Origin of the sequence: Paenibacillus sp. FSL M7-1046, assembly GCF_038007405.1 — a bacterium.
GTDB lineage: Bacteria > Bacillota > Bacilli > Paenibacillales > Paenibacillaceae > Paenibacillus_AQ.
Map to the genome: position 1 here is coordinate 2,133,012 of NZ_JBBOXB010000001.1, position 57,671 is coordinate 2,190,682.

51 protein-coding genes, 11 tRNA genes, 3 rRNA genes and 1 other RNA gene (2 of these 66 cut by a window edge) are annotated in these 57,671 nt (G+C 50.7%); 5 read left to right on the forward strand and 61 right to left on the reverse strand.

The genetic code is table 11. The features are described 5' to 3' along the window. From eno to NYE29_RS09140, 6 genes are all read right to left on the reverse strand, one after another. Positions 1-289 carry the start of a phosphopyruvate hydratase gene (gene eno, locus NYE29_RS09115; protein ID WP_038584689.1) on the reverse strand. 998 nt of this gene lie to the left of the window's left edge, so the window shows 289 of its 1,287 coding nt (coding positions 1-289); its start codon is at positions 287-289; the stop codon falls past the left edge of the window. A 58-nt stretch (positions 290-347) separates the two neighbouring features. Further along, positions 348-1,892 carry a 2,3-bisphosphoglycerate-independent phosphoglycerate mutase gene (gene gpmI, locus NYE29_RS09120; protein WP_038584686.1) on the reverse strand — a complete coding sequence of 515 codons (1,545 nt, stop codon included), beginning with the start codon at positions 1,890-1,892 and terminating at the stop codon, positions 348-350. Next, a complete protein-coding gene (tpiA, locus tag NYE29_RS09125; protein WP_340895555.1) occupies positions 1,892-2,647 on the reverse strand; it encodes a triose-phosphate isomerase in 756 nt (251 codons plus the stop codon). Before tpiA ends, gpmI begins: the two co-directional genes overlap by 1 nt. Positions 2,648-2,680: 33 nt before the next feature. Further along, positions 2,681-3,862 (reverse strand): phosphoglycerate kinase, encoded by a 1,182-nt coding sequence (locus NYE29_RS09130; protein ID WP_076113238.1) that lies wholly within the window; start codon positions 3,860-3,862, stop codon positions 2,681-2,683. A 110-nt stretch (positions 3,863-3,972) separates the two neighbouring features. Then, positions 3,973-4,983 carry a type I glyceraldehyde-3-phosphate dehydrogenase gene (gene gap, locus NYE29_RS09135; protein ID WP_076113239.1) on the reverse strand — a complete coding sequence of 337 codons (1,011 nt, stop codon included), beginning with the start codon at positions 4,981-4,983 and terminating at the stop codon, positions 3,973-3,975. Between the two features lie 116 nt (positions 4,984-5,099). Continuing rightward, on the reverse strand, positions 5,100-6,152 hold the full coding sequence (locus tag NYE29_RS09140; RefSeq protein ID WP_076113240.1) for a sugar-binding transcriptional regulator: 1,053 nt from the start codon (positions 6,150-6,152) through the stop codon (positions 5,100-5,102). A 332-nt stretch (positions 6,153-6,484) separates the two neighbouring features. On the opposite strand from NYE29_RS09140, the gene NYE29_RS09145 reads away from it, so the two are divergent. Together NYE29_RS09145 and clpP are read left to right on the forward strand one after the other, a co-directional pair. Further along, positions 6,485-6,559 (forward strand) — tRNA-Arg (locus NYE29_RS09145). A gap of 193 nt (positions 6,560-6,752) precedes the next feature. Further along, a complete protein-coding gene (gene clpP / locus NYE29_RS09150; protein ID WP_038584671.1) occupies positions 6,753-7,349 on the forward strand; it encodes an ATP-dependent Clp endopeptidase proteolytic subunit ClpP in 597 nt (198 codons plus the stop codon). 100 nt (positions 7,350-7,449) lie between these two features. Here the strand turns inward: clpP and NYE29_RS09155 are convergent, their stop codons facing one another. From NYE29_RS09155 to NYE29_RS09265, 23 genes are all read right to left on the reverse strand, one after another. Then, complete coding sequence (locus tag NYE29_RS09155; protein WP_340895558.1) at positions 7,450-8,088, reverse strand: GDSL-type esterase/lipase family protein; 639 nt, start codon at positions 8,086-8,088, stop codon at positions 7,450-7,452. 121 nt (positions 8,089-8,209) lie between these two features. Then, positions 8,210-9,310: a PdaC/SigV domain-containing protein gene (locus NYE29_RS09160; RefSeq protein WP_083675845.1), complete on the reverse strand. Its 1,101-nt coding sequence runs from the start codon at positions 9,308-9,310 to the stop codon at positions 8,210-8,212. 236 nt (positions 9,311-9,546) lie between these two features. Next, complete coding sequence (locus NYE29_RS09165) at positions 9,547-10,305, reverse strand: SIMPL domain-containing protein (protein WP_076113242.1); 759 nt, start codon at positions 10,303-10,305, stop codon at positions 9,547-9,549. Between the two features lie 126 nt (positions 10,306-10,431). Then, positions 10,432-10,956, reverse strand: coding sequence for a GNAT family N-acetyltransferase (locus NYE29_RS09170; protein WP_340895563.1), 525 nt, complete (start codon positions 10,954-10,956; stop codon positions 10,432-10,434). Between the two features lie 147 nt (positions 10,957-11,103). Next, positions 11,104-11,373, reverse strand: a complete 270-nt coding sequence (locus tag NYE29_RS09175) for an HPr family phosphocarrier protein (protein ID WP_019914358.1) — start codon at positions 11,371-11,373, stop codon at positions 11,104-11,106. A gap of 97 nt (positions 11,374-11,470) precedes the next feature. Then, positions 11,471-12,400, reverse strand: coding sequence for a DNA-binding protein WhiA (gene whiA / locus NYE29_RS09180; protein WP_076113244.1), 930 nt, complete (start codon positions 12,398-12,400; stop codon positions 11,471-11,473). A 42-nt stretch (positions 12,401-12,442) separates the two neighbouring features. Continuing rightward, positions 12,443-13,378 (reverse strand): gluconeogenesis factor YvcK family protein, encoded by a 936-nt coding sequence (locus NYE29_RS09185; RefSeq protein ID WP_179091833.1) that lies wholly within the window; start codon positions 13,376-13,378, stop codon positions 12,443-12,445. A gap of 57 nt (positions 13,379-13,435) precedes the next feature. Continuing rightward, complete coding sequence (rapZ, locus tag NYE29_RS09190) at positions 13,436-14,335, reverse strand: RNase adapter RapZ (protein WP_076113245.1); 900 nt, start codon at positions 14,333-14,335, stop codon at positions 13,436-13,438. Positions 14,336-14,381: 46 nt separating this feature from the next. Next, positions 14,382-15,332, reverse strand: a complete 951-nt coding sequence (locus NYE29_RS09195; RefSeq protein WP_038584650.1) for an ROK family glucokinase — start codon at positions 15,330-15,332, stop codon at positions 14,382-14,384. 319 nt (positions 15,333-15,651) lie between these two features. Further along, a complete protein-coding gene (locus NYE29_RS09200; protein WP_340895569.1) occupies positions 15,652-16,911 on the reverse strand; it encodes a DUF438 domain-containing protein in 1,260 nt (419 codons plus the stop codon). 42 nt (positions 16,912-16,953) lie between these two features. Continuing rightward, positions 16,954-17,181 (reverse strand): DUF1858 domain-containing protein, encoded by a 228-nt coding sequence (locus tag NYE29_RS09205; protein WP_340895572.1) that lies wholly within the window; start codon positions 17,179-17,181, stop codon positions 16,954-16,956. Between the two features lie 204 nt (positions 17,182-17,385). Beyond that, positions 17,386-18,339, reverse strand: a complete 954-nt coding sequence (gene trxB / locus NYE29_RS09210) for a thioredoxin-disulfide reductase (RefSeq protein WP_340895574.1) — start codon at positions 18,337-18,339, stop codon at positions 17,386-17,388. Positions 18,340-18,499: 160 nt separating this feature from the next. Beyond that, entirely contained in the window at positions 18,500-20,242 is a 1,743-nt protein-coding gene (locus NYE29_RS09215; RefSeq protein ID WP_340895578.1) for a tetratricopeptide repeat protein, read from the reverse strand. A 351-nt stretch (positions 20,243-20,593) separates the two neighbouring features. Beyond that, positions 20,594-21,544, reverse strand: a complete 951-nt coding sequence (locus NYE29_RS09220; RefSeq protein WP_038584636.1) for a ribose-phosphate diphosphokinase — start codon at positions 21,542-21,544, stop codon at positions 20,594-20,596. A gap of 23 nt (positions 21,545-21,567) precedes the next feature. After that, positions 21,568-22,395, reverse strand: coding sequence for a histidinol-phosphatase HisJ (hisJ, locus tag NYE29_RS09225; protein WP_076113248.1), 828 nt, complete (start codon positions 22,393-22,395; stop codon positions 21,568-21,570). Between the two features lie 13 nt (positions 22,396-22,408). Beyond that, on the reverse strand, positions 22,409-23,140 hold the full coding sequence (gene hisIE, locus NYE29_RS09230) for a bifunctional phosphoribosyl-AMP cyclohydrolase/phosphoribosyl-ATP diphosphatase HisIE (protein ID WP_340895584.1): 732 nt from the start codon (positions 23,138-23,140) through the stop codon (positions 22,409-22,411). Then, positions 23,137-23,895, reverse strand: coding sequence for an imidazole glycerol phosphate synthase subunit HisF (hisF, locus tag NYE29_RS09235; RefSeq protein WP_038584629.1), 759 nt, complete (start codon positions 23,893-23,895; stop codon positions 23,137-23,139). Before hisF ends, hisIE begins: the two co-directional genes overlap by 4 nt. 74 nt (positions 23,896-23,969) lie before the next feature. Further along, positions 23,970-24,719, reverse strand: a complete 750-nt coding sequence (gene hisA / locus NYE29_RS09240) for a 1-(5-phosphoribosyl)-5-[(5-phosphoribosylamino)methylideneamino]imidazole-4-carboxamide isomerase (protein WP_076113250.1) — start codon at positions 24,717-24,719, stop codon at positions 23,970-23,972. Between the two features lie 41 nt (positions 24,720-24,760). Then, positions 24,761-25,384 (reverse strand): imidazole glycerol phosphate synthase subunit HisH, encoded by a 624-nt coding sequence (gene hisH / locus NYE29_RS09245; RefSeq protein ID WP_340895589.1) that lies wholly within the window; start codon positions 25,382-25,384, stop codon positions 24,761-24,763. A gap of 1 nt (position 25,385) precedes the next feature. After that, complete coding sequence (gene hisB, locus NYE29_RS09250) at positions 25,386-25,997, reverse strand: imidazoleglycerol-phosphate dehydratase HisB (protein WP_340895590.1); 612 nt, start codon at positions 25,995-25,997, stop codon at positions 25,386-25,388. After that, positions 25,987-27,294 (reverse strand): histidinol dehydrogenase, encoded by a 1,308-nt coding sequence (hisD, locus tag NYE29_RS09255; RefSeq protein ID WP_340895591.1) that lies wholly within the window; start codon positions 27,292-27,294, stop codon positions 25,987-25,989. Before hisD ends, hisB begins: the two co-directional genes overlap by 11 nt. A gap of 33 nt (positions 27,295-27,327) precedes the next feature. After that, positions 27,328-27,972 carry an ATP phosphoribosyltransferase gene (gene hisG / locus NYE29_RS09260; protein ID WP_038598309.1) on the reverse strand — a complete coding sequence of 215 codons (645 nt, stop codon included), beginning with the start codon at positions 27,970-27,972 and terminating at the stop codon, positions 27,328-27,330. A 59-nt stretch (positions 27,973-28,031) separates the two neighbouring features. Further along, positions 28,032-29,249: an ATP phosphoribosyltransferase regulatory subunit gene (locus NYE29_RS09265; protein WP_340895594.1), complete on the reverse strand. Its 1,218-nt coding sequence runs from the start codon at positions 29,247-29,249 to the stop codon at positions 28,032-28,034. Positions 29,250-29,548: 299 nt separating this feature from the next. On the opposite strand from NYE29_RS09265, the gene gntK reads away from it, so the two are divergent. The 3 genes from gntK (at position 29,549) to NYE29_RS09280 (ending at position 34,218) form a co-directional block, all read left to right on the forward strand. Next, the gene (gene gntK / locus NYE29_RS09270; protein ID WP_445322202.1) at positions 29,549-31,078 is read left to right on the forward strand and encodes a gluconokinase; all 1,530 of its coding nucleotides are present in this window, start codon (positions 29,549-29,551) and stop codon (positions 31,076-31,078) included. Positions 31,079-31,353: 275 nt separating this feature from the next. Next, positions 31,354-32,742, forward strand: coding sequence for an MBOAT family O-acyltransferase (locus tag NYE29_RS09275; RefSeq protein ID WP_076113255.1), 1,389 nt, complete (start codon positions 31,354-31,356; stop codon positions 32,740-32,742). A gap of 36 nt (positions 32,743-32,778) precedes the next feature. Beyond that, positions 32,779-34,218, forward strand: coding sequence for a copper amine oxidase N-terminal domain-containing protein (locus NYE29_RS09280; protein WP_340895598.1), 1,440 nt, complete (start codon positions 32,779-32,781; stop codon positions 34,216-34,218). A gap of 100 nt (positions 34,219-34,318) precedes the next feature. Here the strand turns inward: NYE29_RS09280 and NYE29_RS09285 are convergent, their stop codons facing one another. The 32 genes from NYE29_RS09285 to fba all read right to left on the reverse strand — a co-directional run. Further along, the gene (locus tag NYE29_RS09285) at positions 34,319-35,518 is read right to left on the reverse strand and encodes an acyltransferase (protein WP_340895599.1); all 1,200 of its coding nucleotides are present in this window, start codon (positions 35,516-35,518) and stop codon (positions 34,319-34,321) included. A 168-nt stretch (positions 35,519-35,686) separates the two neighbouring features. Continuing rightward, positions 35,687-36,205: an acyltransferase gene (locus NYE29_RS09290; protein WP_340895601.1), complete on the reverse strand. Its 519-nt coding sequence runs from the start codon at positions 36,203-36,205 to the stop codon at positions 35,687-35,689. After that, positions 36,202-36,855 carry a pyrophosphatase PpaX gene (gene ppaX, locus NYE29_RS09295; protein WP_340895604.1) on the reverse strand — a complete coding sequence of 218 codons (654 nt, stop codon included), beginning with the start codon at positions 36,853-36,855 and terminating at the stop codon, positions 36,202-36,204. The genes NYE29_RS09290 and ppaX overlap by 4 nt, the downstream gene beginning before the upstream one ends. Positions 36,856-36,862: 7 nt before the next feature. Next, positions 36,863-37,894, reverse strand: coding sequence for a prolipoprotein diacylglyceryl transferase (gene lgt, locus NYE29_RS09300; RefSeq protein WP_340895606.1), 1,032 nt, complete (start codon positions 37,892-37,894; stop codon positions 36,863-36,865). A gap of 12 nt (positions 37,895-37,906) precedes the next feature. After that, positions 37,907-38,845 carry an HPr(Ser) kinase/phosphatase gene (hprK, locus tag NYE29_RS09305; RefSeq protein ID WP_038584597.1) on the reverse strand — a complete coding sequence of 313 codons (939 nt, stop codon included), beginning with the start codon at positions 38,843-38,845 and terminating at the stop codon, positions 37,907-37,909. 298 nt (positions 38,846-39,143) lie between these two features. After that, the gene (locus NYE29_RS09310; protein ID WP_038584594.1) at positions 39,144-40,265 is read right to left on the reverse strand and encodes an ABC transporter ATP-binding protein; all 1,122 of its coding nucleotides are present in this window, start codon (positions 40,263-40,265) and stop codon (positions 39,144-39,146) included. A gap of 107 nt (positions 40,266-40,372) precedes the next feature. Further along, a complete protein-coding gene (locus NYE29_RS09315) occupies positions 40,373-41,467 on the reverse strand; it encodes a PucR family transcriptional regulator (protein WP_038584592.1) in 1,095 nt (364 codons plus the stop codon). Between the two features lie 109 nt (positions 41,468-41,576). Continuing rightward, on the reverse strand, positions 41,577-42,509 hold the full coding sequence (locus tag NYE29_RS09320; protein ID WP_340899673.1) for an NAD(P)/FAD-dependent oxidoreductase: 933 nt from the start codon (positions 42,507-42,509) through the stop codon (positions 41,577-41,579). Positions 42,510-42,616: 107 nt separating this feature from the next. Continuing rightward, positions 42,617-42,689: transfer RNA gene (locus tag NYE29_RS09325), tRNA-Lys, on the reverse strand. 7 nt (positions 42,690-42,696) lie between these two features. Then, positions 42,697-42,782: transfer RNA gene (locus NYE29_RS09330), tRNA-Tyr, on the reverse strand. Between the two features lie 5 nt (positions 42,783-42,787). Further along, positions 42,788-42,863 (reverse strand) — tRNA-Phe (locus NYE29_RS09335). Positions 42,864-42,892: 29 nt separating this feature from the next. Continuing rightward, a tRNA-Asp gene (locus NYE29_RS09340) sits at positions 42,893-42,970 on the reverse strand. 16 nt (positions 42,971-42,986) lie between these two features. Beyond that, positions 42,987-43,062 (reverse strand) — tRNA-Thr (locus NYE29_RS09345). 39 nt (positions 43,063-43,101) lie between these two features. Beyond that, positions 43,102-43,177: transfer RNA gene (locus tag NYE29_RS09350), tRNA-Val, on the reverse strand. A gap of 8 nt (positions 43,178-43,185) precedes the next feature. Then, a tRNA-Met gene (locus NYE29_RS09355) sits at positions 43,186-43,262 on the reverse strand. Between the two features lie 26 nt (positions 43,263-43,288). After that, a tRNA-Ser gene (locus NYE29_RS09360) sits at positions 43,289-43,380 on the reverse strand. Between the two features lie 81 nt (positions 43,381-43,461). Then, positions 43,462-46,388, reverse strand: a 23S ribosomal RNA gene (locus tag NYE29_RS09365). A gap of 152 nt (positions 46,389-46,540) precedes the next feature. Then, positions 46,541-46,616 (reverse strand) — tRNA-Ala (locus NYE29_RS09370). A 23-nt stretch (positions 46,617-46,639) separates the two neighbouring features. Continuing rightward, positions 46,640-46,716: transfer RNA gene (locus tag NYE29_RS09375), tRNA-Ile, on the reverse strand. 39 nt (positions 46,717-46,755) lie between these two features. Beyond that, positions 46,756-46,872, reverse strand: a 5S ribosomal RNA gene (gene rrf / locus NYE29_RS09380). Between the two features lie 105 nt (positions 46,873-46,977). Then, positions 46,978-48,533: ribosomal RNA gene (locus tag NYE29_RS09385) — 16S ribosomal RNA — on the reverse strand. The 16S, 23S and 5S rRNA genes sit together here with 10 tRNA genes alongside, the layout of an rRNA operon. A gap of 345 nt (positions 48,534-48,878) precedes the next feature. After that, positions 48,879-49,145 (reverse strand): pro-sigmaK processing inhibitor BofA family protein, encoded by a 267-nt coding sequence (locus NYE29_RS09390; RefSeq protein WP_038584589.1) that lies wholly within the window; start codon positions 49,143-49,145, stop codon positions 48,879-48,881. Positions 49,146-49,176: 31 nt separating this feature from the next. Further along, positions 49,177-49,434 (reverse strand): DUF2508 family protein, encoded by a 258-nt coding sequence (locus NYE29_RS09395; RefSeq protein ID WP_076114538.1) that lies wholly within the window; start codon positions 49,432-49,434, stop codon positions 49,177-49,179. A 231-nt stretch (positions 49,435-49,665) separates the two neighbouring features. Further along, complete coding sequence (gene recR / locus NYE29_RS09400) at positions 49,666-50,262, reverse strand: recombination mediator RecR (protein WP_038584584.1); 597 nt, start codon at positions 50,260-50,262, stop codon at positions 49,666-49,668. A gap of 36 nt (positions 50,263-50,298) precedes the next feature. Further along, entirely contained in the window at positions 50,299-50,610 is a 312-nt protein-coding gene (locus NYE29_RS09405) for a YbaB/EbfC family nucleoid-associated protein (protein WP_038584581.1), read from the reverse strand. 49 nt (positions 50,611-50,659) lie between these two features. After that, positions 50,660-52,435 carry a DNA polymerase III subunit gamma/tau gene (gene dnaX, locus NYE29_RS09410; protein ID WP_340895616.1) on the reverse strand — a complete coding sequence of 592 codons (1,776 nt, stop codon included), beginning with the start codon at positions 52,433-52,435 and terminating at the stop codon, positions 50,660-50,662. A gap of 145 nt (positions 52,436-52,580) precedes the next feature. Then, positions 52,581-52,849, reverse strand: an RNA gene (gene ffs / locus NYE29_RS09415) — signal recognition particle sRNA large type. A 140-nt stretch (positions 52,850-52,989) separates the two neighbouring features. Beyond that, complete coding sequence (gene rpmE, locus NYE29_RS09420; protein ID WP_076114536.1) at positions 52,990-53,187, reverse strand: 50S ribosomal protein L31; 198 nt, start codon at positions 53,185-53,187, stop codon at positions 52,990-52,992. Positions 53,188-53,304: 117 nt separating this feature from the next. Further along, a complete protein-coding gene (locus tag NYE29_RS09425) occupies positions 53,305-54,582 on the reverse strand; it encodes a radical SAM protein (RefSeq protein ID WP_076114535.1) in 1,278 nt (425 codons plus the stop codon). A gap of 24 nt (positions 54,583-54,606) precedes the next feature. Further along, positions 54,607-55,965 (reverse strand): transcription termination factor Rho, encoded by a 1,359-nt coding sequence (gene rho / locus NYE29_RS09430; protein ID WP_038584572.1) that lies wholly within the window; start codon positions 55,963-55,965, stop codon positions 54,607-54,609. 150 nt (positions 55,966-56,115) lie between these two features. Continuing rightward, positions 56,116-57,369, reverse strand: coding sequence for a UDP-N-acetylglucosamine 1-carboxyvinyltransferase (locus NYE29_RS09435; RefSeq protein WP_038584569.1), 1,254 nt, complete (start codon positions 57,367-57,369; stop codon positions 56,116-56,118). Positions 57,370-57,605: 236 nt separating this feature from the next. Beyond that, positions 57,606-57,671, reverse strand: partial view of a class II fructose-1,6-bisphosphate aldolase gene (gene fba, locus NYE29_RS09440; protein ID WP_038584566.1) — the final stretch only. Its footprint extends 789 nt past the window's final position; only the last 66 of its 855 coding nucleotides appear in the window; its start codon lies beyond the right edge, outside the window; the stop codon is at positions 57,606-57,608.

The window sequence follows — 57,671 nt, forward strand, 5'->3', positions numbered from 1 at the left end:
AAGTGATCATCAATTTGTCGATGCCCAGTTGGTCAAGAGCGTCCATACCGATTACTTCAGGAGCGATGATTTCATTTACGTTCTCAACAGCTTTCAGAACGCCTTTGCCCAGGTAACGGTTTTTGTCTTCGTCACGAAGCTCTACAGCTTCATGAGCGCCAGTGGAAGCGCCGGAAGGAACGATAGCGCGGCCTTTAGCGCCGGATTCCAGATAAACATCAACCTCTACAGTAGGGTTACCGCGGGAGTCGAGGACTTCGCGAGCGTACACATCAGAAATAATAGTCATGTAAGTTAATCTCCTTTTATCATGGGTTTTGGTAGTGATGGTGAAGCTTAAATCCTGCTTATTTACGGCTGGCGATCATGGATTGTCCGGTCATTTCCGCTGGTTGCGGAAGTCCCATCAGATCCAGAATCGTCGGTGCCACATCAGCAAGGATACCGGATTCGCGCAGTACAACATTTTCAGTAGTTACGATGAAAGGAACCGGGTTGGTAGTATGAGCCGTGAACGGACGTCCGTTCTCGTCAAATACCATATCCGCATTGCCGTGGTCGGCAATGATGATTGCCACACCGCCTTTGGCTACAACGGCATCCACAACTTTACCCACACATTCATCCGTCACTTCAACAGCCTTGATTGTTGGCTCCAGCATGCCGGAGTGTCCAACCATATCAGGATTCGCGAAGTTAAGGATAATAGCATCTTGTCTATCCGCTTCGATTTCCGCTACGCAGGCCGCCGCCACTTCGTATGCGCTCATCTCAGGCTGAAGATCATAAGTTGCTACTTTAGGAGAGTTGATCAGGATGCGGGTTTCCCCAGGAAGCTCTTCATCGCGTCCGCCGCTGAAGAAGAAGGTTACATGCGGGTACTTTTCAGTTTCCGCAATACGCAATTGCTTCTTGTTCTGCTGTACCAGCACTTCACCCAAGGTATTATCCAGGTTCTTCGGTGAGTAGGCCACGAAGCCCTGCACCGTTTCGCTGAATGTAGTCAGACATACGAAGTGCAGGCCTTGCGGGAACAAAGGACCCCGGTCAAAACCACGGAAATCCGAGTTGGTAAAGACTTGGGACAGCTGAATCGCGCGGTCAGGGCGGAAGTTCAGGAACACAACGGAATCGCCGCTTTCCACTACCGCAACCGGCTTGTCGTTGCTGTCTACGATAACACTAGGCTCAACGAATTCATCATACACGGAATTCTGATAGGAGGCTGTGATCGCCTGCAGGGCATCGGTATATTTCGGACCTTCGCCATATACCATAGCACGATAGGCTTTCTCTACACGCTCCCAGCGTTTGTCACGGTCCATTGCGAAGTAACGCCCGGATACCGTAGCAATCTTACCTACGCCAACCTCTTCAATCTTGGCTACGAGATCCTGAACGAACTTTTGTCCGCTGTCAGGAGGTACATCGCGGCCGTCCATGAATGCGTGAATATACACTTCGTGCATATCTTCTTTCTTGGCCAGATCAAGCATGGCAAACAGGTGGCTGATATGACTGTGTACGCCTCCGTCGGAGACCAGCGCATACAGATGAAGCTTTTTGCCGGTTGATTTGGCGTTTCTTACAGCAGCAACCAGCGTTTCGTTATCAAAGAATTCTCCGTCACGGATAGACTTGTCAATCCGGGTCAAATCCTGATATACGATACGTCCGGCACCGATGTTAAGGTGTCCGACTTCCGAGTTACCCATTTGTCCTTCCGGCAGACCTACAGCTTCGCCGCAAGCGGTCAGTGTGGTATTCGGATATTGTTTCAGGTAACGGTCATAGTTAGGCTTGTTGGCTTGAGCAACAGCGTTGCCTTCAGTCGTATTGCGCAAACCGAAACCGTCCATGATGATTAACGCTACAGGTTTTGGTGCTGACATTACTTCGCCCCCTCAACGAGTGAAACAAAGGAAGCTGGCTGCAGGCTGGCACCGCCGACAAGAGCGCCGTCGATGTCGCTTTGACTCATGTACTCCGTTACATTCTCAGGCTTCACACTGCCGCCGTATTGAATACGTACAGCTTCAGCAGTTGCTTCATCATACAGACCTTTTACAAGGGTACGGATATAAGCAATAACTTCGTTGGCATCCTGGGAAGTGGAGGATTTGCCTGTGCCAATGGCCCAGATAGGCTCATAGGCGATAACCACCTGAGCAGCCTGTTCGGCACTGAGACCGGCAAATGCAGCTTCGGTTTGAACTTTGCACACATCTTTTGTTTGATTAGCTTCCCGCTCTTCAAGCTTTTCGCCTACACAAACAATTGGAGTGATGCCGTGACGGAATGCCGCATGCATCTTTTTGTTCACGATTTCGTCCGTTTCGCCAAAATAAGCGCGACGTTCGGAGTGCCCGATGATAACATACACAACGCCAAGGTCCTTCAGCATTACACCGCTGATTTCACCTGTGTAAGCTCCGTTATCTTCGAAGTGCAGGTTTTGTGCACCGATCTTGATGCTTGTGCCTTTTACTGCTGCTACCAGTGCTGGCAGGTTAGTAAATGGAGCGCAAACAACAGTCTCTACGCCTGCTACTTTTGCTTGGCCTTTGACTTCAGCGATGAAGCCTTCTGCTTCCGGAACGGTTTTGAACATCTTCCAGTTCCCGGCGATAATAGGTGTTCTACTCATAGTAATGGATTGCCTCCTTCTACCGTCTACGTCTTACTTGTCGTTCAGTGCTTCTACGCCAGGAAGTGCCTTGCCTTCCATGAACTCGAGTGATGCGCCGCCGCCAGTGGAGATATGATCCATTTGGTCAGCCAGGTGGAATTTCTCTGCTGCAGCTGCGGAATCACCGCCACCGATTACAGTGTAACCTTCGGTTGTCGCACAAGCCTGCGCTACAGCCTTTGTACCTTCAGCAAAGATGTCGATTTCGAACACACCCATAGGTCCGTTCCATACAACCAGCTTGGAGTTTTTGATGATATCGGCATAAATTTCACGAGTTTTAGGACCGATGTCCAGACCTTCCCATTCAGCAGGAATGTCAGTTGTATCAACAATTTTGGTGTTGGCGTCTGCGCCGAACTTATCGGCTACAACTACGTCAACCGGAAGTACGAAATTTTTGCCCAGTGCTTTAGCCTTCTCGATAAATCCAAGAGCGACATCAAGTTTGTCGTTGTCTACCAAGGAATTTCCGATTTCGAAGCCTTGAGCTTTAGTGAATGTATAAGAAAGGCCGCCGCCGATCAGTACATTGTCAGCCAAAGTCAGCAGGTTGTCGATAACGTCGATCTTGTCTTTAACCTTGGAACCGCCGATGATGGCAGTGAAAGGACGCTCAGGGTTCGAAAGAGCTTTGCCCAGAACAGACAATTCTTTCTCCATCAGAAGACCGGATACAGCCGGCAGGAAGTGAGCGATGCCTTCAGTCGAAGCATGTGCACGGTGAGCTGCGCCGAATGCGTCGTTGACGAACAGGTCAGCCAGTTCCGCGAACTGCTTAGCCAGTTCAGGATCGTTCTTTTCTTCACCCGGATAGAAACGGACATTCTCAAGCACAAGTACATCACCGTTGTTCAGTTCAGCAATTTGTGCTTTAACAGCATCGCCGATCGCTTCATCAGCTTTGGCAACTGGTTTGCCGAGCAGCTCGGACAGACGTACAGCAGCACCGGTAAGGCGCATGGAATCAACGAATTGACCCTTAGGACGGCCCATATGGCTGGCCAGAATGACCTTTGCACCGTTCTCGATCAGGTATTTAATCGTTGGAAGTGTTTCGCGGATACGTGTATCATCAGTGATTTTACCGTCTTCCACTGGCACATTGAAATCGACGCGTACAAATACGCGTTTGCCTGCTACTTCTACATCACGGACGCTCTTTTTGTTCATGATTAGTTTCCTCCACACCCATATTGGTTCACTCACGAATCCATTTAGAAAGAGCGGAAACAAGGAACTTCTGTTTCCGCTCTATAGATGCTGCTTATATAAAAACGATCTTATTGAGCAAGTTTAGCGAAGTGTTCCAAAGTGCGAACGAGTTGTGCAGTGTAAGACATTTCATTGTCGTACCAAGCAACAGTTTTAACCAGTTGTTTGTCGCCAACAGTCAGGACTTTAGTTTGTGTTGCATCGAACAGGGAACCGAAAGTCATGCCTTTGATGTCGGAAGATACGATTTCATCTTCAGTGTAGCCGTAAGTTTCTGGATCGGAAGCTTCTTTCATTGCTGCGTTCAGCTCTTCAACAGTAACGCTCTTGTTAAGAACAGTAACCAGCTCAGTCAGGGAACCTGTAGCTACAGGCACACGTTGAGCAGCTCCGTCAAGTTTGCCCTTCAGATCTGGAATAACCAGGCCGATGGCTTTAGCAGCACCGGTAGTGTTAGGGATGATGTTCTCAGCAGCAGCACGGGCGCGTCTGAAGTCGCCTTTAGCGTGTGGAGCATCAAGAGTGTTCTGGTCACCAGTGTAAGCGTGGATAGTTGTCATCAAGCCTTCAATGATACCGAACTTGTCGTTCAGCACTTTTGCCATTGGAGCCAGGCAGTTAGTTGTGCAAGATGCGCCAGAGATAACTGTTTCAGTACCATCCAGAATGTCATGGTTAACGTTGTAAACGACAGTTTTCATGTCGCCTGTAGCTGGAGCGGAAATAACTACTTTCTTAGCTCCGCCTTTCAAGTGTTTCTCAGCTGCTTCTTTAGTTGTGAAGAAACCTGTGCATTCCAGCACGATGTCAACACCGAGGTCGCCCCAAGGAAGTTCTTCAGGGTTGCGGTTAGCCAGAACCTTAACTTCTTTGCCGTTCACTTTGAAGAATCCGTCGTGAACTTCAACTTCACCCTGGAATTTACCTTGAGTTGTATCATATTTAAGCAAATGAGCAAGCATCTTAGCGTCAGTCAAGTCATTGATTGCTACCACTTCGATACCTTCTACATTTTGAATACGGCGGAATGCAAGGCGTCCAATACGTCCAAAACCGTTAATACCAACTTTTACACTCATTGAATAGTTCCTCCTAGATTTCGTTTTATTTATTCAAGACAGGCCGTTAAGCTTGTCAAGACAACAATGTTAAGTATAATGCAAAATAACTGCGAATGCTCTCCAGAAACTGGATGCTATAGGATCTGCTGTATTTGTGTGTCGATTTCTTTGCCGATTTCGACAGCCGCTGCCTCGTCTATGACGAGTATGTCCTCTTGCCCAAACCGCAGCATCGCATGGATGGCCTTCGCCTTGCGTTTGCCTCCGGCGATTCCGATGACAACTTCCGTCCGGATAATATCCTCCAGTCGCAGTCCCATCGTCAGCATGGTATGGACTACCTGGCCGTCTTCATTGAAATAGTAGCCGAACGATTCGGCAACCGCGCCTTCTTCCTGTATTTCCGAGACCGTAGCCTCATCAAGCTTACGGCGGTGGGTCATTTCAATGGCATCGCCAATTCCATGAACAATAATACGCGATCTGCGGATGATTTGCACGATTTCTCCAATATTGGAGTCCAGCGCCAGCGATTGATAAGCATCTCCGCTGAGCAGATCGGGCACATGCAGCAGCCGATAATTGGCTCCAAGCCGTTTGGCCATCGTCGAAGCAATGGTATTGGCCTGAATCTCCATACTTTCCCCAAGTCCTCCGCGCGCCGGAACAATCCAGGCGTTCTTATAGGAATGGGATAACGGCGGTGTCAGCTGATCGGCCATTTCGGCCAGTGTCGAGCCGCCGGTGACAGCAATCGTATCGCCTGCACGGAGCACACCCAGCAACGCTTTGGCGCCTGCCCGGCCCAGCTCACGTTTGGTAAACAGCGATGTCTCACAATCGCCAGGCACTACTATGACTTTACTAAGACCGTACGTTGAGCGAATCTTCTCTTCCAGATCATCCAGGCCGAACAAGCTCTTGGCGATCGGCTCCAGCAGGTCAAGCAGTCTGCGCCCGGCATCGCTGATGCGCATGCCGACACTCTCGATCTCAATGAGCCCTTGCGATTTCAGAAGATCCGTCTCGGCGCGCAGTACCCGCTCAGTCATATCAAGCGAAGCGGCGAGCGTCCTGCGTCCGATAATATCGGACAGCATGATCTGATGTAGAATCGTGTACCGTCTCTTAAGGGTTTCCATGAGATCAGGCAGAAGCTGCTTTTGGATTTCTAATAAATTACGCATGCTTTCACTCCTGCAACTTCGTCTTTCTCTATTCCCTTGTTCGTGGTCTCAAAATGTCCCGGGTTAACTTTTTAAGTCCCACCCATATTCTACCCAAATATTACGTGGAGTGCAAGTCTTCCGAGAGTATAATTCTCAACCTCTTTTCATCTTATACATCTGCCAAGCCATGTAAGGGGCTGAAAGTCTTGTGCTGGCCGCACAAACGCCCAAACTGTATACTTCCGGCCGGGCTGAAAATGAGGCCACAGAGATCCGGGAAAAGATATTTTCCAAACAACAGGATGAATCCATTGCATTTGCATAATAAGTGTATTATAATAATTTCTGTTGCGCCCGTGGTCCAATGGATATGACGTAGGCCTCCGAAGCCTGAGATCCAAGTTCGATTCTTGGCGGGCGCGCCATTATTTTCTTATTTGTCTATAATTTAGCAGCACCCATACTATTGATTAACCAAAGAGCCAGGTGATGGCTCTTTTTTTTTGCAACTAAGTTTGACTTTCTTTGACTTTTTGTTTGAATTTGTTTATCATGTGGTTAATACGGTAACAGTAAAAATGAACACATTCGAAGAACCAATTCAAGGAGGTTTTCCACGTGAGTTATATTCCTATGGTAGTAGAACAGAGCAACCGCGGTGAGCGCGCTTATGACATCTATTCCCGCCTGCTGAAGGACCGCATCATTTTCCTTGGAACGGAGGTTAATGACGTGGTAGCCAATTCCATCATCGCGCAAATGCTGTTTCTGGCTGCCGAGGATCCGGAGAAGGATATTCACCTGTATGTAAACAGCCCTGGTGGCTCCATTACAGCGGGTATGGCTATATTTGATACAATGCAGTACATCAAACCGGATGTATCGACGATTTGCGTAGGTATGGCCGCTTCGATGGGAGCTTTCCTGCTGAACGCCGGTGCCAAAGGCAAACGTTTTGCACTCCCTAACAGCGAAATTATGATTCACCAGCCTCTGGGTGGTGCTCAAGGTCAGGCAACGGACATCGAAATCCGCGCCCGCCGCATCCTCAAGCTGCGCGACAAGCTGAACCGCATTCTATCCGAGCGCACAGGACAGCCGCTGGAACGGATCGAAAAGGATACCGACCGCGACTATTTCATGAGTGCAGCTGATGCAGCTGAATATGGTATTGTCGATAAAGTTATCGAGAAGACGCTGCCTGCCGGCGTTTAATACAAGCAACAACAAAGAGGCTGGTTGGGACCACAAAGTGATCCCCGCCAGCCTCTTTTGCTGTTTTATAGTTCAGGTACATTATTCTATTGATGAAGAATTACCCCAGACGCCCATACCCCAACGTGTCCAGCTTCCCGGCGATAACACGGTAACCTCTTCCGTTAGGATGCAAATGATCAATTGACAGCAGCCCCCGCTCGTTGCCGGCAAACTCATTATATATAGAGGCGAACCGGCATACCGGGCTGCTATATCCCGCAGCATAGCGGTTAAACTGCCGCACCCAATCCGTCGCTTCTGTCAACTGGGGATAGGGGTTATACAGTCCTACTATTCTGATAATATAGGGTCTCCGCATGCCCGCCTTCAACTGCGAAAGCGTGCCCATAATGTCATTCAAATTACGCTTGCATTCCCGGAGCGCTTTTTGCAGTACCGGAGCCAGATCGCCCGGCCGGCCGCCCGCCGCTTTGGCCGCCTTGATCAAATCGTTGCCGCCAATGGACATCGTAATCAATTCAGCCTCGCTGATGGCAAGCCGATAGTTGTAATCCCCCTTCAGCCTCTGCTCCAATCCATCTGTGGTCAAACCGTTGACTCCCAAATTGGATAATTCGATCGGTACCCGCAGCCGCGCCTCGGCCATCCGGCGGTAGACCGGAACAAACCCATTGCCCGGCAGAGCTCCAAATCCTGTCGTTAACGAATCGCCAATCGCCGTATACTGAATACTCATCGTTACTTTCCCTCCCCGCTCCTAAGCTGGTTTCTCCTTTAGCTTATGAACGGTTAGGTGATCCGGTAACGGAGAAATGTCCGTATCCGGCATTGGCGGATTCGCAGCCCGGTCACTGTATTTACTTCAATGCGGCAAATGGACCGCTTCCGCTGGGGAGCAGCTCCTTGAACGTGAAAGTAAACTCAGGGAATCCGGCAGCATATGCAGTGTATTCATACAACTGGAAGAAAAGGACCGCCTTGCCGTCTTTCAAATAGAAATCCTTCTCCGTATTCAGGCCGGTAAAGCCGCCAAGATACCCGCCATTTGCTTTCAGCAGCTTCGCCAGCTTTGCATTAAGCTCTTTTTTATAGTTGGGGTTGGCACCGAATAAATCTCCAAGCAATAGCTGCTTTCCGTCCTTGAGCGAGAAGGTAAAGGCATTGCGGAAGGTCATTCCATGAGCGCCGCCGGTATACCCATACTGGCTGGTCACAAGGCTGAGCACCCCGTCCTGATTGTACGTAACCACGTATCCTCCTTCGTATTCATAGGGGCGGTCATCTTTGGCTCTATTGGCAATTTCCTTCTCAGCCCCTTCCGCATACTTGAGGAACGTCTGCTTAAGGGTATTATTAATCGCTGCCTGCGCCTTGGCATTGTCCAAACCGCTGATTTGCGGGTAATCCAGCTTAATCGGCGCGTCCTTGTAGTCCTTGCTGTAAGTTTCAGTCGTTACCGTAATTGGATTTTGTGTTTTCTTCATCACATTTAACCGTCCGGAGGCAGCATTCCAATCCCCCTTATAGCCCAAATAATCGCTGAGCAGATCAAAGGGCACATACAGACGGTTATTTATAATCTTGCCTTCAAACTCTCCCAGGAAATAATTATTGACCGAGATGGAGGTGCCGTAATCGGAGACCATCAGCTTGGTTCGTGTAATTCCATTTCCGACCGTATAAGTTTTCTCCGTTTTATCATAAGTCAACGGCATACCCAGAGTATCACGCATAAAAGCAACCGGCACCCATACTTTCCCTGCGCTTACGATCCCGGTATGCTGTGAAATCGTTCCGTTTGTTTTTAATACAACCAGTGATGAATTGACCTTAGCCTGTGTCTTGGCCGCTGCGGCCTGGCTCGTCTCTGCAGGCAGAAGAGCTCCGCCCAGCAGCAATCCTGCTGCCATTAATCCTGCGCCCCATTTAAGGGCCTGTTCTTTCGACATATACTTCATACTTTTTTCCCCTTCCACTGGTACGATGATTGACTCTTCCCATTATAGAATAAACAGCAACCGTGGTTGTTACAACGCTCCTTACAGTTTCTTAAAGTTTCCCTGCAAATATTACGAGTCTTATTACATTAATTTAAACAAATTGAGAGATTTCACACCTGCTTCTATACTTCAAAAGCAAAAAGAGACGTTGCCTCCGCCATCACAGCGGAAGCAACGCCTCACCCGTTGCTTACTTATTTCAGCTCATACATTACACTAAGCTGGGTGGATACTTTAACCTCTCCCGCTTCAACCGAAGTGCCTGCAGCCATATCAGCCGATGCTTTGGACATTTGAGCGCTCTCCATATAGACAACCGGGTTATTACCATCATCGTTCTGGATAACCGTTACGACCTGGCCCAGACTGCGTTTGGCCACTTTGGCAATCGCGGCTGCCTTCACATCCGCATTAGCCATTGCTTTCTCAATAACCTGTGCTTCGAATGCAGAAGGATCCTCGATGGCAAACCGTGCACTTCCGATGCTATTCGCTCCCGCGGTAGAAGCGGCATCCAGCAGTTCCCCGACCTTAGTCAGATCACGATAGGAGACTTGCAACGTGTGCTGGGCGTTATAACCCTTAACCTGTTGACCGTCTTTTTCAGTGTAGGCGTAATTAGGCTGCACATAAAATTGGGTACTCTGAATGTCCTTATCCGCGATACCCCAGGTTTTTTTCAGCAGGTTGGTCAGCTTAGTGATTTTGGCTCCATTGGACTTCTGTGCTTCTTCAGCTGTTGCAGCAGAGGTGCTGACGCCGATTGACAGATATACGATATCCGGCTTGATCGAAAGCTCGCCTTTACCTACAACACTAACGACATTTCTCTGCACGTCCTCAGCAGCGTAAGCCTTTTCAGGAGCCTGAAGCACTCCACTTAACGCCGTACCCCCTACCAATAAACTTCCCGCCAGCAATACGGTACCGACTGTTTTACCCCATTTCTTCATCCTTGCCATCCCCTTTCATTCTCCAAAAATTGTTGGTACCCTCTAGACGGAACTGCTTGGCAAAAGTTGCATATCCCCCAACGCTTCTGAAGAAAAAATTTGCAGAGGCTACATTCTGCCTGCATTTCACGTCTCAATCCAAAACCTCTGGATCACGTTGCCGTCCTCTTCGATGTATGAACTATCCTCCAGCCCGCCGTTTCTGCGGATCGTCCGTTCGGAAGCGATATTGCTGTCATCGCAAACGACAAGCGCTTTGGTAATCCCAAGCCCACCCGCCTTCAGCAAGGCCTGTCTCAGAAGCTCGGTTGCCAATCCCTTGCGCCGCTCAGAGCGAAGTATCCCATATCCAATATGTCCCCCGCTCTGAAGCAGTTTCTCAGTCAGGCGATGCCTTATATTTACTGCACCCACCACTTTGGAATCGGCATTCACCAACCAGTATGTAGAACTAGGTACCCAGCCTTCTTTAAGATTTACGCCATCCGCGTTATCCTGCAAATACCGGACCATAGCCGCGAAGTCGGTAGGATCAATGCCAACTACCCAAGGAACGAACATCTCTCCGCCTGCCAGCCATTCCTCATAAAATGCCAAGTACTGCGGCGCCAGCTCTACTGTCGGCTCTGCTAAAGTCACCTGATTGTGCATGCTCATTCTCCTTGTAGTTTCATCAAATTCAAATTTCCTAAACAAGGTAATAAAAAAAGCCCGCAAAGGGGCTTTTTAAACTGGCTGTCTCCCGGAGAGGGAGAGCAGCAACGTTTCTGGTGTACGAATAAGTAAGACCTTGCAAAATTATTGGTTCTCAAGCTCTTCCTTGCTTACAAGACTAGTCAAAGCGGTTACAGCTTGATCCGCATCGGCGCCATCCGCGCTAATATAAATCTCCGTGCCGGAACTGATCGCCAGGCTCATAATGCCCATGATGCTTTTGGCGTTAACCTTTTTATCGTCTTTTTCCACGAAAATCTCCGACGAAAACTTGTTAGCTTCTTGCACGAACAATGCTGCCGGCCGAGCGTGGAGCCCCGTCTTCAACCGTACAACTACCGGGTGCTTTGTCATGAAACGCTTACCCCCTATTTGAGATCTGCCCAAAAATTTCACATTAATTTTATAATATTATATCATTATAACCTCATCCACACTAGAAAAAAAATAATCAGCTTCCCCGAACCTTATCAGCCAGCTCGTCAATTTTGCGCAAACGGTGGTTTACACCGGATTTGCTGACCGTTCCCTTCAGCATCTCGCCCACTTCCTTGAGGTTGATGTCCGGGTGTGCCAAACGGATTTCAGCGACCTCGCGCAGCTTATCCGGCAGGCTTTCCAGTCCCACTTCACGCTGCAGCAGCTTGATGTTCTCAATTTGCCGCACCGCAGCGCTAATCGTTTTGTTCAAATTCGCCGTTTCACAGTTGACGATCCGGTTCACGGAGTTGCGCATATCGCGCATAATCCGCACATCCTCAAATTTAAACAACGCTTGATGCGCTCCAATCAGACTGAGAAATTCAATGATTTTCTCGCCTTCCTTGATATATAGGATAAAGCCTTTCTTGCGCTCTATGCAGCGGGCGTTCAGGTGAAATTCTCCAGCCAGATCCACCAGCGCTTTACAGTGCTCCTCATACATGGAGGCGATTTCCAGATGGTAGGAAGAACCCTCCGGGTTGTTGACCGATCCCCCCGCCATAAATGCACCACGCAGATATGCGCGCTTACAGCAGTTTTTACCGACGATTTCCTTGTCGATCCCATCGGTAAAGATGAAACCTTCGGAAACAATCCGCAAATCCTTCAGGATCTCCTGAACACGGTTTGGGATTCTTACGATATAAACGTTATTCTTCTTCAAACGCATTTTTTTACGCACGAGCAGCTCGATATGGACCTGGTAATATTTCTTAAGCAAAGAATATACCCGCCTTGCAATCGCGGCGTTTTCCGTCGAAATGTCGAGAACTACCTTTTTGCTCGAAAGCTGCACCGAACCATTCATTCGGATCAGCGCTGACATTTCCGCTTTCTCGCAGCAAGGCTGGCTCTCCACCATCGTCAGCTCTTTTTTTGTAAGGGCCGCAAAAGACAAGGGGCTCACCTCTTTCATGTTCATCCAAAAATCAAACCAGAACTATCTGGATTTCCAGTCCTTCACTAACTGGTAAATATGATGACTGAGTTTATTCGTGTCATGCCGGAGATAAGTCTTGAATAAGACCAGCTTATCGGCAATGACCTTATAACCGTTGCCGTCCAGCACATCCCGGTCAAGCAGCACCGGGCGGGCACCTTTTTCCGCATATTTGACCTGAACCTGCTCCGGAATCTCGCCATCGTTGACAATGACGTAATCGAATAAGTGCAGGCCGACATGATCATATACCGCTTGAAGATGATCACTGACCGTGTAATTATCCGTTTCACCAGGCTGGGTCATCACATTGCAGACAAAGATCTTAATCGCTTCGGATTCTACAATGGCCTCCGCCAGCTTCGGCACCAGCAGGTTGGGAAGAATGCTGGTATACAGGCTTCCGGGGCCGCAGAGGATGGCATCCGCATTACGGATGGCCTCCAGCGCCTCCGGCAGCGGTTCCACATCAGCCGGCTCCAGAAAGACGCGTTTGATCCGTCCGCCGGCCTCCGGGATTTTGGACTCGCCGGTAATAATCGTGCCGTCCGACATCTCCGCATGCAGCACCACAGCGTGCCCCGCAGCCGGCAGCACTCTGCCGCGAACGGCGAACAACCGGCTCAGCTCACGGACAGCGGTGACAAAGTCACCGGAGATATCCGTAAGCGCTGCAAGAATAAGATTGCCGAGGCTGTGTCCGGCCAGTCCTTCTCCGCTGCTGAAGCGGTATTTCATAATCTCCGCCATCAGCGGTTCTACATCAGCCATAGCCGTGAGCACATTGCGAATATCGCCTGGCGGCGGCATTTGCAGCTCGCTGCGCAGAATACCGGAGCTGCCCCCGTCATCCGCCACAGTAACTATAGCCGTAATATCAAGCGGCTTTTCCTTCAAACCGCGAAGCATGACAGACAGACCGGTACCGCCGCCCATCACGACGATACGCGGACGCTGCCCTTGTTCTTCAGCCACTAATGATCCCTTCTCTCGTTAATGCCGATCACGCTCGGAATCCCGATGGCTAACCGCTACGGATTCCGTCTCGCTAACTCCAAGCATTTTGCCCAAATATTCCGCGATCGCTACCGAACGGTGTTTGCCGCCTGTGCAGCCGATGCCGATAATAATCTGGGATTTGCCCTCCTTGCGGTATTGCGGAATTAGGAAATGAAGCATATCCAGCAGCTTGGTCAGAAACGTCTGCGTTTCAGGCCATTTCATTACATAATCGTAGACATCGCTGTCTTGGCCAGTCTTGGGCCGCAGTTGATCCACATAGTGTGGGTTAGGCAAGAAGCGGACATCAAATACGAGGTCTGCATCGATCGGAATGCCATACTTGAATCCGAACGAGGTAATGTTAACGGAGAGTGTGCTTTTTCCAAGATGCGAAAACCGCGATACAATCTTCTCCTTCAGCTGCACCGGCTTCATGCTGCTGGTATCCAGACACAGTGTAGCGGAATCCTTCAGCTCTTCCAGCATCTGACGCTCCAGCCGGATGCCGTCAAGCGGCATCCCTTTGGGAGCCAGAGGATGATGCCGCCGGCTCTCCTTGTAGCGCTGGACAAGCACAGAATCCGTTGCATCCAGAAACAGAATCTCGCAGCCGATGGTTGACTCGTTTTTGATGTAGGCCAGCGACTCCGACAAAGCCGTAAAAAACTCCCGCCCCCGCAGATCAATTACGAGCGCCACTTTGGCAATTTTCCCCTTCGACTGCTCAATCAGCTCGGCGAATTTCGGGATCAGCACCGGCGGCAGATTATCGACACAGAAGAACCCGAGGTCCTCCAGGCTTTGTACAGCAATGGTCTTGCCTGCACCCGACATACCCGTAATAATGATCAGGGTGGCACTAGCCGACGGAGATTGCTCCAATTCGGTCATTAAAGCGTCCCCTCCCTAAAATTAGTATATGAATAATTCCAGCTTATTAAGAACGCAACAAGAGACCGGCGGCCCCAATAATACCAGCGTCATTACCCAGTTCGGCAGGAACGATGGTAACGCCTTTCTGCAATGGTTCGGGAGTCAGCTTGGCGAATACACGACGGACCTCGTCAAACAGTATATCTCCTGCCTTGGAGACACCGCCGCCAATGATAAACACTTCAGGGTTAAGCACCGCAGCTACCGCCGCAATGGATTTGCCCAGATAGAACGCTGCACGGTTAACAATACGAATTGCAACTTCGTCGCCCGCTTTTGCCGCATCAAATACTTCCTTCGCCGCAATCTTCTCTACCAATGACAGAGAGGTGCGGTCCCCGCGTGCTACAGCATCATTGGCCATACGGATAATTCCCGTAGCAGAGGAAACGGTTTCCAAACAACCCATATTGCCGCAGCCGCACTGGATCGCTTCCAAGTCTGGCACTACAGAGATATGGCCCAGTTCACCGGCGAGACCGGCAAATCCTTGATACACCTTGCCGTTAATGATAATGCCGCCGCCAACACCCGTTCCCAGTGTGTAGCAGACGCAATTCTCAATCCCGCGTCCTGCACCGCTCCAGGCTTCGCCCAGTGCAGCCACATTCGCGTCATTGTCTATTTTCACAGGCTTGTTCAATCGGTTCTCCAGAATGGAGCGGATCGGCACATCTCTAAAACCTATGTTAGGCGCAAGGATGATGATTCCTTCACGAATGTTCGTAAACCCGGCAAGGCCCGCTCCTACACCGGCAAGCTGATCCCAAGAGTATGGAGAGTCCTCCACAATCTGGCGCACATACTTCTCGATGTTATCGATGACGGCATCGACGCCATCCGCAGTCCCTGTAGGACCTTCATAAGTGTGCAGCAGATTCCCCTCGGCATTGCAGATTCCAACCTTAATCGTGGTTCCACCTAAATCCACGCCAACGTAGATATTTTCAGACATGTAACAAGCCACCTTTTTCTATGCTAAAATAGTTAATCCTACGTACCCACTATAATAGAAGCTTTCTCTGCGGTCAAGGAAAGGCGACACACCCGGCTAATTTGAAAGCTAAGCCATCCAGAGCACATGAATTTATTGGCCGGGTAAGATACATGGACAATGCACATGGCATTGTTAAGAAATGCAGAGCCGGGATTAATTAGAACTAAAACAGGTTTTTACGGGTGCAAAAAAGACCTCCCGGCCTTTAGGGGCGGGAAGTCAGGTGGATTTTCCGGGTTAACCGGCGAGGAACATCTGTAGTAAATCATTCTTGTCATTATTCTGACAAAATGCGTTTTTGCCCCTCCAGCGCACGAATCGGTGCGATATTCTGTGTGAACTCCAGCGTACCCATATAGCGGCCTGCTTCATCACGGACGGCGAAATAACGGATGTAGATAAATTTATCCTTAATCGCAATCCAGAAATCCTCGGCATCCTTGCGGCCCGCCTTAAAGTCTTCCAGTAATTTCTCGACCACATGAACGCTTTGCGGCGGATGGCAGTTCTGCACCGTGCGACCTATAACCGCTTTGGTCCGGGCGAAAATCCGTTCCTTACCATGTGAGAAATAGCGGACTACATCATTCTCATCAATGAACGTTAAATCGACCGGCAGATGGTTCAGCACAGTCTCAAGTTGATGAAGCGACAGGAGGCCCGTCTCGAAACGGATAAAGCCCTGCGGACTTTCGCCTACAGTTTCACTCTGCACTGCAGCTCCTTCCGGTTCGTCAGCACGCTCAGGAATCCACTCCTGCTCCGGTGCAGTCAGGCAGAAGCCGATCTCGTCGCTTTCTCTGGCTATCTTGACCCATTCATCCTCGGTCAGCTTGTCGAGCGCCATCGGCAGCAGAATATTTTCTTCCTTAAAGATCATCTCATTTACTTCCTGGATGATGTTCGTAAGCATAACTCCGATGTCCTCGGCTTGGCCGTTATACTGGCTGAGTGCAGCTTTAGCCTCTTTTATCATCGCGCGGATGCCGTCGTCCACACCCCACATGACCTTGGTCGGGCCATAAATTCCGTATTTCTCAAGATAGGGGAACAACAGGTTCTCCTTACGGCTGTAATGCTTGTCGAGATCCAGCAGCAGGCTGAGATCCTCCAGCAGCTTGAAGATGATTTCTTCACTGTCATTCTTCAGAAATTTGCCGGCATGCAGCTCCAGGCGGAAGTTGACCAGACGTTCGATTTCACGGTTCTCCAGCTTGAAGGTATGCACGGGGTGACCAGGCTGCTCCTCCGGGTTCGAGGAACGGTGAATCTGCTCAATGGAGCCTTTGAAGATGGCCGTATGCACCGAACACAGGCGCTGGACCTCCGCTACAGGAATACCCTCCTCCGTCATCAGTGAATGCTCCATCGCGGAAATCTCCGCCACCGTAACATCGCCTACCGCTTCTGCGAAGCGTGCTTTGACCTCTTCTACACTTTTTCCGGCATGAAGTTCCTTTATAATTTCTTTGAGCATCGCCTGCCGGCGTGTCTGCTCTGGTACATCTACTTCGCGGTTGTTAATCAATTCACTCATTGGGATTCCGCTCCTTTTATCATATTGTCTTGCAGATAATCTCTATTCAAGAATCTCGAAGCCATGGCGCTGAAATGTCAGCTTTACCGCGTCCGGATTCATTTTCTTCAGTTTGATTCCTTTGGACAAGGTCATGAAACGGCCTGCGGTTTGCAGCATTCCCGGCTTGGCAATATCCTGGAAACCCAGCTCTGTCATAATGTCAATAACCTCGGGATGCCGGCTCACCAGCTCGAATATGGACTCATCCATCTTCAGCACTTTGTTCATGTGCATCTTCTCCTTACTGAGAATCCTTCTCAACAACAGCTTAGCATAGCCGATAGGGGCCAATAGTGATTGCAATCACTAAGTGAAAAAAAGATCAATCTAAAAAACCGCACATTTCTGGAGACAAAAGAAAAAGCCGGCTGGTCCCTGATTGAGGGACCAGCCGGCTTGCCTATTCAAAGGATATTTTAGAAGAAGCTGTACTTATTTATCCAGCGTTTCGCTCCAGTCATGCACCATGGTGCCCTCCAGGAACTTCTCGGCATCCATCGCCGCCATACAACCGGTTCCCGCTGCGGAGATTGCCTGCCGGTAACGCGTATCCTGCACATCGCCGCAAGCGAATACACCCGGAATGTTCGTTTCCGTCGTACCCGGATTCACCACAATGTAACCATTGGTATCGGTAGTAATCTGACCGCCCAGGAACGCTGTGTTCGGTGTGTGTCCAATGGCTACAAATACACCGTCCGCTTCCACCAGTTCTTCAAGACCTGTCTCGTTGTTGCGGACCGTCAGCCCTTTAACCCCGGCGTCGCCGACCGTTACTTCAAGCGGCGTGCGGTTAAGCGCCCAGGCTACCTTGCTGTTGTCGCGCGCCCGGTCCTGCATAATCTTCGAAGCACGAAGCTCCGGACGGCGGTGAACCAAGGTTACGCTGGAGGCGAACCGGGTTAGGAAGCTGGCTTCCTCCATAGCGGAATCGCCGCCGCCGACCACGATAATTTTTTTGCCGCGGAAAAAGAAGCCGTCACAGGTTGCACAAGTGCTGACCCCGCGTCCTACATTCTCCTGCTCACCCGGGATGCCCAAATATCTGGCCGAGGCACCAGTCGAGATAATAACTGATTCGGCCTCCAGCACACCCAGTCCATCTACAGTTACTTTAAAGGGGCGCTGCGAGAAATCCACGGATTCTACCCAGCCGTTCTTGAATTCCGCACCGAAGCGCTGCGCCTGCTTACGCATGTTATCCATCAGGTCAGGACCGAGGATTCCTTCAGGAAAGCCTGGAAAGTTCTCCACTTCTGTCGTCGTTGTCAGTTGTCCCCCCGGCTGCAAGCCTTCAATCACGAGCGGGCTAAGGTTGGCACGCGCCAAATAAATCGCGGCAGTCAGCCCGGCCGGGCCTGTTCCGATTACAATCGTTTTGTACATCACTTTGGCCTCCTTACAAGTGGGTTATTTATTTGGAAGAAACGGCTGTAGGGCTTCTCGGAAGCCAAGATGCGTTTCAGGTGAACAATATAAAGGATGCAGTATAATACTCACTTTATACTTCCTTGCTTATATTTCCTTGCAGTCATGTTGCAAGTATCTAGATATTCTCCGTTGACGAGGGCAGGGCCTCCTGCCCGGGCAAGCTCTCGGGAATATCACATTCGTTGCTGATACGGCGTGCATACCGGCTTACCATGGAGGCAGAAACCCCGTAATGCTGGGCCACCTCGCGATAGGTAATCGGCCGGTCATGCAGTTTGGCAGTCAGATATTCCAGGGCTGCGGCCCAGCCTCCCGTATGGCGGAAGTAAGGCACATCGGGATACAAATTGCTAATAAACTGCTTCCATAGGAGCTCGGCGTCCTTTTTCTGGATGGCATCATACCGCCGGTCCATCATTGCCGCCGTATGGTCCAATACCCGCTGCCAGTCTTCTTTCCATTCCGGCGGCCCCTTATGGCTTACCAGCGGAAGCTCCTCCTGGGGAGAAGCACTCGCATCCGGGCTGCTGCCGATCAGCCGCTGCAGACTGAGCAGCGCCGCCTCCTGCAGCTTATCTTCCTGCAGCGGCTCCTGCGCCAGAAGCCCGTTCAGCACCTCGGACATCTCTTCGTCCTCGATCCAGCGCAGCGCTTCGGTCACCTGCAGCCTCGTGTTGGCATCACCATAACGCAGCGCCCAGAAGAACGAAGCACGCAGCAGCGGATTGTTCCGCATTTCCTCGGTAAAGCTGTCCGTGTTGCCCTGCCACTGCTTCAGCTGCTCCTGAAATGGCAGCTGGTAGTTGTAGCTGACAAGAGGCATTGGTCTGCCCTCGGCCTGCGCCCCTTGCAGCTGTGACAGGAAGAAGCCCGGCACAGCGGATTCGGGATCCAGCTTGGCTGCCTGTCTCCAGCAGCGCAGCGCTTCATTGTACAGGCTGCTGTTGCTGGCGGCCGCTGCACAATAATGATAGAGACCGGCGTCTCCGCCCACCTCTTCATCCTTCAGCAGGCGGCGGAAATGACCATAGGCTGTTCCGTGTCTGCCCAGAATGCCCATCGTTGTGGCCATCTTGAACACATGCTCCTGATGAAACGGCACTGTCGCCTCAAGCATACGCAGCAAGACCGCCAGCTGCTCCTTGTCTCCCGCATACTGCATGAAGATGGCCATATTGCAAAGCGCATGCAGGTTGCCGGGATCCTGCTCCAGCACCTCGGACAGGCATTCCTTCGCTTTGGCAAAACGGCCCATGTAGAAGTAGGCAAGAGCAAGATTGTTATGAGCCGCCAGAAAGTCCGGCGTATTCTTAGTGATCTCCTCTAGCATCTTAACTGCCTGCGGGAACTTCCCCTCTTCCAGCAGCGTGCGGGCCCGGTCATGCTCGACCACGCCTTCACGGCTGCGGATCCGGATCAGCGGGGCAGGGCGGTTCAGCTCGTATTGCAGCAGCTCCATCAGTTCCTCGGACTCTGCCAGATATTCGCCGCTCGCATCCTCCTCGAGATACGTGACCAGCGACCGCTCGGCCTCTTCAAAACTTTCCATATTGGCAAAATTATTGGCCATATAGAAATGACATTCCGTCATTGCAGGGTCAATCTTCTCCAGCACATGGATCAAAATATCATTCGATGCTTCATAATCGCCCATCTCAGATAATATACCCGCCATGTTGCAATGATTCACAGGGTTTTCCGGTTCATATTCAACAGCTTTGCGAAAATTCTTTAATGCCTTATCATATTGAAAGCGGTCCAGCGACCGTACGGCTCTTTCAAAGAAAAAATTGGCATCCAGAGTGACGGAAATAACATTACTGCCTTCCGCAACATTCTCTGAAGTTCTCTCAATCATGGAAGCAAGGCACCTCCCTTTGTAAGCTTCCTTATCCTCACGAAAAATAGGAGAGCGGCGCCTTGCGGCACCCTGAGCTCCCATCTTAAGCGTTCTTTCGTTTCCATTTATGGTCCCGACTGTCTCCAAATAGTATACCACATGTGGCAGGGAGATTCTCAAGCGTAAGGGAAACCATTTGGAGGGAAAAAGCTTGCAGCCGTGAGAGGTTCACAGGAATGAATGAGAACATCACAAGTGGAAACGGCTTTGCCGTCCTTTTTAAGGACGGTACCGTTTCAGCGAGAAATAGAAGGATAAGTTATCGTGTGAAACATATAAATTCTTATATTTACAAAAAAACGCAGGGAATTAAATCCCCGCGTCTCTGAACAGCTTATCTATAGAACCGCCTTCAATGATAATGCGTGTCGCCTCAGCCAGCATAGGTGCAACGGACAACACTTTAAAGCGGTTGGAATGGTCATCCGGAAGCGCGATGGAATCCGTGATTACCACTTCATCTATATTAGGATGATCCATGCGTACAAGCGCGTCACCGGAGAATAAACCGTGAGTTGCGCATATGATGCTGTTCTTGGCTCCCCGCTCCTTCAGGCCTTCCACCACATTCACAATCGTCGTGCCCGTATCGATCAGATCCTCAATAATAATCGGTGTTCGTCCTTCAACATCGCCGATAACATGCGTGATTACCGATTCGTTATGGGCCGGACGTTTCTTGATCATAATCGCGAACGGTGAATCCAGCCGGCTGGCCAGCTTCTCCGCCATGGAAGCGCGCCCGGCATCCGGCGAAACTACCACAAGATCGGAAAGTCCCTTCACCTTCAGATACCCGCTGATCAGATCAAGCGCCGTCAGATGATCGACCGGAATATTGAAGAATCCTTGTATAGCCGCTGCATGCAGGTCGATGGTAATGACACGGGTCGCTCCTGCAGTCGTAAGCACATCCGCGACCATCTTGGCCGAAATCGGCTCACGTGGAGCAGATTTACGCTCCTGCCGGGCGTATCCGTAATAAGGCACAATGATATTCACAGTTCTTGCCGATGCCCGTTTGGCGGCATCAATCATGACAAGCAGCTCAACGAACAGCTCATTGATCGGGTGTGCGAGGGATTGCACCAAAAATACGTCACAGTTCCGGATGCTCTCTTCATAATGCACATAAATCTCGCCGCTCTTGAAGCGGGTCAGCTTAATCTGGCCCAGCGGGGCGCCCAGACGCTCCGCAATATCTGCGGCCAGCTTCGGATTCGACGAACCGGAAAAAATACGCAATTGATGATGATGCATAGTACCCTCCTGGGGATCATAATTTATAGTTCAAACTGAACGGATGTACGGCGGCGTCCTTCGAATACCGCCAGCTCGCGGAAACCAGTGCGCCACAGCGAACTGCGCGCCTCCTGCAAGCCGTCTCCCAGCTTTGCCGGATCATGGGCGTCCGAGCCCAGGGTAAGCGGAATACCGAGTGCCAGCGCTTGCTGCAGCACATGCTCTGCCGGGAACATCTCCGCGCAGGGCTTGCTCAGCCCGGAAGCATTCAGCTCCATGGCTATGCCGCTGCTTGCAATTGCTTTCAGCGCATCCAGCTCCAGCTCCCTGACCTCAGCTTTACCTTCCGGTGTCTGCGGACCATAGCCGAATCGTTTGATTACATCCATATGTCCTATAATATCATATAATCCCGATAACGCCGACTTCCGCACAGCATCATAATACCTGCGGTATACCTCCATTACATCTTTGCCTTCCCAGCCATGGGTCTGCCGGTGATCCGTAATATCCCACTCCCCGAGAAAATGAACCGAACCAATCAGATAATCCCAAGGATAGGGCGACAAAAGCTCGCGAATCTGTTCTTCATAGCCTTCGATATAATCGGCTTCCAGCCCCACCCGCAGCTCAATTTTACCGCGGTAGCGCTCCTTCAGCGTCAGGCATTCCTCCACATAACGCGGAAGCTCGGCAAGCGGCATGGCCATTTCAGGATAATAGGTCTCCGGATTGACATGAATGAGCGGCAAATGGTCGGATAACCCAAGCTGCTCAAGCCCCAGCGCTATGCCTCGCTGCACGTACTCCTCCAGCTTCCCTACCGCATGGCCGCAGCGTTCATGATGGGTATGGTAATCGATATGCATGCGGAAAGCCCCCTTAGTCCCGGCGCGGCCGTTCGTGGCGGGCGCTCAGTTCCTCCAGAATCTCATCGAGCGGAAGCTTGCGCTCCTGGAGCAGCACCAGCAGGTGATAGATCAGGTCGCTGACCTCAAGGCGCAGCTCGGCGTTGTCTTTATTTTTGGCGGCGATAATCGTTTCCGAAGCCTCTTCCCCTACTTTTTTCAGAATCTTGTCGACACCTTTGTCAAACAGATAGGTCGTATAAGCACCCTCCGGACGTTCGGCTTCCCGCTCGGCAATGACCCGCTCCAGTTCACCCAGTACAGCAAAACGCCCGCTCCCTGCAAGGTTTGCAGAAGGCTCTGTCTCAGCTGCCTTAGCGACTGGTGCCGTTGCTGCTGCCGAAGCATTCAGTGGAATCTCACGGAAGAAGCAGGAGGTTTCACCGGTGTGACAGGCGGGCCCCTCCGGTATAACCTTTACGAGCAGCGTATCGCTGTCGCAATCATAATGGATCGAGGTAATGGCCTGGGTATTGCCCGAGGTTCCCCCTTTATGCCACAATTCACTGCGTGAACGGCTCCAGAACCAGGTCTGGCCGCTCTCCAGCGAGAGCCGCAGCGACTCCGGATTCATATAGGCAAACATCAATACTTCCAAAGTGCCGGCATCCTGCACCACAGCAGGGAGCAGACCGGATTCATTCCAGCGGATGCCCTCGATCGCTTCTTGTTGGTTCAGGGTTCTATTCTCTTGTTCTTGGCTCATCGGATCTCTACCCCTTTTTGCTTCAGTTCTGTCTTCAAATCATGAATCGCGATCTCTTTATAGTGAAAAATGGTCGCCGCAAGTCCCGCATCGGCTTTGCCTTCGGTAAATACATCATAAAAGTGCTCAATCTTGCCCGCACCGCCTGAGGCAATTACGGGGATGCTGAGCAGATCGCAGACCGCTGCGGTCAGCTTCAAATCAAAGCCGTCCTTGGTCCCGTCCGCATCCATACTCGTGAGCAGTATTTCACCGGCGCCCAGCTTCTCGGCCTCCTTGGCCCAGGCCAGCGCACGGATGCCGGTAGGCTTGCGCCCGCCATGCGTGTACACTTCCCATTCGCCCCAAGCCTCATTATATTTGGCATCCATCGCCACCACAATACACTGGGAGCCAAAGCGGCGGGCCCCTTCCAGAATAAGCTGCGGATTGTTGACCGCTGCCGTGTTGATGCCGATTTTATCAGCGCCCGCGCGCAGGATCCGCTTCATATCGTCGGGAGTGGAAATCCCCCCGCCAACAGTGAAGGGAATGGCAATCTCGCCAGCCGTCTGCCGGACCACTTCAACCATGGTCGCCCGTCCTTCCACCGAGGCGGAAATGTCCAGGAACACCAGTTCATCCGCACCTTCACGGTCATACAGCGCCGCCAGCTCCACCGGGTCTCCGGCATCGCGCAGATTGACAAAATTAACGCCTTTGACTACCCGCCCGTCTTTCACATCCAGACAGGGGATGATACGTTTGGCTAACATTATGAAGTCCCTCCTTCAAAGGGTTCTGAGGGCATCCGCCTCGAATTCTCTTCGATCAAATTTTTCGCCCTATATTACAGCTGTCCGGCTGGACGTCCCAGCGCCTGCAGCGCCTCGGGAAGCTTGATGTTACCGGTGTACAGCGCTTTGCCTACAATCGCTCCACCGATTCCGCTGCCGCTATGTACGCTCAGGCGCAGCAGATCGTCAAGGCTCGTAACTCCGCCGGAGGCGATGACGGTTTTGCCGCTGGCAGCAGCCATGGCCACGATTCCCTCGATATTCGGGCCCTGCATCATCCCGTCACGGGAGATATCCGTGTAGATAAACGTCTCTGCGCCTTTGGCTGCCAGCTCCTTAGCCAGATCCTCAGCGCGCACCTCGGAGGTGTTCAGCCAGCCATGGGTAGCTACGTAGCCATTCCGGGCATCAATACCGATAGCTACCTTATCGCCGTATTTGGCCAGCACAGCCTCCGTAAAGGCATGGTCATTGATGGCCGCCGTCCCGATAATGACGCGGCTGACTCCAAGACCGAGCAGCTTCTCCACATCAGCAAGACTACGGAGTCCGCCGCCCACCTGGACGGGCACACCTGCGTTTTTGGCAATGGCACCGATGATGGTATCATTAACCGGATGCCCGGCCTTCGCGCCGTCCAGATCCACGAGATGAATGAACTGGCCTCCCTGCTCTTCCCATGATTTAGCGACCTGCACCGGACTGTCATTATAGATCGTTTCCTGAGCGTAATCACCCTGCTGCAGTCTTACACACTTTCCATCCCGGATATCAATCGCCGGATACACGATAAATGAAGACATGTGGCGCTCCCCGCTTTCATTACAATATATTTATAGCGGACTTACGCCCGCTCTCCCTTAAGCTTTAGAAAATTCCCCAGCAGCTTCATGCCAAGCTCTCCGCTCTTTTCCGGATGGAACTGCATGCCGAAGACATGGTCCCGCCCGACCACCGCCGTGACCGGATGCCCGTAATCGGTTACGGCAAGCAAATCGTTCTCCTGTCCAACCACTGCATGATAGGAATGGACAAAATACACATGCCCCTCTTCCAGTCCCTCAAGCAGCGGGCTCTGCGGCTGCCGGAAGCTCAGCTTGTTCCAGCCCATATGCGGCACCTTATAGCCGTCACGGGGCGCGAACCGCACCACCGATCCCGGCAGGATGTCCAGCCCTTCGTGCTCGCCGTGTTCCACACTGCTGCTGAACAGCAGCTGCATGCCCAGACAAATGCCAAGCACCGGCTGTTCCCCGGCGGCGGCCTCCTTGACCACAAGATCGAGCCCGCTGCTCCGCAGCTGTTCCATCGCATCGCCAAAGGCACCGACGCCCGGCAGAATGACACTGCTTGCCGCAAGAATTTCCCCGGCATCGCCTGTCACAAGACTCTCGTAGCCGAGACGTTCCACCGCCTTGCTGACACTGTGCAAATTGCCCATGCCGTAATCGACGATAGCAACGGTCATGCTACAGCACTCCTTTCGTGGATGGCACACCCTTCACACGCGGATCAATCTGCGTTGCTTCGTCCAGCGCCCGTCCCAGCGCTTTGAATATCGCCTCAATCATATGATGAGTATTGGAGCCGTAGTGTACTATCACGTGCAGTGTAATCCGGGCCTCCAGCGCGAATTTCCAGAGGAACTCATGAACCAGCTCCGTAGAGAAGCTGCCTACCTGTAGCGACGGATAAGCCGCCCGGTATTCAAAATGCGGCCGGTTGCTGATGTCGATGACCACCTGGGCCAGCGCTTCATCCATGGGAATGAACACACTCGCATAACGCTTGATGCCTTTTTTGTCACCCAGTGCCTCGCGGAGCGCCTGTCCCAGACAGATGCCGATATCCTCCACCGTGTGGTGGTCGTCAATATCAATATCCCCCCGGCCCTCCAGAGAAAGGTCAAATTGGCCATGCTTCGCGAATAAATCGAGCATATGGTTCAGAAAAGGCACATCGGTCTCCAGCTCGGCAATGCCGCTTCCATCCACAGCCAGGGACAGCGTGATATCCGTTTCGTTTGTTTTACGGCTAAGACCTGCTTTGCGTACAGCCTGTTCGTTATTGTTATTCTCCATGTTCTTCTCCGCCCTTCGCTTCATTCTCCAGCCTGATCTCTATCGCCCGTGCATGACCTTCCAGCCCTTCGCGTCTGGCCAACTCGATGATGGTTGCTCCATCACGCAGCAGCGCTTCCTTGCTGTAATAAATCAGGCTTGATTTCTTGATGAAATCATCCACATCAACCGGCGAAGAGAACCGCGCGGTGCCATTGGTCGGTATAATATGATTCGGTCCGGCGAAATAATCGCCGACCGGTTCCGAGCTGTACGGTCCCAGGAAAATCGCTCCGGCATTCTCGATGCTGCCGAGCAGGCCCATGGGATCTTCGACGACAATCTCCAGATGCTCCGGCGCCAGCCGGTTCACTACGGAGATGCCTTCCTTCATCGAGTCTACGACGATGATTGCGCCGTAGCTCTCCACTGAGGCGCGGGCGATGGCCTCGCGCGGCAGCTCCTGAAGCTGCCGCTCCACCTCGGCTGCCACGGCCTCGCCGAGGCTCTGCGACGGCGTCACGAGGATGGCCGAGGCCATCTCGTCATGCTCGGCCTGTGAGAGCAGATCAGCCGCGATGTAGGCCGGCTCTGCGGTTTCGTCGGCGAGCACGACGATTTCACTGGGCCCGGCGATGCTGTCGATATCGACAGCGCCGTAGACCTCGCGCTTGGCCAGGGCAACGTAGATGTTGCCGGGGCCGCAGATTTTATCGACCGGCGCGATAGATTCCGTGCCGAAGGCGAGTGCAGCGATCGCCTGCGCGCCGCCCACGCGGTAGACCTCGCTCACACCGGCTTCCGCCGCAGCAACGAGGATGTAAGGATCGATGCCGTCCTTGCCGCCGGTCGACGGCGGTGTGACCATCACGATCTCCGGCACTCCGGCAATCTGGGCCGGAATCACGTTCATCAGCACCGAGGACGGATACGCCGCCTTGCCGCCGGGAACATAAACGCCCACCCGCTTCAGCGGGCGGATTATCTGGCCGAGGATCGTACCGTCCGGCTGCAGATCCATCCAGGAACTGCGTTTCTGACGGGCGTGAAACGCCCGGATATTGACCGCAGCCGCACGAATCGCGGTTACGAACGATTCCTCAACCCGGCTATAGGCCGCCTGGAGCTCTTCTGCGGTTACCCGCAGCTGCGCCGGTGTCAGCGCCGCCCCGTCAAACTGCTCCGTATAGCGGAGCAGCGCAGCGTCGCCCTCCTGTTTGATGTCGGCTACGATTTGCTTCACGGCCTTGTTCTGCTCCGGCGTTCCGTATTCCACTTCACGCTGCAGATTAAATTCCCTGCTCGATTGGACCTTCACCGCTCGTTCCCCCTTTGAACATCCATACTCATTTTATTTTAACTGAAGCCCCGGTTCTGCGATAACTGCCTGCAGACGGTCGCATAGCTGCTGGATCTGCTCATTCTTCATCCGGTAGCTTACACGGTTCGCAACCAGCCGGCTTGTGATTTCGAAGATACTCTTCATTTCCACCAGTCCGTTATCCTTAAGGGTTTGCCCGGTCTCCACCATATCGACAATACGGTCGGCAAGGCCAATCAGCGGTGCAAGCTCAATCGAGCCGTTCAGCTTAACGACCTCCACCTGCTGGCCCTGCTCACGGAAATACCGCGAAGCTACATTCGGGTATTTCGTCGCTACCCGCTGCTGAATCCCTGGCTGCCAGTTCGGCAGGCCGATAATGGACATCCGGCAGCGTGCGATGCCCAGATCAAGCAGCTCATACACGTCGCGTTCTTCCTCCAGCAGCACATCCTTGCCCACGATGCCAATATCCGCCACACCATATTCAACATAGGTAGGCACATCAACCGGCTTGGCCAGAATAAACTCCATGCCCGCCTCAGGCAGTGAGATCACCAGCTTGCGCGACTCTTCGCCATCCGGCGGAATCGGCAGCCCCGCTTGGCGGAACAACTCTGCCGCTTTATTGTATATTCGGCCTTTCGGCATAGCTACCTTCAGTATCTGCGCCATCATCATTAGCCTCCGTTTCCATTTCCCTCTGCAATTTGTTCATTTCTGTTCTCTCACGCTTAGCCGTGTTCGCTGACAAAAGACACAAATGTATAGATTTCACCATACTGCTCGCCGTCGGCTTCCACCGTCTCTGTGTCAAGCCGCTTCACCGTCTTCAGCTCTTCCGGCCCCGCTGCCAGCTTGGTTACAACAATCCGGCCTTGTGAGCGCAGCCGCGCGGCTTCTTCCAGCCCTTCGGTCCGCCGCAGCGCATCGTACTGGATCAATACCGGCAGCTCTACCTCTTCCGGCATGCCGGATACTCCGTCCAGAATCCGGTTCGTTTTGAGTGAGAACCCGGTCGAAGGAATCGGGCGCCCAAACTGCTGAAGCAGATTATCATACCGCCCGCCGCTGCATACCGGGAACCCAAGCTCGGAGGCATATCCCTCAAAGGTCATCCCTGTATAATAAGAGAAATCTCCGATCATCGTCAGATCAATCAGCACATGCTGCGAAACCCCGTAAGAGACCAGCACCTCCCACACCTTGCACAGATGCTCAATAGAGGTCCGGGCCAGCGGATGGCTGCTGAGCTCCAGGGCCTGCCCGCAGATTTCCTTACCGCCGCGCAGCCGCAGCAGCCCGTCCAGCTCCCGCTTCTGGGCCTCCGTCAGGTCCAGCCGCCGGAGGGTTTCCCGGAAAGCAACATAATCGCGGTTCAGCAGATGGCTTTTCAGCTCCTCCTGGGCTTCCGGCAGTCCGGCGACCGCCTCTTGGAAGAGTCCGTCCAGGAATCCGACATGTCCCATCGCGATTTTGAAAGACTTGACGCCCGCTGCCTGCAGCGACGAAATGGCCAGCGCCACGACCTCGGCATCCGCCTCAGGCGAATCATCACCTACAAGCTCCACACCAGTCTGGAAAAACTCCGCTTCCCGGCCGGCTTCCTCTTCGATTGCCCGAAATACATTGGCATGATAAGAAAGGCGGAGCGGAAGTGGCTCATCCTTCAATAACGATGAAACCACACGCGCAACCGGCGCAGTCATTTCGGAACGCAGCACCAGGGCCTGACCACGGTTGTTAAGCAATTTATAAAGCTTCTGGTCTGATGTGGAACTAGCCACGCCGACCGTATCGTAATATTCAAGTGTGGGTGTAATCATCTGCTGGTATCCCCAGCGGCTCATGCAGTGGAGCACGTCGTTCTCAATCTTGCGCAGCTTCGTTACTGCACGCGGGAGATAGTCGCGCACACCAGCCGGCTTCTCGAATCCCTTAGGTTTGGACATCTTCATTAGTCACCTCATCAGATATCATGCAAGTTATATATCGTTCACTTTACTATGGTAAAGTGGTAGCAAAGTAAAGCATTTGCAACATCGTATCATGATCCATCCTTTTGCGTCAATAAAACCTTACACCATAGACATAATATCTTAACCACCAGCCTGAGGTTTACCTGAATTTTGCCTCAGCGTTTACCGGATAATATAATAACCTTATATATGTGTACTTTATTCCCTGCTTCCAGTGTTCCAAGTATCTATTTTTCAATAGAAAGAAGGACTAACCGTTGAATACATCCTATATGATCGGCGTTGATATTGGAACCACCAGCACTAAGGCAGTCCTCTTCGAAGAAAATGGCCGAATCGCGGCACAGTCCAATCAGGGTTACCCGCTGCACCAGCCCTCCCCATCTGTGGCTGAGCAGGATCCGGAACAAATTATGAATGCAGTAACCCAAACCATTGCGGCGGTGATGCGGGACAGTGCTGTCCCCGCTGAAGCGGTGCTGTTTGTTTCTTTCAGTTCAGCCATGCATAGTGTCATTGCCGTAGACAATACAGGCAAGGCCCTTACCGCCTGCATCACATGGGCGGATAACCGCAGCGCTGCTTGTGCTGCCCGCCTTAAGAACGAACTCGGGGGACATGAATTATATTTGCGTACAGGAACCCCTATTCATCCGATGTCTCCGATCACCAAGCTGATGTGGCTTGGCGAAGAGCAGCCGGAGCTTTTTCGCCAGGCTTATAAATTCATTTCCATTAAAGAATACATCTTCGCCAAACTGTTCGGAGAATATGTGATCGACCATTCCATCGCTTCCTCTACAGGCATGTTCAACCTGGAGAAGCTGGATTGGGATGAAGAGGCGCTGAGCATTGCCGGCATTACCAGGGAGCGCCTTTCGAACCCTGTCCCTACCACCCATATCATGCAGGGGCTGCTCCCGGGACTTGCAGCAGAACTCGGCCTGCTCTCCTCTACTCCATTTATTGTCGGCGCCAGCGACGGGGTCCTCTCCAATCTTGGGGTAGGTGCCATACAGCCTGGCGTTATCGCTGCCACGATCGGAACCAGTGGAGCGATCCGCACCGTAGTGGATCGTCCGCTTACCGATCCCAAAGGACGAATCTTCTGCTATGCCCTGACAGAGAAACACTGGGTCATCGGCGGTCCGGTGAATAACGGCGGCATGCTGTTCCGCTGGGTACGTGATGAATTTGCCGCCTCCGAGGTGGAGACTGCCAAACGCCTCGGCATTGATCCCTATGAAGTGCTGACACGCATTGCCGAACAGGTGCCTCCCGGCAGCGGCGGATTGCTCTTTCATCCCTACCTGACTGGAGAACGCGCACCGCTATGGAATCCGGATGCCAGGGGCTCCTTCTTTGGCCTGACGATGAATCATCACAAGGAGCATATGATCCGTTCAGTGCTGGAAGGGGTCATTTTCAATATGTACACCGTGCTGCTGGCCATGGAGGAGCGCATTGGCCGCCCGAGCAAGATTCTCGCCACCGGCGGCTTCGCCCGCTCTGCCCTGTGGCGGCAGATGATGGCCGATATTTTCGATCAGGAGGTTGTCGTTCCGGAAAGCTTCGAGAGTTCCTGCCTTGGCGCAGTTGTGCTTGGTCTTTATGCTATCCGGCGCATCGACTCCCTTGATCACGTATTCGGAATGATCGGCTCCACCCATCAGCATCAGCCGATCCATGAGCATGCCAATGTGTACAAGCAGTTGCTGCCTATCTATATTTCCGTCTTCCGGAGTCTGGAAAGTCAATATGAGGCCATCGCCGGGTTTCAGCGTGAACAGTCGGGGGAATAAAGGAGCACTGGCTGATGATACCGGCAAGATGATATACATTCGGCACTCCCATATCTTTGAATACATCTCCCTGGTATCGGCTCGCCGTATGGCACTTGACAAAAAAACTAAAATATGGAATATTTGCCGCACATCGTTTTTTGTCAATTTTCAGGATTATTTCTTATTATTTGCCGTGTAAGGACTTACCCGCTAGACGTTTTTTTAGTATATTGAAACTTAGGGCCATAAACCAGCTATTTGAAGTCGAAAATTATGAAGAGGTGTTTGAAGAAGTGCTGTTTAACTCTTACGAATTTATATTTATTTTCATGCCGGTTACTGTGATAGTTTATTTTCTATTAAATCGCTTTCGTTTGCTCTACGCCAGCAAGCTTTGGCTAGCGCTTAGTTCCCTGTTCTTCTACTGCTGGTGGGATGTACGCTACCTTCCGCTGCTGCTGGGTTCCATCGCCTTCAACTATTTTATGGGCAGAACCATCTCCCATATGCAGAATGCCACGGAACGAAAGCGCAAACTAGCTTTGGCTTTCGCCATCATCATGAATCTGCTGCTGCTTATCTATTATAAATATGCCGATTTCTTCATCGGCAATGTCAACGCTCTGTTCGATACAGATGTTCCATTGCTCAAGATCGTGCTTCCGCTCGGAATCAGCTTTTTCACCTTTACACAGATCGCTTACCTGGTCGACGCTTATCGCGGTAAGGCAAAAGAATATAATGTGATCAGCTATGTATTGTTTGTAACCTTTTATCCGCATCTGATTGCAGGTCCGATTCTCCATCATAAGGAGATGATGCCGCAGTTCGACCGTTTGCGGGGCAAACGTTTTGATTACAGCAACGTGGCCAAAGGCCTTTTTCTGCTGAGCATTGGGTTATTTAAGAAAGTCGTTATCGCCGATTCATTTGCACCCGTAGCCAGCAATGGATTTGATGTGTTGTCCCAGTTGAATTTTATTCAAGCCTGGACAACCTCACTTTCCTACACCCTTCAGCTCTATTATGATTTCAGCGGGTATTCGGACATGGCGATTGGTGTTGCCCTGCTGTTTAATATCATTTTGCCCATCAACTTTAATTCACCATACAAATCCTTGAACATTCAGGATTTCTGGCGCCGCTGGCATATGACCTTAAGCCGCTTCCTGCGGGAGTATATCTATTTCCCTCTGGGCGGCAGCCGTAAAGGAACTACCCGCACCCATATCAACTCCATGCTGACCATGCTCATCGGCGGTCTCTGGCACGGGGCGGGCTGGACCTTTGTCTTCTGGGGATTCATGCATGGATTTGCCCAGTTCATCCACCGGATTTGGCAAAAAGCCAACATCAAACTGCCGAAATGGGTAGCTTGGTTTATCACTTTCCAATTTATTAATCTGACCTGGGTTTTCTTCCGGGCAACCAGTTGGGACAATGCCATCAAGGTGTTGAAAGGAATGGTCGGCCTTAACGGAATCGGCATCGCTTCATTGGACAAGACGATTGTATTGGGACTGGCTGTCTTCATGATTGTTGCTGTGCTATGCCGCAACTCTATGCAGATGCTGGAAGGATTCAAGCCGGGCTGGAAAACTGCCGTTTTTGCCGCAGCTTTGTTCTGTATTGCTGTCGTCTATTTCAACAAAGTCAGCGAGTTTCTCTATTTCAGCTTCTGATCCGGCCATTTCAACTGATAAAGGAGATTTATTGAATTGAGGCATAAAAAAACGAAATACAAAAAATTCATATTTCAATTTATAACTATGGTTGTCGTGTTCGCTGTTCTGATCGGTGCCTTTAGTTATGTGGTCGATCCCTTGCAGTTCTACCGCAAGGCCAGCTTCTATACTCCTAAACTCTCCTGGCAGGAACGATACCAGAATCCCGGGCTAGCCCGTAACTACAAATATGATACCATCGTTCTCGGCAGCTCCATGACGGAGAATTTTCTCCCCTCTGATGTAGGCGAGAAGTTGAAGGGCGACGTTCTTAAATTGTCCATTGAAGGCTCGACCATCGGAGAGCAGTATCAGACTGCAAAGGTAGCCTTCAAAACAGGCCAGGTCAAACAAGTATTATGGGGAATTGATTATTTCGCCTTCCGCAATAACAATGCAACCGGGAATGAAGAATTCCCCGCATATCTGTACGACAGCAATCCGCTTAACGATTACAAATATGTCTTCAATGAATCTAATATTAAGTCGGCGCTTACAGCTTTGAGTAAGTCAGAGGGACGGGCGAACCTGCAGTTGTCTTCGCTTGAACGCCTGTACAACTGGGACAAAGCGGTTACCTACGGACGCGATTTAGTCATTAAGAACTGGAAGTCGGCACGAAACAATGAGGTCGCTTATGGCAACAACGAGGACCCGCTGGAATCGGTTAAGCAAACCTTTAATGAGAATGTGCTCAGCATAGTCGAGGCCCATCCGGAAACGAAGTTTTATTTCTACTATCCGCCGTATTCGATTCTGCGGCAGCAGGTTTGGTATATGACCAACCCGGAACGTTACGGCAACCAGCTGGAAATGAAACGTTATATGTTTGATAAGCTTAATTCCTATTCCAATGTTAGTATTTATGAATTCCAGACAGACAGCGACATCACCTATGACCTTGATCTTTACAAGGATCTGTCCCATCACTCCGGCGCTGTTAATTCTATAATTGTGGATGGAATCTCTAAAGGGACCCATCTGGTCACAGCAGATAACCTGGAAGAGGGGATCCAACTGCTGAAGCGGCAGGCCGAGAATGTAGTCGTCAATACAGAGGAGGGCACAGTCTATTCCATAGATCTCTCTCTGAACGGCGAGCCGCAGAGCTTCGGTTTCCTTCCGCCAACGACAGGAGACGTTATTATGGCTCCTCTCAAGCTCTATGCGCAGATGCTGGGGATCGCCTTCGATTATGATATCGATAAGAAATTGATTACTCTCGCCAAAGGAGACAGCGTTGCGGAACTGACTGTAGGTTCGGACGAAGCCCTGCTCGATGGACAAACCGTCAAGCTGGCTGCCCCCGTTGAGAACAAGATCGGGATCATGGCCGCTCCACTGGAGTCCATTCCAGCCTTGTTCGGAGGTTCAGTCACTTTGGGTCAGGAGAAAGACAAGCTGCTTGAAGTTGATATCACATTTGGGAAATAAGGCATACACCCGTAACTGCTCGATCTTAGTACCTTATAACCGGGAACATCAAGCCATTGGCATTCTTCATGCCGATGGCTTTTTGCTGTTTCAACACTGGCTAAGCCTTTCCGTGGCTATTATCTAAAGTTAGCACTGCTTCCGGCTCCCGCTTAGGTTGAGGTGCAAGCGAGCGGGGAACACTTCCGAATGCGATCCAAGACCACCGGATTTGGCGGAACGAGATCTGAACTACCACCCAGCTTACCCCCAGAGCCACTATAAGCCCTCCATGTACGAATAATACATAGGCCAAGGAGTCCAATGGAATGTTATACCGGAACCGGCGGTACAGCACCAGAATGAGCGGATGGAGCAGATACACAGCAAAGGAGATTTCCCCAAGCCTAGTCATAAAGGCATTAACCCCGCAGGAAGCTGTGCGATATATCAGGAAGGTGGCATGAAGCAGTACAAGCGCCGAAAGCATGGAGTGAGCATTCCAGAGCAGCTCGTACCACAGCGAGTTGACCCAATGGCCAAAATGCCGGCCTTGATACCATAGATGAATCTGAATGAAGGCCGCAGCGAGCCAACTGCCCCAGAGCACTAGGGTCTCTCCTGTTTGTTTGTTGGACCACTCTTTGAAGGGCCGTTCCAGCCAAGGCTTGATTTTGTCAAAATGAATCGCTAGATAAGCCCCCATCATGTAATAAGCCATATACGTTGGAGCATAGCTGGCCTTATCCACAAGTTGCAGCTGATATTTATTCAGGAATACAAAAGCCCACTGGATGATGAGACCGATCGGTATAGCCCAGGTGACCATTGTTTTTGATTTCTGCATCAGTTGCAGGATCAGCGGAAAGACCAAATAGAACTGAATGCTGATAAATACGAAGTATAAATGAGTGTAGGCAGAGCCTGTAATGAGGGCGTACATAAAGGAGGATAGATTCGTTAACGGATCATCAAGCAATTGACCGTTTATGTAGAGAACCATTAGATGATATCCGATGGAGGCCAGCAGATAAGGCAAAAGGATATACGTTAGTCTCCGGCGATAAAAGTTAAGCATCAGCCCGCGGGTAACCGGACGGCCGTAGTAATTATAGAACAGTACAAAACTGCTAAGAAAAATAAAACAGGGAGTCCCGAATCTAAAAAAAATATTGACCCCGTTGATCCAAACATAATAAGGCGATTGAAGTGCCTGCTCTCCTGCTGCGAACGATGTGGCATGTACATGCAGTACACCAAGTATGGCCAAAGCCCGGAAAATATCCAACTGGGGCAGTCTTTCCTTTTTGATGGAATTCACTTTAAATCTCTCATCTCCTTCAAATTAACTATGCAAAGAGAGACGGTGCCTGCAAACTTTAGCTGTTGCTGCTCCTCTATAACGAAAAAAACCGCCTTACGTAACTATACCCAAAAGACATCATAATGCATCCTGGACAAGTAAAATACGTAAGCGGTTTGTTTCTAACTATAGGTCTTCTGTACGGTCTAACCGGTCTGACGAGTCCCACGGGCGCAGCTCCCGCAGCGGATTGCCTCCGACAAACGATCCGGCCGCCACATGCTTGTGCACAACCGAACCGGCCGCCACAACCGCGCCATCTCCGATCGTTACACCGGGAAGAATGGTTGTATTGGCGCCAATCAGAACATTTTCACCAATAATGACTTCACCGAGCCGATACTCTTTAATCAGGTACTCATGAGCCAAAATGGTGGTGTTATAGCCGATGATGGAGTTTTCGCCGACTGTAATTTTCTCCGGAAAAAATACATCCACCATTGCCATCAGTCCAAATGCCGTATGTTTACCCACCTTCATACCAAGGATCCGGCGATAAATCCAGTTCTTGAGCGGAAGAATGGGGCAATACCGGGCAATTTGGATAAAAATAAAATTACGGACGCCCTTCCATGGGCTAACTGTACGGTAAATGTACCAGAGTGAATTATGCCCCTCCACCGGATAGCGGGTTAGGTTTCTCACGATTCCTTCGTCCCTTGCCGGACTATCTCATATAAATCCGTCATGTCGTGGATAATATAATCCGGCTCATATTTACGCAGCGTCTCTTCCCCTTTAAGTGACCAGGCTACAGCTGCTACAGGCACACCGGCCGCTTTGGCCGATTGGATATCTACAATGCTGTCACCTACCATCAAGGTATGCTGCGGGTCAACATCTAAGTTGCGGATAGCTGTCAGCACCGGCTCCGGATGCGGTTTAGGCTGTGTCACATCAGTAACCGTTACTATAGTTTCCATATACTTCAGCAGATCGAACATCTCCAGTGCCTTGAGCGTAGTCGGACGAATCTTCGTCGTTACAATTCCCATTCTAATCCCGCGCCGCGACAGCTCTTCCATCGTTTCATTCACACGCGGAAAAGAACCAATCAGCTCATCGTGATGCGCGTAGTTGTAAGAACGGTAGGACTTCTCCAATACGCTGGTATCCTCAAGGCCGGAGAACGCGCTCAGCTGCTGATGAAGTGTTGTTCCCATATGGGGGATAATCTGCTCCCGGGTCAAAGACGGAAGATTGTTCTCCTTCAGCGCATGCATGAAAGAGCCAATAATCAGTTCATTGGTATTCACAATCGTTCCGTCCAGATCAAAAAGAATGCATTCTATCATCAGGTTACTACTCCTTCGGTTCCGCATCCTCAGACTTGACCTTGTCAGGCGGTGCCGCCTGCGGGGCTTTTTGCGGTGTATTGACTGCATTCTCCGGGACCACAGAATCTGCCGCGACCGGCTTGGTGCTGACAATAGGATCGGAATAATGAGCCTTAGATTGACCGGTTACCCGGCGCACAATAATAAGTACTACGGCAGCCACGATAATCAGCAAAGCGAGCAGCTGCGAGATACGGATATTTCCATAGGCAGGATCAAAGTACCCTTGTTCAAAGCCCATCCATTTCATCGGGCTCCACAGGCCGTTGACGAATGAAGCTACACCGCTGCTGCCGTTAAAGCCCAAGCTGTCGGTACGCAAAGCTTCAATAAAGAAACGGCCGATTGAATACCAGATAAAGTAGGATAAGAAGATTTCACCCGCACGGACAAACCTTTGGCGGCGCAGCACCATAAGGAGTAGAATACCCAGCAAGCTCCACAGAGATTCGTACAGGAAGGTTGGATGATGGAATGCATTTTCTATATACATTTGATTGACGATAAAGTCAGGCAAATGCAGCTTATCGCGCAGGAACGACTCCTCAACAACCCCACCATAAGCCTCTTGATTGATAAAGTTACCCCATCGGCCAATCATTTGTCCGGCCAGCAGTCCAGGCGCGCAAATATCCACAACACGCCAGAATGGGTACCCTTTATAGCGGAAATAGATAATGGCGCAAATAATGGCCCCGATCAAGGCTCCATAAATGGCAATCCCGCCATTCCATATTTTGAAGACATCTATAAAGTTATCCTTATAGTCCTCCCATTTAAAAGCTACAAAATATATCCGCGCGCCAATGATCGCCGACGGCACTCCAAGCAGCAGCATATCCATAAAGAATTCCTGGGAAATATTAAACCGTTTGCCTTCCTGAATCGCGAGGAATAATCCGGCAAGTGCGCCGAATCCCAGGATCAAACCATACCAGTGAACGGGTAGTGAACCGATGGAGAATACAATGGGATTAATCGCTAATGAAAAAAACATGCTCTCACACTCCTAGTCCAGATCATCCATGTCTTCAGATATGGTAGCTGTAAGTTTATTGGTAAACTGCAGAGCCGCGTTAAAGCCCATTTGCTTCAAGCGGTAGTTCATGGCCGCAACCTCAATAATAACGGCAAGATTTCGTCCTGGCCGTACCGGAATCGTTACGAGGGGAACGTCCGTATCGATAATCCGTGTAGTTTCTTCGTCCAGACCAAGCCGGTCATATTGCTTGTCCTGCTGCCAGGCTTCCAGCCGAACCACCAGCGTAATACGCTTATGATTGCGGATTGCGCCTGCACCAAAGAGCGTCATTACATTTATAATTCCGACGCCGCGGATTTCGAGCAAATGGCGGATCAGCTCCGGTGCCGTACCATGCAGCTGGTTGTCGGAGGTCTGGCGGATTTCCACGGCATCGTCCGCGATCAAGCGATGTCCGCGTTTAACGAGCTCAAGTGCCGTTTCACTTTTACCAATGCCGCTGCTGCCTGTAATCAGCATGCCTACACCGTATACATCGCAGAGAACGCCATGAATGGTTGCTGTAGGTGCAAGTCTGCCTTCAAGGAAGCTGGTCAGTCTACTGGAAAAAATCGTTGTAGCCATCGAGCTGCGCAATACTGGAAGCCCTTTTTCGTTGCTTATGTCAATCAGCTCCTGCGGCACATCCAATGCTCTTGTAATGACAATACAGGGTGTATTATCCTTACAGATCCCGCGAATCCGGCTCTTGCGCTCTTCCTCCGAAAGCATAGAAAAGAAGGCCAGCTCTGTCTTGCCCAGCAGCTGTACCCGTTCTTCCGGATAATATTCGAAATAACCTGCTATTTCCAGCCCGGGCCGATTCAAGTCATCCACTGTAATCGGTCTCTTCAGACCTTCATGCCCGGAAACAACCTCTAATTGAAAATGCTGTACCAATTCCGATACTTTTACCTTCTTAGCCATGTATGTCCGTCCTTTCGTCACCTGCGGTTATGTCCGCTTTCCTACATTTGGTTAACAACTCTTTCCATTCCATCCGTAGGTAATTCTCCTGCTATCTTAATTGATAATCCCCTTTAATGCAATCTTAATACCTGCTGCCTTGCCCTTAGATCCATTGATATATAAGGAGTTGAACCCAAACCTGTTTATATTCTGCCCATCTATTCCTACAGCTTAGGAGGTCATTAGCGGAAGCTCCAAGAAGACAAAAAAGCCGCCCTTTCAGGCGGCTTTCTTTAAAAGGGAAGATATTTCTATCTTAGCCCAACAATACGTTAAGTTCGGATTCTTTATCAAAGATGTGGATTTTGTTCATGTCAATTGCCAATTTAGGCTTGCTGCCTTCACGGGTAGTGGAACGTCCATCTACACGGGCAATTACAGTGTTGCTGCCCAGGCCGCTCAAGTAAAGGAGCATTTCATGACCAAGGTTTTCCGTAACATCTACCAGCGAAGTGAAGATTGTGTTCGGGGAAGCTTCCAGGAATACTGGTTCTTCATGGATATCTTCTGGACGAACGCCCATGATCACTTCTTTGCCGATGTAGCCTTTGCTGCGCAGGATTGTAGCTTTGCCTCCTGGAACTTCAACATCAAGGTTCTCAGCGCGGAAGCGAACAGCGCCGCCAACATCGGACAGAGTACCATTGATAAAGTTCATAGTTGGGGAACCAATAAATCCGGCTACGAACAGGTTGGTAGGCTCATTGTACAGTTCTTCAGGAGAAGCTGCCTGTTGAATGATACCATCATACATAACTACGATACGGTCACCCATCGTCATAGCTTCTGTCTGGTCATGCGTTACGTAGATACAAGTGGTTTCAAGGCGTTTAACCAGTTTAGTGATTTCAGCACGCATTTGACCACGAAGTTTAGCATCCAAGTTGGAAAGTGGCTCATCCATCAAGAAGACTTGCGGATCACGGACGATAGCGCGGCCCAGAGCGACACGTTGGCGTTGACCACCGGACAGTGCTTTAGGTTTACGCTCAAGCAAGTGCTCGATATCGAGAATTTTCGCAGCTTCGCGAACTTTCTTGTCGATTTCTTCTTTCTTCACTTTACGCAGTTTCAAACCGAAAGCCATGTTTTGGTACACGCTCATATGCGGGTACAGGGCGTAGGATTGGAATACCATCGCGATATCGCGGTCTTTAGGAGCAACGTCATTGACTACACGGTCGCCAATGTACATTTTACCTTCGGAGATTTCTTCCAGACCAGCGATCATACGCAGGGTAGTGGATTTACCACAACCGGAAGGTCCAACCAGTACGAGGAATTCCTTATCTTTAATATCAAGATTGATGTCGATTACTGTTGCTTTATCGGAACCCGGGTATTTTTTGAAAATATGCTCTAAACGTACGCCTGCCATTGTATTTCCCCCTCGAGTTATTAGTTGATTATAAATAAATCGCTTTCTTGTACATTTATCTTACCCCAGACGTGCCTCGCTGGCTATTTGCAACGTTCACAAAAATCCTATTTTCTTTTCGTCACTTTATACAATAACATGGTTAACTTTACAATTGCTGCGTCGCCAAAGCTCCGTACATCGGCTCCGGTCTCCTGTTTGATCTTGTCCAACCGGTATAGGAGCGTGTTGCGGTGGATGTACAATTTTTTCGCGGTCTCACTCACATTGCAGTCCATCTCGAAGAAAGTTTCCAGCGTCAGCAGCATCTCCTTATCCGCCAGCACCGAAGTATAGTCACCGATCTGTCCTAGCAGCTGCCTGCGCCGCTCATCAGGGATACTGTTCACCAGCCGCTCCATATGCAGCTCCCACGGGAGATGAATATAGTCGCCAACCTGAAAAATCCGTCCCAAAACAATCGTTTCCCGCAGCAGCGCAACCGAGCCTGTCAAACCTTTTACCGGGATGATCGCCGGTGCAACCGCCAGATGGAATACACCTACCCACTCACTGGCAATCAGCTCATGCAGCCCCATACAGGTCTGTGACAGAAGCTCATCTACACTCTCTTCCTCATCGTCCTTATCATCCCCGCCGGTCAGCAATTCCTTGCGGGCTAAAATTAACCATTCCTTCTCCTGCAGGGGGATAAGCAATATTTCGTTCTCAAAATAATTGCGCAGCAGCTTCATAAGCGAACGGTAAGAGATCTGCGGATTGTGGACATTCTCACTCACCAGCAGAAAAGGAATCATCTCGCCGAACAAACGCCCCTTCAGAGTGATTTCGTCAGGAATCTCTGCATCATTCTTCTCTTGCTCGAGCTGCGAATTCAGCCAGTTGCTCAGCTGCCGGGCCTCTACTTCTCCTTCTTCCTTTAACCCTGTGGCCTTGAGCGCGACCGCAAAATTCCGTGCCGCATAATTGACCAATTGCAATTCAAGGGCTGAAAGGCCATCCATCTCTACCCATATCGCAGTTATTCTTCCCTCGTTCTCATACAATGGTACCCAGAGATGACCTTCATGAGTGACCGGCTGATCCAACTCTTCTTTGCCTATGCCAAAAAGAGAAGCTGAATGCTGCCTCCCGAGTTGCTTGATTCCGGTTCTCTTTCCGGTGAGCTGCTCCAATTTTTGACGCAATGCCTCACTATCCATTGTCACCATACTCCACCACTTTTGCTCTTTTCGCCTATTTTATCATAATTCCCAACATTATGCGGCCTGGTCCCTCCGATTACTAAGACACAATCGACAATTTGAGGAATCATTTATTTTGTTTTACCATTTCGCTATGATTTTGCTTAGACGGCGGCAAGCTTACCATGGATATCTTCTTTAACTCTTTATGCATCCAAATACCGGCTATCGCTCCCTCGCCCATTGCAGCTGTAGCTTGCTCTGCATGAACAGCGACATCACCAGCCACCCATAAATGCTCCACATTGGTCATTAATGAACGCTTATCCGCTTCGATATGCTTGTTCTTATGAAGCTTCACCCCAAGCTCTGCCGCAAGTTCCGAATGTACCGCATTGTTCCCAAAGGCGATAAACCCACGCTCCGCAAGCAAAGTATTTCCGCTCTCCAGGACTACCGCTTTAATGATTCCATCATTCTCCTCATCGATTCGTGCAACTGCTTCCTCTACGTATAAGATTCCTTGTTCATCAAGACGTTGGCGGTTTTCTGCCGATACCGGCTGGCATTCATGATTGATATAAGTCAGATCACCCGTACGCTCGCGCAAAACAAAAGCCATATTTGCCCCTACGTCACCTGAACCCAGCAATAGGGTCTGCCGGTTCTGAATTTCGTAGCCATCACAATCCGGGCATACATATACCGTCTTTCCTAATGTAGCTACAAGCCCCGGCAACTCAGGAAAGCGGTCCATTACACCTGTTGCAAGCAGCAATGTCTTGGAACTATAGCACTGATTCTCGAAACCGTTCAGCTGAAACAAACCATTCTGCTTCTCTGCCTTAGTAATCCTATCCGTAACAAACTCTACCCCGGCAACTTCAGCCTGCCGCCTCCCCCTTGCCCTAAGCTCTTCACCGGATATTCCCTCTGGCCAGCCCAATATATTATGATAATTGCGGCAAATGTTAGATCTTCCCCCTCCCGCGTCTATCACAAGCACATGGTGGGCGGAGTAACGTCCCAATTGAATCGCCGCCTGCAGACCGGCAAAAATTAAACGGAGACAGAAATTTTAAACTCGATGTCAGCAATTTCATTTTCCTGCGTATGACGATAACACAAAAAAGCCACCACCCGAAGGTGATGACTTTCTGATTGGGATGAGCCATGAAGGACTCGAACCTTCGACACCCTGATTAAAAGTCAGGTGCTCTACCAACTGAGCTAATGGCTCATAAAACTGGTGGAGGCTGATGGATTCGAACCACCGAACACGTACGTGAGCAGATTTACAGTCTGATGCGTTTGGCCACTTCGCTAAGCCTCCATATATGGTGGCGCGGGAGGGAATCGAACCCCCGACACAAGGATTTTCAGTCCTTTGCTCTACCGACTGAGCTACCGAGCCATAAAAAAAGCCATAAAACATAAAAAAAATGGCGGAACCGACGGGATTCGAACCCGCGATCTCCTGCGTGACAGGCAGGCATGTTAGGCCAACTACACCACGGTTCCGCATTTGTAAAAATAATGGTGCCGGCGAGAGGACTTGAACCCCCAACCTACTGATTACAAGTCAGTTGCTCTACCAGTTGAGCTACACCGGCACGGTGTAAAAGTGTTGAAACGGTGTTGAATTGTGAAAATGGTGGAGGCTGAGGGGATCGAACCCCCGACCCTCTGCTTGTAAGGCAGATGCTCTCCCAGCTGAGCTAAGCCTCCGGGTTGTATGGTAGCGGCAGAGGGGATCGAACCCCCGACCTCACGGGTATGAACCGTACGCTCTAGCCAGCTGAGCTACGCCGCCACACTAACAATATTATGAATTTGAAATGGCGGAGAGAGAGGGATTCGAACCCTCGCACCGCTTACGCAGTCTAACCCCTTAGCAGAGGGTCCCCTTATAGCCACTTGGGTATCTCTCCAAACAAGTTGGTGCCATGTAAATTCATTCAGGAACCTTAATTCCTGAAAACTGAATCCGAAACGAATCTGCGTCTTACTTGTTGGATAAGCCCTCGACCGATTAGTATTGGTCAGCTCCATGCATTGCTGCACTTCCACCTCCAACCTATCTACCTCGTCGTCTTCAAGGGGTCTTACGTATTGGGAAATCTCATCTTGAGGGGGGCTTCACGCTTAGATGCTTTCAGCGCTTATCCCGTCCGTACGTAGCTACTCAGCCATGCTCCTGGCGGAACAACTGATGCACCAGCGGTACGTCCATCCCGGTCCTCTCGTACTAAGGACAGCTCCTCTCAAATTTCCTGCGCCCACGACAGATAGGGACCGAACTGTCTCACGACGTTCTGAACCCAGCTCGCGTACCGCTTTAATGGGCGAACAGCCCAACCCTTGGGACCTACTTCAGCCCCAGGATGCGATGAGCCGACATCGAGGTGCCAAACCTCCCCGTCGATGTGGACTCTTGGGGGAGATAAGCCTGTTATCCCCAGGGTAGCTTTTATCCGTTGAGCGATGGCCCTTCCATGCGGTACCACCGGATCACTAAGTCCGACTTTCGTCCCTGCTCGACTTGTTGGTCTCGCAGTCAAGCTCCCTTATGCCTTTGCACTCTTCGAATGATTTCCAACCATTCTGAGGGAACCTTTGAACGCCTCCGTTACTCTTTAGGAGGCGACCGCCCCAGTCAAACTGCCCGCCTGACACGGTCCCCGTACCCGATTAGGGCACTAGGTTAGAACCTAGATACGATCAGGGTGGTATCCCAACGGCGCCTCCGCAGAAGCTTGCGCTCCTGCCTCTACGGCTCCCACCTATCCTGTACAGATCGTACCCAAATTCAATATCAAGCTGCAGTAAAGCTCCATGGGGTCTTTCCGTCTTGTCGCGGGTAACCTGCATCTTCACAGGTATTAAAATTTCACCGGATCTCTCGTTGAGACAGCGCCCAAGTCGTTACGCCATTCGTGCGGGTCAGAATTTACCTGACAAGGAATTTCGCTACCTTAGGACCGTTATAGTTACGGCCGCCGTTTACTGGGGCTTCGGTTCACAGCTTCGGATTGCTCCTAACCGCTCCCCTTAACCTTCCAGCACCGGGCAGGCGTCAGCCCGTATACTTCGCCTTGCGGCTTCGCACAGACCTGTGTTTTTGCTAAACAGTCGCTTGGGCCTTTTCACTGCGGCCCCCTCGGGCTATTCACCCTACCGAGGCACCCCTTCTCCCGAAGTTACGGGGTCATTTTGCCGAGTTCCTTAACGAGAGTTCTTCCGCGCGCCTTAGAATTCTCTTCTCGCCTACCTGTGTCGGTTTGCGGTACGGGCACCTTCTCCTGGCTAGAGGCTTTTCTTGGCAGTGTGAGATCATGACCTTCGCTACTATAATTTTCGCTCCCCATCACAGCCCAGCCTTAATGGTGTGCGGATTTGCCTACACACCAGCCTCACTGCTTAGACGGACATCCATCAGTCCGCGTCACTACCCTCCTGCGTCACCCCATCGCTCATAGCGGATTACGGTGGTACAGTAATTTCAAACTGTTGTCCTTCGACTACGCCTTTCGGCCTCGCCTTAGGTCCCGACTTACCCTGAGCGGACGAGCCTTCCTCAGGAAACCTTGGGCTTTCGGCGGATCAGATTCTCACTGATCTTTTCGTTACTCATACCGGCATTCTCACTTGTATGCTGTCCAGCGCTCCTTACGGTACACCTTCAACCTGCATACAACGCTCCCCTACCCCAGATGCAAAGCATCTAGCCATAGCTTCGGTGGTGTGTTTAGCCCCGTTACATTTTCGGCGCAGAGTCACTCGACCAGTGAGCTATTACGCACTCTTTCAATGGTGGCTGCTTCTAAGCCAACATCCTGGTTGTCTGTGCAACTCCACATCCTTTCCCACTTAACACACACTTGGGGACCTTAGCTGATGGTCTGGGCTGTTTCCCTTTTGACAATGGATCTTAGCACTCACTGTCTGACTCCCGGCAAGAAGTTAATGGCATTCGGAGTTTGACTGAGCTTGGTAACCCTTGCGGGCCCCGCACCCAATCAGTGCTCTACCTCCACCACTCCATTCACCGAGGCTAGCCCTAAAGCTATTTCGGGGAGAACCAGCTATCTCCGAGTTCGATTGGAATTTCTCCGCTACCCCCACCTCATCCCCGCATTTTTCAACATACGTGGGTTCGGGCCTCCAGTGCGTGTTACCGCACCTTCACCCTGGACAGGGGTAGATCACACGGTTTCGGGTCTACGTCCACATACTCAGTCGCCCTATTCAGACTCGCTTTCGCTGCGGCTCCGGCTTCTCACCTTAACCTTGCATGTTAAACGTAACTCGCCGGTTCATTCTACAAAAGGCACGCCATCACCCATAGATCGGGCTCTGACTTTTTGTAAGCACACGGTTTCAGGTTCTATTTCACTCCCCTTCCGGGGTGCTTTTCACCTTTCCCTCACGGTACTGTTTCACTATCGGTCGCCAGGTAGTATTTAGCCTTAGCAGATGGTCCTGCTGGATTCATACGGGGTTTCACGTGCCCCGCACTACTCGGGATCCGTCTCGGAGAGAACACAGTTTAGGCTACAGGGCTTTTACCTCTATCGCGGGCCTTTCCAGACCTCTTCACCTACCATATTCCTTTGTAACTCCATGTGAGACGTCCCACAACCCCAAGGGGCAAGCCCCTTGGTTTAGGCTGTTCCGCGTTCGCTCGCCGCTACTGACGGAATCACTATTGTTTTCTCTTCCTCAGGGTACTTAGATGTTTCAGTTCCCCTGGTCTGCCTCTATCTCCCCTATGTATTCAGAGAGAAGTAACTGCGAATTACCACAGCTGGGTTTCCCCATTCGGACACCCCCGGATCAAAGCTTGCTTACAGCTCCCCGAGGCAGTTTCGTTGTTCGCCACGTCCTTCGTCGGCTCCTGGCGCCTAGGCATCCTCCGTGTGCTCTTATTAGCTTAACCAATGCGTTTTTCCAGAAGGAAAACCGCTAGCATCGCTATAATTAAAACTTGTTCACACAAGTTTCAGCTAAAAGATGTTCTAAAACGCAAATTCGTTTCGGTATCCAGTTTTCAAGGATCAAGTTTAAAGAAGTATTGAGTTTAAATCATTTTGGTGGAGCCAAGCGGGATCGAACCGCTGACCTCCTGCTTGCAAGGCAGGCGCTCTCCCAGCTGAGCTATGGCCCCATAATAGGATATTAAATTAAGAATGGTGGGCCTTAGTGGACTCGAACCACCGACCTCACCCTTATCAGGGGTGCGCTCTAACCAGCTGAGCTAAAGGCCCTTATTCTATCAATGCACCTCATAAACTTCATAAGGTTGCGCTTGGCAGCGTCCTACTCTCCCAGGACCCTTCGGTCCAAGTACCATTGGCGCTGGAGGACTTAACGGTCGTGTTCGGGATGGGTACGTGTGGAACCCCTCCGCTATCGCCACCAAACGCATACGAAAGAGACTTGCTCTTTCAAAACTGAACACGAGTGAGTGTTTTGGAAGCTAAGCTTCCGATTTGAATGTCACCGTTGCAGGTGACGATTCTCCATAGAAAGGAGGTGATCCAGCCGCACCTTCCGATACGGCTACCTTGTTACGACTTCACCCCAATCATCTACCCCACCTTCGGCGGCTGGCTCCCTTGCGGGTTACCCCACCGACTTCGGGTGTTGTAAACTCTCGTGGTGTGACGGGCGGTGTGTACAAGACCCGGGAACGTATTCACCGCGGCATGCTGATCCGCGATTACTAGCAATTCCGACTTCATGCAGGCGAGTTGCAGCCTGCAATCCGAACTGAGACCGGCTTTGCTGGGATTGGCTCCACCTCGCGGCTTCGCTTCCCGTTGTACCGGCCATTGTAGTACGTGTGTAGCCCAGGTCATAAGGGGCATGATGATTTGACGTCATCCCCACCTTCCTCCGGTTTGTCACCGGCAGTCACTCTAGAGTGCCCAGCTCGACCTGCTGGCAACTAAAGTCAAGGGTTGCGCTCGTTGCGGGACTTAACCCAACATCTCACGACACGAGCTGACGACAACCATGCACCACCTGTCTCCTCTGTCCCGAAGGCCGCCACTATCTCTAGTGGATTCAGAGGGATGTCAAGACCTGGTAAGGTTCTTCGCGTTGCTTCGAATTAAACCACATACTCCACTGCTTGTGCGGGTCCCCGTCAATTCCTTTGAGTTTCAGTCTTGCGACCGTACTCCCCAGGCGGAGTGCTTACTGTGTTAACTTCGGCACCAAGGGTATCGAAACCCCTAACACCTAGCACTCATCGTTTACGGCGTGGACTACCAGGGTATCTAATCCTGTTTGCTCCCCACGCTTTCGCGCCTCAGCGTCAGTTACAGCCCAGAAAGTCGCCTTCGCCACTGGTGTTCCTCCACATATCTACGCATTTCACCGCTACACGTGGAATTCCACTTTCCTCTTCTGTACTCAAGCCACCCAGTTTCCAGTGCGACCTCAGGTTGAGCCCAAGGTTTAAACACCAGACTTAAATAGCCGCCTGCGCGCGCTTTACGCCCAATAATTCCGGACAACGCTTGCCCCCTACGTATTACCGCGGCTGCTGGCACGTAGTTAGCCGGGGCTTTCTTCTCAGGTACCGTCACTCCGGTAGCAGTTACTCTACCGGACGTTCTTCCCTGGCAACAGAGCTTTACGATCCGAAAACCTTCATCACTCACGCGGCGTTGCTCCGTCAGGCTTTCGCCCATTGCGGAAGATTCCCTACTGCTGCCTCCCGTAGGAGTCTGGGCCGTGTCTCAGTCCCAGTGTGGCCGTTCACCCTCTCAGGTCGGCTACGCATCGTCGCCTTGGTGAGCCGTTACCCCACCAACTAGCTAATGCGCCGCAGGCCCATCTCCTTGTAGCAGATTGCTCCGCCTTTCATCCTTCGTCCATGTGAACAAAGGAATTATCCGGTATTAGCTACCGTTTCCGGTAGTTATCCCAGTCAAAGAGGTAGGTTGCCTACGTGTTACTCACCCGTCCGCCGCTAAGTTAATCTGGAGCAAGCTCCATCATAACTCCGCTCGACTTGCATGTATTAGGCACGCCGCCAGCGTTCGTCCTGAGCCAGGATCAAACTCTCCAAATTGGTATTTAGAAAGAGCGATTGCTCAATTTGAAACATCTGACGAGAATTTACATTCTCAAGATGAAATTTCTAAAGCGTATAAATACGCTGTGAAACTCATCAGTTTTGGATCTCACTTGCGTGATTTCCCACTCACTCGTTGTTCAGTTTTCAAAGATCAATGTCTCTTATTTCGTCGTCGTTGCTTGTCAGCAGCGACCTTTATAATATATCACAGCACCCTTACTTCAGTCAAGCGTTTTTTTAATTTCTTTTTTCGCTTTCCTTATTGGCAAGTTATCAAGTGATATCTTGTCCAAAGGGCCGAGACTTAATGTATCATAAATTAATAACATGCGTCAACCATTAAAACAAAGTTATTTTTAAACCGAGCAGCATCAGGACTCCCGGAAGTCCAAGAATCGTTACTGCGCCTATGGTTGCCGGGTTTAAAGGAAGATAAACTTCCGTAAGCAATCCGGAGAAATTCACTATATAAATGCCCAGCGCAGCAAGAATAAGATGAGTCCCAAACAAACTGAGCCAGGCCCAGCCCAATTTTTTACGAAAAACTATTAATATCAATAATAACCCGGATAATATCAATACGCCCATTGCAGCCAATCTTAGCATTGTGCTCCCCCTTTACATATCTTGACCAAGCCTATAATAGACTGCGGTTAAGCCCCAAGCTTTTAGCATGCTTAAGATGAATTTGATATTTGCGTTCTGCTGCCTCCAGAATATATATCGCATAATCAATTTGATCCTGGCCCAGCGCCTCATCAAACATCAAATAGGCTCTTTGCCACTCCGCTTGCGCCTTGGACACTTCGAGGAATACATTCCAGTGCTCATCCAAGTCTGACACTTGAACATTTTTTACATCGTTTCCCTGCTTTCTCGAGCCCCACCAACCCATTTGCGATTCCCCCTCAAGAATAATTCTATGCTTGATAACGCAGCTTCCGCGTCTTGCATATTCTCATTCATATAAAGATGGGGACAAACTTAGAACTAAAAAGTCCCACAAAGTAAGACGGCGGTTCATAGCCTATCTTGTATGTAATGTATCGTTCAGGACGTATGCGCCCTCCTATATAAAAAAGAAGCCCTCGCGGGCTTCCTTCGCTGATTATGATGTCAGAACTGCTTAGAGCTCACGACGGCCTTCCAAAGCTTTGGATAAGGTAACCTCGTCCGCATACTCCAGATCGCCCCCCACAGGCAAGCCATGGGCTATTCTGGTGATTTTAATATCGAACGGACGGACCAGACGGGAGATATACATAGCTGTAGCTTCACCCTCAATATTGGGGTTAGTGGCCATAATAAGCTCTTTCACTCTCTCGTCGCTCAGACGGGTCAACAGTTCCTTAAGTCTTATATCGTCGGGACCTATGCCCTCCATCGGTGAGATTGCACCCTGAAGCACATGATAATAGCCGTCGAACTCCTTGGTTCTCTCTATGGCTACAAGATCCTTGGAGTCTTGTACCACGCAGATCACTGAGGTATCTCGGGTTTTGTCCTGACATATACGGCATGGATCGGTGTCCGTAATGTTGCAGCAGACCGAGCAGTAATGAAGATTGCGTTTGACACTGACAAGCGCTTTGGCAAAGTCAATAACTTCATCCTCTTTCATGTTGAGTACATGAAAAGCCAGCCGGGCTGCTGTCTTCGGGCCGATCCCGGGCAAACGTGTAAAAGCTTCGATCAGCTTGGCTAGCGGTTCTGGATAATACAAATTGATGGTTCTCCTTTGGTCTGGAGTGGAGTAGGCCTAGAATAAGCCAGGGATCTTCATTCCGCCGGTGAATTTACCCATGTCGTTGTTAGCCAGCTCTTCAGCCTGGGTAAGGGCGTCGTTTACAGCGGTGATGACAAGATCCTGCAGCATTTCGATATCTTCCGGATCAACAGCCTCTGGTTTGATTTGCATGGACAGCAGCTTCTTATGGCCATTCACTTGTACAGTAACCACGCCGCCGCCGGAAGAACCTTCGATCGTCTTGCTTCCCAGCTCTTCTTGGGCTTTGAGCATTTGCTCCTGCATTTTTTTAACCTGTTTCATCATTTGGTTCATATTATTCATAAGTCGTCTCTCCTTTGGAATGCGCTTTTTGCGCTCATAGGCTTAAATGCTACTCTTTTATGACAACAAGGTCTTCTCCAAAGAGCTGGATAGCCTCGTCAATCCATGGTTCAGTCTTTGTCTCAGCAGTTTCATGCTCATGCTCGAGACGAAGCTCCTCCTTGCCCGGTTGTGCAGCAGACTTCTGCGCCGCTTCATTCCAGTCGCGCAGAAGTATCGTAACCAGACGGTAGGGTTTACCCAGCCGTGCAGCTAACACATTCTCAATCACCTGTCTGTTGGCCGGTTTCTCTGTGGTGTCCCGGTGAATTGTGTTCTTAAAGGCCACAAGCACCGCATCTTCCATTACAGACACAGGCTCACCGTCAACAAACCAGGCATGCACGGTTACCTTCTCCTCCTTCACCCCTTGCAAGACGACGCTCCATTGTTTAAACACCGAAGCGAAATCAGCGCTGTCTTTACCGGCGATGAATTTATCCAGCTGCGGAGGCAGCTTGGAGGGTGAGGAGATTCGTGGAGCCGAGCTTTGGGCTGGCTTCTGGGCGGAAGCCTGATCTCTTGAGCCGTTACCGGATATCCCACCGGACTGCATAGCCTGCTCGAGCTTCTTCTCCAATGCGGCAATCTGACGCTTAAGAAGCTCTAGTTCCCCCGAATCCACGGAGGGGCTGCCGCTTGAAGGCTGCAGGGAGGCTACTGAGCCAGGGGCAGCCGCCAGAATCGGAGCTCCTCCGCCCTGCTGCAAGCTGCATAACTTCATCAGCGCCACTTCAAACAAAGTCTGCGGATGAGTGGCATATTTCATTTCTCCCAGATAACGGTTCAGGGTCTCGACAATTTCAAACAGCCGCTCCCGGGAGAACGCTGCTGCCATGTCGCGGAATTCAGCAGGATTGAGAACCCGGTCTGTTAGCTGATCCGCGCCCGGCACCATCTTGATCATCAGCAGATCACGGAAATAATACAGCAGGTTCTCCAGACATTTGTCAGCGCTTTTGCCTTCGTGCATAAGCTGCTCGACAAGTTCCAGAAGCAGACCCATATCACCTTCCAGAATGGCTGTTGCAAGGCGGGCAAACTGCTCGGAAGGAATCCCCCCCGTCATTCCCAGCACTTGCTGGTAAGTCACATTGCCGTCTGTAAAGGAAGAAATCTGGTCCAGTATGCTGAGAGCATCGCGCATCCCCCCATCGGACAGGCGGGCAATGTACTGCAATGCATCTGCATCTGCAGTAATGCCTTCCTTCTGACAGATTTCAGTTAGCCGGCCGCTCTGCTCCTCGAGCGATACTCTGCGAAAGTCAAAACGCTGGCAGCGGGAAATAATCGTTGCCGGCAATTTATGAGGTTCTGTCGTCGCCAAAATGAACATGACATGGGGCGGCGGCTCCTCCAGCGTCTTTAGCAGAGCGTTAAACGCTTCTGTTGTCAGCATATGCACTTCATCAATAATATACACTTTACGGCGTACTTCGGTAGGCGCATATTTCACCTTATCCCGCAGATCGCGAATCTCTTCAACACCCCGGTTGGAGGCCGCATCAATTTCCTGCACATCCATTACGTTGCCAGCGGAAATCCGCACACAGGATGGACATTCATTGCATGGCTCCGGACCCGGACCGCGCTCGCAATTGACCGCTTTGGCGAGCACTTTGGCAGCACTCGTCTTGCCGGTTCCCCGCGGGCCGCTGAACAGGTAGGCATGCGAAACCCGCTGTTCACGAATCGCATTCTGCAGCGTCTGGATAATGTGCTGTTGTCCTACCATGTCTTGAAACGACTGCGGCCGCCAAGCACGGTACAGCGCGATATGTTCCACTATGCATTACCCTTTCTTAGGCTGCCGCTTTCCGGCATTTGTCGCTAATTTATTATACTATATTCCCCAGACTTTGACCAAAAACAAAAAGCATCTTTGCTTGTGGCAAAGACGCTATCATTAACGATATGTTCATAATATAAAACCGTGCACCTGTTATTGATGGCTGCGATCCAAGCGGCAACCCTACAAGACTGCTCGGGCTAGGCTACCCTCCGGCACAAGAGTAAACTTGCTTATGGCTGCTTCCTTCCGGACCTGACCAGGTTCACAAGCACTCATTGCGGAGGACCCAACCGTCAACACAGTCCATAGGGACCAAGGCCTCACATCGACAGCACCTCTAACAGGAATTCAACCTCGCTACAGCGGATTGCGAGTTACAGGGCACCGCTACCTCCCCGTCTAGCACGGCGAAGATAAGTATAGCTCACCGCCCGATAAAAATCAACCCGACAAGCGGAAATGGGATTATTTCCCTCTATCATATAAAAACCCCCTGGCTAAAAAGCCAAGGGGCAGTCCAATCTTATGCCACTGAAAGGCAAGGCTGATTAGATACCGTATTTCTTCTTGAATTTATCAACGCGACCACCGGCATCAAGGAATTTCTGCTTGCCAGTGAAGAACGGATGGCAGTTAGAGCAAATTTCGACGCGCAGCTCTTGTTTAACAGAACCGGATTCGAATGTGTTGCCACATGCGCAGGTTACCTTAGTAAGGTTGTACTTGGGTTGGATTGTTTGTTGCATTTGAATTTCACCTCTCATGCCCTAGGACTCATGCGGACCCAGAGTTATTAAACATACAACGGTATTTTAGCATGAAAGGTAGAAGTCTGCAATATGTTTGAAGCCCATATTTCCGTGCTACATATGGACTCTGCGCTGTTTGGCACGGGCCAAATCCGCTGGAGGGACATGAGTGAAGGAGCCTATAACCACACCCGGAAGTTCCTCGCGGAAAATCTCAAGCATCGTCTTCATACCCAGAATTTCGCCTTGCGCTGGAGGAATGAGTTCTAAATAACTCTCGGGATCAATGTTCAGATTACGCATCTGAATCAGTTTCAGATCCGTACGTCTTACAAATTCCACCATCGCCTCAATTTCTTCCTCGCGATCCGTGACCCCGGGGAAAATCAGATAATTGATAGACGTATATACACCCTGCGCCGCAGCGTATTTCAACGACTTCTCCACATTTGCCAAAGTGTAGCCGCGAGGCTTGTAGTAAGCGTTGTAATGGTCATCCAAAGCACTGATCGTACTCACCCGCATCAAATCAAGCCCTGCATCAACAATCCCGCGGATATGGTCGCTCAGCCCGGCGTTGGTGTTGATATTGATATAGCCCATATCGGTAACCGAACGCACTTCACGAATAGACTCAATAATTAATTTGGCCTGTGTGGAAGGCTCGCCTTCACAACCCTGACCGAAGCTGATGATGGACTCAGGCGTCTTCAGATGCTCCAGCATGACTTGAGAAATTTCATCCACCGTAGGCCGGAAGTTCATACGGGTCTGCGGTGATACAAACCCGCTGTCATCAGGCTGTTCGGAAATACAGCCAAAGCACCCGGCATTGCAAGAATAGGAGACCGGAACCGCACCTTCCCAACGACCTAAAAAGGTATTGGAGGAAGTCAGGCATTCATAGCCCAGCGCGCAGTTGGAAAGATGATCATAAAGACGGTTCTCCGGATACTTGGCGGTCAAATCACCGACTCCGGCTTCCACATTCTCCCGGTCACAATTCAAAGGGTTCCATTGTTCGGGATCGTCCGTAAGATCAGCAGCCACGTAGAAGCCGCCATCCTTCCACACTACAGCAGAATATCCGAACAGCGGAAGCTTATACGACTTGTCTGTCTTGACATAACCAGGAAGACAAAGCCTTGTAAAACCCTGCGGTAACAGTGCGCCTACAGCCTGCGAGCCTTTCGGCAACGGCAGCATTTCCCCTGTCTCGGGGTTCATGCCCACTGCCCGCGTATTAGGCAGTCCTACCAGCGTCGCGCCTTCCGGCAGCGGAATCAATTCTTCCTCCAGCATCTCAACAATCATATCTCCGCTGCGGGCAAGCCCGTACAGCTCGGGATGATCATATACGTTTCCTTGCCCGTCGGCATATACCAAATACATGTTAGTCTCCTCTTATATCAATTCTCAGGTTGTAGGGACAGTAGGTGTCTTGGGCCGTGTTGTCCGGCGCGCCGACGAACCGCTATTGGAAGTTCCGCCATTGCTGGCTGTACCGCTTGCCGATGAACCCTCTTTGCTTCCGGCCACATCAAAAGACGCCAGGAATTCAGCATTAGTCTTGGTGTCACGCAGCTTTTTGATGAATCCCTCTACAAAATCGTACGACTCGTTCATATTTTTGCGGATCGCCCAAATGGTATCGAGTTCTTCCTTGCTCAGCAGCACCTCTTCGCGGCGTGTGCCTGAACGGCGGATGTCGATTGCCGGGAAGATACGGCGTTCCGCCAGCTTGCGGTCCAAATGCAGCTCCATGTTGCCCGTACCTTTAAATTCCTCATAAATGATATCATCCATACGCGATCCGGTATCAATCAGTGCTGTTGCAAGGATCGTCAGACTTCCGCCTTCTTCTACATTCCGCGCAGAACCAAAGAACCGCTTCGGACGGTGGAACGCCGCAGGATCTATCCCCCCGCTAAGTGTCCGGCCGGATGGAGGAACCACAAGGTTATAGGCGCGTGCCAACCGGGTAATGCTATCCAGCAGAATAACAACATCTTTTTTATGCTCAACCAAACGCAGTGCCCGCTGCAGGACAAGCTCAGCTACCTTAATATGATTCTCCGGAAGCTCGTCAAATGTGGATGCAACCACTTCGCCTTTTACAGAGCGCTGCATATCAGTTACTTCTTCGGGACGTTCATCAATCAGCAATACAAACAGTTCAATCTCGGGATTATTAGTGGATATACTGTTGGCAATTTCTTTCAGAAGGAGCGTTTTTCCTGCTTTGGGAGGTGCTACAATCAAACCGCGCTGCCCTAAACCTACAGGAGCAAGCAAATCCATTATTCGGGTAGATAAATGAGTAGGGGATGTTTCGAGCGGCAGCTTGTCTTGCGGATAAAGAGGTGTCAGCGCCGGGAAATGCAAGCGCTCCGCTGCACTGGCAGGATTCTCGCCATTCACGGCATTTACTTGAAGCAATCCAAAGTAACGTTCATTTTCTTTCGGTGTGCGGCATTTCCCGGAAACAAGATCGCCGCTTCTTAAATCAAATTTGCGAATTTGCGAAGCCGAGATATAAATATCTTCCGCGCTGGGCAAATAGTTAATCGGCCTCAGGAAACCATAGCCTTCAGGCAAAATCTCCAGTACGCCTTCCATGAACATGAGCCCGCTTTGCTCCGCCTGTGCACGAAGAATCGCAAAGATCAGTTCCCGTTTCTTGAGCGTTCCGTAGTAGGGAATCTGGTATTTCTTAGCCAGCTTATACAGATCGGTCAGCTTCATTTCTTCCAGATCGGAAATTTGAAGATCCATGTAATAACCACCTATTCAATTTTTGTATGAGTTCGGGCAAAATATGAGTCTATTAAATTGCTCATTAGGATAGGATTACCCAAATTGGAAGGAGATATGCAGTTTAGAGGCAAATATTACTCCTCCCAATTCCTCGGGCAACCTCAATTTCTATTCGTTCTCGCGCCAGACCTCGGCACCCAAATTGCGCAGATTGCTAACAAGATTATCATATCCGCGGTCAATATATTCCACACCCGTGACCTCGGTAATGCCTTCCTGAACAGTCAGTCCGGCAATGACCAGCGCCGCACCGGCGCGCAAATCGGCAGCCTTTACTTTAGCAGCGTTAAGCTTGCCGCCTTCAATAATAGCTGATCGCCCTTCTACGCGGATCTTTGCGCCCATCCGCACGAGTTCCGGCACATGCTTAAACCGGTTGCTGTAGACAAAATCGCTAAGGACGCTAACTCCCTCAGCCTGGGTCAATATACTTGTCATCGGGGATTGAAGATCGGTGGCAAAACCGGGGTATACCAAAGCCTTAACATCGACATGCTCATATCGGGCTCTGCCGATCACACGAATGCTTTCGTCCAGTTCTTCAATTTCTACGCCCATCTCCAGCAGTTTGGCGGTCAAAGCCTCCAAATGTTTGGGGATAACGTTATCTATTAACACGTTGCCGCGCGTTGCTGCAGCAGCAATCATATATGTCCCAGCTTGAATCCGGTCGGGAATGATGGAATGACGGCAGCCATGCATCTCCGTAACGCCTTCGATCCGGATGGTTTCGGTACCGGCGCCTTTAATAACTGCGCCCATAGAGTTTAATAGGGTAGCTACATCTATAATCTCAGGCTCTTTAGCCGCATTTTCAATAATTGTAGAGCCTTTGGCCCGTGAAGCCGCAAGCATAATGTTAATGGTCGCTCCAACGCTGGATACATCCAGATAAATTTTCGCACCGCGCAGTTCCTTGGCATAAAGATGAATCGAACCATGATCATTGGTCACGGTCGCTCCCAGCGCCTCAAAACCTTTAATGTGCTGGTCAATTGGGCGGGGTTCAAAATTACAGCCGCCGGGAAGACCAATTGTCGCTTCTTTGAATCTTCCAAGAAGCGCTCCCATCATATAATATGAAGCCCGCAATTTCTTAACGGGGCCGTTAGGCATTGGAATGGAGACGATACGGGAGGGATCAATTCTCATCTGGTTGCCTGACCACGATACAGTCGCACCAAGCTCTTCCAGAATTTCAGAGTAAACAGCCACATCACTAAGGGAGGGCAAATTATCCAGAACAACTTCAGATTCGGCTAAAATCGCCGCAGGAATAAGCGCAATTGCGCTATTCTTCGCTCCGCTGATGGTTACAACGCCCTCTAGCGGACGTCCACCGCCAATCATTAATTTTTCCATAGATTTATCTGGTTCCCCCTACGTGTATTGCAACTTATCCGGCAATACCTGCTGTGGCATTTTTGGTGAATAAAATGGAAAGACACCGGCTAAGCGGTGTGCTTTCCATATCAAACTATTCAACTGGACAGCGTTAAATAACCTGTCCCGGTGCATAAAGATATTAATCTGTGCAGATGCACAAAGGAAAGAGCACTCTTAACAAGGGTAGCTCGTCCGCTAAGGGCGGAAATAAATTACGCTTTGTTGCTGGATCCGAACTCGCGGATTTTGCCAATAACGGTTTGTTTGATGGCATCGCG

Excerpts from the sequence above, each read along its gene's own strand:
- NYE29_RS09170 (WP_340895563.1), bottom strand. The coding sequence starts at position 10,956 with ATGCACAATCAGGTGACTTTAGCAGAGCCGACAGTAGAGCTGGCGCCG.
- hisIE (WP_340895584.1), bottom strand. The coding sequence starts at position 23,140 with ATGAGCCAAGAACAAGAGAATAGAACCCTGAACCAACAAGAAGCGATC.
- trxB (WP_340895574.1), bottom strand. The coding sequence starts at position 18,339 with ATGTACAAAACGATTGTAATCGGAACAGGCCCGGCCGGGCTGACTGCC.
- gap (WP_076113239.1), bottom strand. The coding sequence starts at position 4,983 with ATGAGTGTAAAAGTTGGTATTAACGGTTTTGGACGTATTGGACGCCTT.
- NYE29_RS09390 (WP_038584589.1), bottom strand. The coding sequence starts at position 49,145 with ATGCTAAGATTGGCTGCAATGGGCGTATTGATATTATCCGGGTTATTA.
- NYE29_RS09265 (WP_340895594.1), bottom strand. The coding sequence starts at position 29,249 with ATGTCCAAACCTAAGGGATTCGAGAAGCCGGCTGGTGTGCGCGACTAT.
- NYE29_RS09310 (WP_038584594.1), bottom strand. The coding sequence starts at position 40,265 with ATGGCAGGCGTACGTTTAGAGCATATTTTCAAAAAATACCCGGGTTCC.
- NYE29_RS09200 (WP_340895569.1), bottom strand. The coding sequence starts at position 16,911 with ATGAGTGAATTGATTAACAACCGCGAAGTAGATGTACCAGAGCAGACA.
- NYE29_RS09175 (WP_019914358.1), bottom strand. The coding sequence starts at position 11,373 with ATGACAAAGCACCCGGTAGTTGTACGGTTGAAGACGGGGCTCCACGCT.
- hisA (WP_076113250.1), bottom strand. The coding sequence starts at position 24,719 with ATGTCTTCATTTATCGTGTATCCGGCGATTGATATCCGGGATGGAAAG.
- NYE29_RS09140 (WP_076113240.1), bottom strand. The coding sequence starts at position 6,152 with ATGCGTAATTTATTAGAAATCCAAAAGCAGCTTCTGCCTGATCTCATG.
- NYE29_RS09215 (WP_340895578.1), bottom strand. The coding sequence starts at position 20,242 with ATGATTGAGAGAACTTCAGAGAATGTTGCGGAAGGCAGTAATGTTATT.
- NYE29_RS09425 (WP_076114535.1), bottom strand. The coding sequence starts at position 54,582 with ATGTATTTGGTATATGCCGACGGGCAAGGAAACGTATATGATCATCCC.
- NYE29_RS09155 (WP_340895558.1), bottom strand. The coding sequence starts at position 8,088 with ATGAGTATTCAGTATACGGCGATTGGCGATTCGTTAACGACAGGATTT.
- hprK (WP_038584597.1), bottom strand. The coding sequence starts at position 38,845 with ATGGCTAAGAAGGTAAAAGTATCGGAATTGGTACAGCATTTTCAATTA.
- NYE29_RS09185 (WP_179091833.1), bottom strand. The coding sequence starts at position 13,378 with ATGGGCGGCGGTACCGGTCTGTCTGTCATGCTTCGCGGTTTGAAGGAA.
- NYE29_RS09435 (WP_038584569.1), bottom strand. The coding sequence starts at position 57,369 with ATGGAAAAATTAATGATTGGCGGTGGACGTCCGCTAGAGGGCGTTGTA.
- gpmI (WP_038584686.1), bottom strand. The coding sequence starts at position 1,892 with ATGTCAGCACCAAAACCTGTAGCGTTAATCATCATGGACGGTTTCGGT.
- hisH (WP_340895589.1), bottom strand. The coding sequence starts at position 25,384 with ATGACCGTTGCTATCGTCGATTACGGCATGGGCAATTTGCACAGTGTC.
- NYE29_RS09395 (WP_076114538.1), bottom strand. The coding sequence starts at position 49,434 with ATGGGTTGGTGGGGCTCGAGAAAGCAGGGAAACGATGTAAAAAATGTT.
- hisG (WP_038598309.1), bottom strand. The coding sequence starts at position 27,972 with ATGGCGCAGATACTGAAGGTAGCTATGCCGAAAGGCCGAATATACAAT.
- rho (WP_038584572.1), bottom strand. The coding sequence starts at position 55,965 with ATGGATCTTCAAATTTCCGATCTGGAAGAAATGAAGCTGACCGATCTG.
- NYE29_RS09165 (WP_076113242.1), bottom strand. The coding sequence starts at position 10,305 with ATGAAGAAATGGGGTAAAACAGTCGGTACCGTATTGCTGGCGGGAAGT.
- hisF (WP_038584629.1), bottom strand. The coding sequence starts at position 23,895 with ATGTTAGCCAAACGTATCATCCCCTGTCTGGATGTGAAAGACGGGCGG.
- tpiA (WP_340895555.1), bottom strand. The coding sequence starts at position 2,647 with ATGAGTAGAACACCTATTATCGCCGGGAACTGGAAGATGTTCAAAACC.
- NYE29_RS09130 (WP_076113238.1), bottom strand. The coding sequence starts at position 3,862 with ATGAACAAAAAGAGCGTCCGTGATGTAGAAGTAGCAGGCAAACGCGTA.
- NYE29_RS09160 (WP_083675845.1), bottom strand. The coding sequence starts at position 9,310 with ATGAAGTATATGTCGAAAGAACAGGCCCTTAAATGGGGCGCAGGATTA.
- NYE29_RS09405 (WP_038584581.1), bottom strand. The coding sequence starts at position 50,610 with ATGAATAATATGAACCAAATGATGAAACAGGTTAAAAAAATGCAGGAG.
- NYE29_RS09205 (WP_340895572.1), bottom strand. The coding sequence starts at position 17,181 with ATGAACAAAGTGCTGAAGATGGATGAGTCCATATTCGAGCTGGTGAGC.
- hisJ (WP_076113248.1), bottom strand. The coding sequence starts at position 22,395 with ATGCATATCGATTACCATACCCATCATGAACGCTGCGGCCATGCGGTA.
- lgt (WP_340895606.1), bottom strand. The coding sequence starts at position 37,894 with ATGTTTTTTTCATTAGCGATTAATCCCATTGTATTCTCCATCGGTTCA.
- NYE29_RS09220 (WP_038584636.1), bottom strand. The coding sequence starts at position 21,544 with ATGCATCATCATCAATTGCGTATTTTTTCCGGTTCGTCGAATCCGAAG.
- hisB (WP_340895590.1), bottom strand. The coding sequence starts at position 25,997 with ATGGAGAATAACAATAACGAACAGGCTGTACGCAAAGCAGGTCTTAGC.
- rpmE (WP_076114536.1), bottom strand. The coding sequence starts at position 53,187 with ATGCAACAAACAATCCAACCCAAGTACAACCTTACTAAGGTAACCTGC.
- NYE29_RS09315 (WP_038584592.1), bottom strand. The coding sequence starts at position 41,467 with ATGGATAGTGAGGCATTGCGTCAAAAATTGGAGCAGCTCACCGGAAAG.
- NYE29_RS09195 (WP_038584650.1), bottom strand. The coding sequence starts at position 15,332 with ATGTCTGAAAATATCTACGTTGGCGTGGATTTAGGTGGAACCACGATT.
- gntK (WP_445322202.1), top strand. The coding sequence starts at position 29,549 with ATGATCGGCGTTGATATTGGAACCACCAGCACTAAGGCAGTCCTCTTC.
- rapZ (WP_076113245.1), bottom strand. The coding sequence starts at position 14,335 with ATGACCGAATTGGAGCAATCTCCGTCGGCTAGTGCCACCCTGATCATT.
- ppaX (WP_340895604.1), bottom strand. The coding sequence starts at position 36,855 with ATGATAGAATGCATTCTTTTTGATCTGGACGGAACGATTGTGAATACC.